Here is a 56812-nt window from a genome sequence, read left to right as displayed (position 1 = left end):
TGCTGACGCTCGGCCAGCACCATCATCCGCTGGGTGTCGAAGATGCGGAACGGGCGGCGGATCTGCTCCGGTTCGGCGACGGCCAGGGCCCGGCCCAGGGCCTCGCTCGCCACCGAACTACGCCCCTGTGTGTCGGCCGACAGCGCGGTGAGGATCCACGCGCCCACCACCGACACCCGGTCCGGGGAGTCCTGCACCCGGGCCAGCAGGTCGCTGGCCGCGGGCAGGTTGCCGGTGGCCAGATGGGCGCGGGCCAGGCAGATCTGTTCGGCTGGGACGAGACCGGGCCGGGCGGTGTACTCCCGCAGCACCCAGGCCGGGTTGCCGAGTCCGAGCTGGATCTCCGCACCGGTGATCCCCAGCAGCCGGTCGACCTGGGCGGCGACCATCGGTGGCCCGGCCTCCGCCCGGAGCTGGGAGAGCATCGTACGGGCCCCGGCCGTCTCACCGCGGTCCAGCGTGAGCCGGATCCGGATCAGCCCGGCCAGGATCGACAGCGTCGCCTCGGGCAGCTCCCCGCCCGCGTGCAGGCCGCGGCGCAGCGCCTCCTCGGCCTGCGGTTCCCGGCCGCGTTCGGATTCGACCAGCGCCCTGGCCAGGTAGGCCGGCGTGATGCCGAGCCGGCCCTCGGCGTCGATGCGTCGGGCGACGTTCTCGGCCACCGCGGCGTGGTCGAGGGCCTCCCGCAACGCGCCCTGCATCACGGCGAGCAGCGACAGCAGCCCGAACGAGTTGATCTCCAGGTGGGGGACGTCAGCCGTCCGTGCGGTCGACGCCGCGGCCCACAGGTAGCGATCGGCGTAGTCGTACCGGCCGCTCCACAGCAGACCGGCGCCCTTGCTGTTCAGGGCGACGGCCCGGAACTGCGACAATGCCGGCGCCCGGTCGAAGGAGAGCCGGGACAGGTCGGCCAGCAGCGCGGTGGTGGCCCGGACCAGCCGTGGCATGTCACCCTGCCAGCGGATCACGGCGCCCGCCTCCAGGACCGCGAGGGCCGAGGCCACCTCGGAACCGGCCGCCTCGGCCTTGCCGCCGAGCAGGGAGCGCGCCACGGCCAGCCTGCGCGGCACCGCCGCGAGATCACCCTGGGCGTACGACAGGATGGCCGCGCACACCGCGAGCTCGGCCGTCATGCCGAGCCGGGCCGGTGGGATCCGCCGCAGGGCCTCGACGAACTCGGGCCGGTCGGCCGAGCCGAGCATCGCCAGCCCGCTGCGCACCGTGACCGCGGCGATCAGATCCCACTCGCCGGCGGCGACCGCGTGGGTGACCGCGGCCAGCGGGTTGCCGGCCGTCTCGTACCAGCCCGCCGCCGCCAGGTGCAGGTTCGCCGTGGCGTCCGGCCAGCGCCGGGCCGCCCGCCGGCGCAGCGCCGACCGGAACAGCCCGTGGTAGCGGAACCAGCGCCCGTTGCCGGTGCGCTCGATGAAGAGGTTGTCGCGGGCCAGGTCTTCGAGGGTCATGTGCCCGTGCGGCCGGCCGGTCAGCGCCTCGGCGAGTTCACCGCAGATCCGGTCCGGGATGCTCGTTCGCAGCAGGAACCGGCGGATCTCGTCGGGCTGCTCGCCGAGCACCTCGCGGAGCAGATAGTCCTCGACGATCTCGTCGGCGCGGGCCGGGTCCGGGGCGTCCAGGGCCAGTCTCAGCCCGGCGGGCCAGCCCTCGTTGCGCCGGACCAGCGCGGCGAGACGGTCGGACGGCATCGAACGGCTCTCCAGCGCGAGCAGCTCGGTCGCCTCCGCCAGCTGGAACCCGAGGCCGGCGGCGCGGATCTCGGTCAGGTCGCCGGCGAGCCGGAACCGGTGCAGGGCCAGGGCCGGCTCCCGGCGCGCGATCAGCACGAACCGGGCCCGTCTGGTGCGCATGGCTGTGCCCAGTTCGGCGAGAACCTTGTCGTCGGTCACCTCGTGGAGGTCGTCGAGGACCACGACCACCGGCGCCGCCGCGTCGCTGACGGCCGCCATGAACGCGTGCCGGTAACCGGCCTCGTCGGCGTCCACACCGGGCAACGGCGCCCCGGACGGGACCGCGCCGGCCGTGTGCATGGACAGGAGAAGGTCGCACCAGAACGCGTGCGGGTCGTTGTGCTGTGCGTCGAGCGTCAGCCAGGCGACCGGGCCGGAGATCGACCGGGCCGCCGCCCAGGAGGCGACCAGGGCCGTCTTGCCCCAGCCCGGACCGGCGCTGACCAGGGTCACGGAGTGCCGCACCCCTTCGTCGAGGATCTTGGCGAGACGAGTCCGCCAGACCAGTCCGCCGGGAAGGCGGGGTGGTGCTGTGTGTTCCACGGCTATCGAAACGGCCGCACGGCCACGAACATGATCACGCAAATCGTCCCCCAGACCTCGGCGGCGCCACGATTCCCGCTCCCCGCGAAGCGATCCCGCAGCGCTCAGATGTGCGAAGCCCCCAGTCGTTCGGCCCCACCGAAACACAGAAGTTGCCTACGGCTCAACGGCCGGTATTCGCATGCATAGCGGAACAAACTCATTTCCCCAGCGTGCAAGTTGCAGAGAACGGCGCCGTCTCATCCCCCACGCGCGAGGCGGCGCCACTGTTCGGGACGAGACGCTGACCTCCCGTACCAACAGGAGGCTATAGCGATGATCGTCAATGAATCCACCGGCTCGGCCGATGGGCTCCGCATGGCCGGCACGGTCCGGTTCGCCGGGGTCATGCTGCTCACCCTCGGCGCGTTCCAGGCCATGGAGGGACTGCGCACGCTGCTGCAGGAGCGGGCGTACCTGGTCACTCCGGACGGCATGCTGATCGCCCTGGACTGGACCGTCTGGGGCTGGGGCCACCTGGTCCTCGGGCTGATCTGCGCCGCCACCGGCTGGGGTGTCCTGCGCGGACTGATGTGGGCCCGGGTGGCCGGTGTCCTGTTCACCGCGTTCGCCGCGCTGGCCCACTTCGCCCTCCTCGCCGCCGCACCACTGTGGTGCAGCATCCTGATCTGCGTCGAAGTCGTGATCATCTACGCGCTGTGCGCGCACGGTTCCGAGGTCCGCCACCCCCGGCGGTGACTCAGATCAGCCGCAGGGCCCGCGCCCGGCGCACCGCCTCGTTGCGCCGGGACGCGGAGAGTTTGCGCAGGATACTGCGTACGTGGGTCTTGACGGTGTTCACCGAGACGTACATGGACGCCGCGATCTCCTCGGTCGGGAGCATCTCGGCCATGCCCCGCAGCACGTCGAGTTCCCGCTTGCTGAGCTGCTCCACCACCACCGGTTCGGCAGCGACCCCCGCCGCCGATCCCGTGGTGCCCGGCGTACCCAGCGACCGGTACTGCAGCGTCAGCCGATCGTCGTCGCGCAGCAACCGGCGCAGCTCGCCCCACACCTGGTGCACCGGACGCCGGCAGGACTCCGGCGCGGCCACCCGCAGTGCCCGCCGCAGCGCCTCCCGGGCGCCGGCCGCGTCCTCCCGGCCGGCCGCCAGCATCGCCAGCAGCAGCCACGCGTCCAGGGCGGCCGGCGCCGGCACCCCCGCTGCGTCGGCTACGGTACGCGCCCTCTCGTGCGCCGCCCCGGCCTCGCCCCGGGCCAGCATGAGGGCGGCCCGCGCCACCACGGCACCCGGATCGGCCGAGTCGGCGAAACCCGCGAGCAGGTCCTCCGCCTCGTCGGGGCGACCGGCCACGAGCAGCAGCCGGGCCCGGTTCAGCCGGAGTTCCCGGGTCAGCCAGCACGGTGCGCCGTTGTCGGCCTCCTCGGCGGACGCCAGCACCCCGATCGCCTGCCGCAGCTCACCGCGGGTCTGCAGCCGACGCGCCCGCACCAGGGCGAACCCGGCCGGTGCGGGCCCGGTCGCGCCGTTCCCGCACAGCGGCTGCACCGCCCGCAGGTGCCGGTCCGCGGCCTCGATGTCGTAGCGCTCCAGAGCCACCCAGGCCAGCGTGACCTCCGCGGCGGCCGGCCACCCGTCCCGGCCCCGCGTACGCTGTCCCGCCAGCTCGATCGCCTGCCGGGCGGCCGCTTCGGCCCGTCCCAGCCGGCCCCGGTACGCCTCGATCAGCGCCAGGTACTCCAGACACGACATCCGTATCCGCTCGGCCCCCGGCGGAGCGTTCGCGCCGGCCTCCGCCAGCACGGCCGCCGCCTCGTCGACCTGCCCGGCCGCGGCGCGGGCCCGCCCCTCGGCGGCGAGCAGCATCGTCCGCAGCTCGGGATGCCGGGCCAGGCGCTGCGGCGGTGCCGACTCGAGGAACGTCCCGGCGGCCGGTGCGAGATCGTCCACCGTGTCCGGTCCGGGCACGTGGGGCAGCAGGAGCAGGCGCATCAGGAAGCAGCCGAGCGTGAGCCCGTCGCCGCAGGCGCTGCCCTGCAGAGCGAGCAGCTTGCCGGCGTAGGCGAACTGCTCGGCGGCCCGTGAGTGGTCGCCGTCGCCGTACGCGATGGCCGCCCGGACCAGTACCGGCTCCGGTCCCGCCGGGTGCTCCGGCATGCCCGCGAAGAGCCCGCCGAGGCGCCCGGCCGAACCCTCCATGGCCAGCACGCCGACGCCGTAGTCCTCGATCACCATCGACGCCGCGCCGATCCAGTCACCGGCCAGGACCGCGTGCCCGACCGCCTCGGTGAGCCGGCCGCGGGCGGCCAGCCACAGCGCGGCCCGCTGGTGCAGCAGGGCCACCTCGTCCGGGTCGGCCCAGGCGAGCTGGGCGCGCAGCAGCTCGGCGAAGAGCCGGTGGTAGCGGTACATGCCGGTGCCGGACCCGACCGGCTGGATGAAGGCGTTCTCGCGGGTGAGCTCGGCGAGCATCCGCGGCGCGTCGGTACGGGCGGTGACCGCGGCCGCGAGTTCCGGGGTGAAGGTGTCCAGCACGCTGGTCTCCAGCAGGAACCGCCGGGTGTCCGGGGGCTGGACCCGCAGCACCTCGCCGACGAAGTACTCGGCGATCGTGGACTCGTCGCCGGAGATCGTGTCGACCAGCCGTTTCGCGTCCGGGCTGCGCTGCAGCACACAGGCGCACAGCCGGATGCCGGCCGCCCATCCCTCGGTGTGCTCCAGCAGGGTGGCCAGTTCGGGCTCGCCCAGCTCGACGCCGTGCAGGCGCATCAGCCGGGACACCTCGGCCGCGGTCAGCGCCAGATCGGCGGTGCGCAGCTCCTGCAGCCGGCCGGCCAGGCGGTACCGGTAGAGCGGCAGGGGTGGGTCCCACCGGCCGGTCAGCACCACCCGGAGCCGGTCGGTGTGGCAGAGCACGAATTCCAGGCCGGCCGCCCAGTCCGGCCCGGGTAGCTGGGACGCCCCGTCCAGGACCAGCACGACCGGGGTGGGGTGCTGGTCCACCGCGGTGGCGAGCCGGCCGAGGACGGCCCGGGTGACCGTGCCGCCGGCGACCGGCGGCACCGCCACCCCGGCCCGGCGCAACGCCTCGGCCACGTAGTCCCAGAATGTCGGGTCCGGCTCGTCACCCTGCTCCAGGGTGATCCACGCGACCGGCCAGTCCACCGGCCGGCTGTGCACCCAGGAGGCCAGCAACTGCGTCTTGCCGCTACCCGCCACTCCCGTGACCACGGTGACCGGGCCCTGCACGCCCTCGGTGACCCGGGCGTGCAGAGCCGGCCGGGACACCATGAAGGGCGGCGCCGCCGGAACCGCGAACTTGGAGGTGAGCAGTGATTGGTCCGAGTCTGTGATCAATTCGATGGACACGCTGGCTTCCTCCGTTGGCCGCCGGTTTGATCTCCTCGTTCAGACTCGTCCGGCCCGTGGGGACGCACATCGTCCGGATCGGATAGTCCGGTGACCTACGGTGTCCACCTTATTAACGGAACGTCACTACGTGTGAACTCCAGGCCGCAAGGTCGACGTAGAGGCCACCACCGGCGAGCTCGTCCCCGTCACGGGTGAACATCCGGCCGTCCAGCAGGTCGGTGAGCTGCCACGACCGCCCGGCCAGTGCCGGCCACGGCAGTTCCACCCGGGCCTGGGCGGGGCGGTCGCTGTAGTTGACCACGACGACGGTCCGTGGTGCCTCGTCGTGCCAGGCCCAGCTGAGAAGCTCCCGATGGGTGGAATTGTCCGGCCAGCCGTGCGTGTCGAGCAGCCGCCACTCCCCCACACGCACCGATCCGGCCACCGCGACGAGACCACGGTAGAACGCCACGAGGTCCGGGTCCGCGGCCTCGTCCGGGAACCGGGCCAGGAAGACCGGCAGCCGGACCCGCCGGCCCTCGAACTGCCCGTCGTGCCAGAGCGTCGCGCCGGGCAGGGTGGCGATCGCCACCGCGGCGGCCCGTCCCCGCGCGCCCGGCACGGTCTCCGCGGCCCGTGCCTCGTCGTGGTTCTCCAGGAACCGGATCAGGCCGTCCTGATAGTCCCGGCCGGCGGCCAGGTGCTTGCGTACCGACTCGGCGTCCTCGCGGGTGAGCCGGTCGTAGAGGCGCTTGTCGTAGCAGAAGTCGAAGCCCTGGCGCTGCAGGGTCCACTCCATGTCCCAGTACGCCTCGGCGATCATCACGAGGTCCGGGTGCCGCTGCCGGATCCGTCCGATGACGTACGGCCAGAACTCCTCCTCCGGCGCGGGCCCCACGTGCCGTCCCCAGGTGCGTGCGAACACCTCGTTGGTCATCAGCATCGCCATGTCGCAGCGCACCCCGTCGCACTGGTCGCCGATGTCGGCCAGCGCCGCCGCGGTGGCGTCGCGCAGCCCGGTGTCGAACGCGTTGACCTGGGCCACGTCCGGCCACGGCGGGAAGTACGGGTCCCGCCCGTGCGCCAGCACCCGCCCGGAGACCGTGAACCAGGCGACCGGATCCTCGATCTGGTCCATCGCGGTGCCCTGCACGAACCAGTTCGGATGCGAGAACGTCGCCGGGTGGTCGGGCGCGACGTGGTTGGGCACGTAGTCGAGGATCAGCCTGACGCCGCGTGCCCGGAGTTCGGCCCGGGCCGCCGCGAGTCCGGCCGGGCCGCCCAGACGGTCGTCCACCCGGTAACGCCGCACGCAGTACGGCGAGCCGACCACGTCGGTGTCACGCAGGTCGGGCAGCACCTCCTCGAAGGACCGCTGCAGGGACGTGTTCGTCCGGGCGATCCGCAGCCCGGCGGGACTGCGCTCCCAGACGCCCATGAGCCAGACCGCGTCGATGCCGGGTGCGGACACCTCGTCCCACACCTCACCGGGCACGTCGCCGAGGGTGACGTCCCGGCCGTACCGGCGGCTCAGTCCTTCGAGCCAGGGCCAGGTGAAGATCTCGTAGACCGCCGGGGCGGACGGCCAGCCGTTGCTCATCCCCGATCACCCTCCTCCGGCACCACGGCCGCCCGCAGCACCCCGGTCATGCCGTTCTCCAGCAGATCCATGCCGGCCAGGCCGGCGAACACGTTGGGGAACACGGCGACCAGCCCGGTCCAGCCGGTCTGGTGGGCGGCGCCCAGGCCGGCCCCGTTGTCACCGTGGAAGTACTCACTGAACGTGATCAGGTCACGCCAGTGCTCGGAGGCGAAGATCGTCTGCCCGCCGTGCGTGGGGCGTGCTCCGTCGGGTCCGGGCAGGAAGATCCGGGTCAGCCGCTCGGAGATCTCCCGGGCCACCTCGAACAGCGTCATCTTCACCCCGGAGCCGGTCGGGCACTCCACCGTGAAGTCGTCGCCGTAGCCCACGTACAGGTTCATCAGGGCCCGGATGACCAGCACGTTCGCCGGGAACCAGACGGGGCCGCGCCAGTTGGAGTTGCCGCCGAACATGCCACTGTCCGACTCGGCCGGCTGATAACCGACCGTGAACGTCCGGTCGGCCACCCGGAACTCGAACGGGTGCTCGTCATGATGCTTGGAGAGCGAGCGGATCCCGTACGGGCTGAGGAACTCGTCGGAGTCGAGGAGCCGGGTGAGGATGCGCCGCAGCCGCGTCTCGTCGAAGAGCGCGAGCAGGTGCTCGCCGTGCCGGCCGGTGACCCGTCCCCGTGACATCACCGAGCTGACGCTGGGGTGCCGGTTCACGAAGTCCTGCACGCCCTCGATCAGCTGCGGGTGGCGGGCGGTCAGCGTCGCCTCGTACACCGTCACGGCGGCCAGCGGCAGCAGCCCGACCAGCGAACGGACCCGCAGCCGTTGCGAGCTGCCGTCGGGCAGTCTCAGCAGGTCGTAGAAGAACCCGTCCTCCTCGTCCCACATGGCCGCGCCGCCGGCCTCCCGGTTGACCGCCACCGCGATCCAGGCGAAGTGTTCGAAGTATGCCTGCGCCTGCTCGATGTAGACGGGGTCCTGCTGGGACAGCTCCAGCGCGATCGACAGCATGCTCTGGCAGTACAGCGCCATCCACGCCGTGCCGTCGGCCTGGTCGAGGTAGCCGCCGGTGGGCAGCGGCGCGCTGCGGTCGAAGACGCCGATGTTGTCCAGGCCGAGGAAGCCGCCCTGGAAGACGTTGTTGCCGTCGTGGTCCTTGCGGTTGACCCACCAGGTGAAGTTCTTCGCCAGCTTGTGGAAGATCGACTCCAGCCAGGCGTGGTCGCCGCGCCCGTTGCGGGACTTGTCCAGCTCGTAGACCAGGTAGGTGGCCCAGGCGTGCACCGGCGGGTTGACGTCGGAGAAGTTCCACTCGTACGCGGGGATCTGCCCGCTCGGGTGCAGGTAACGGCGGCCGAGCAGCAGGTTCAGCTGGTCCTTGGCGAAGCCGAGGTCGACCAGGGCCAGCGCGATCGACTGGAACGCCAGATCCCACGCGGCGAACCAGGGGTACTCCCACTTGTCCGGCATCGAGATGACGTCGTTGCAGATCATGTGGAACCACTCGCCGTTGCGGGTGCCCCGCGACGCGAGCGGGTCGCGGCCGTGCCCGGTGAGCCAGCGCTCCACGTCGTAGCCGAAGTACTGCTTGCTCCACAGCATGCCGGCCAGCGCCTGCCGCACCACCTGGCGCTCGTCGTCGCCGAGCTCCGGCGCGAGCAGCTCGCGGTAGAACTCGTCGGCCTCGGCCCGCCGATGGTCGACGACCCGGTCGAAGGCCTCCGGATCGGTGCCCGCGGGTGGCGCCTCGGCCAGCCGGAACCGGACCACGGCGGAGCCGCCGGCCGGCACGTCGAGCGTCACCAGCGCGGCGACCTTGGTGCCGACACCGTCCGGGTTCACCGCCGAGGTGTCGCCGTGCACGACGTACCGATCGAAGGCGTCCTTGACGTATGGGCCGGTCCCGGCCGACTCGTTCTCGGTGAACAGCAGCGGAGCGTCGCCGAGGACGGTGAACCAGCGTGTTCCCAGACGGTCGTGGACCGCCTCGACGCCCTCGGGCCGGGCCCGCAGCACCGGTTTCGGCTCGGGCCGGTCCCAGGACCAGGTGTTGCGGAACCACATGGTCGGCAGCAGACGCAGCGAGGCCGCCTCCGGTCCGCGGTTGTGCACGGTGATCCGGCCCAGCAGGTTCTCCGGGCCGGCCTTCGCGTACTCGATCTCCACGTCGAAGTACCGGTCCCCGTCGAAGATGCCGGTGTCGAGCAGCTCGTACTCGAAGTCACCGCGGCCGCGGGCCCGGTTGGTGGCGACCAGGTCCTCGTACGGGAACGCCGCGTGCGGATACTTGTAGACCATCCGCTGGTAGGAGTGGGTGGGGGTGGCGTCGACGTAGAACCAGTACTCCTTGGCGTCCTCGCCGTGGTTGCCCTCGGTGTTGGTCAGCCCGAAGAACCGCTCCTTGAGGATCGGGTCGGCGCCGTTCCACATCGCCACGGCCAGGCAGAGGCCCTGCTGGTCGTCGCTGAACCCGCCGATGCCGTCCTCGCCCCACCGGTAGGCCCGGGAGCGGGCGGCGTCGTGGCTGAGAAAGTCCCAGGCGTCGCCGCCCGGGCTGTAGTCCTCGCGGACCGTACCCCACTGCCGTTCACTGAGGTACGGCCCCCAGCGCCGCCATGGCACGGCGGCGGTGTCGGCGTCACGCAGACGCCTCTGCTCGGCGCTTGCTTCGTTGATGGCCATGCCTGAAGGCTCTGCTCACGGCCCCGGCATTCCGTCCCCCGCCAGGGATGAAAGAGGACGCCGCCCGGAGATCCGGACGGCGTCCCGTTCACGTGCCGGGCAGGTCAGTGCTGCTCACCGCCGTGCAGCGCCTCCTGCAGCTCCGCCTCGGTCTCCTTCGGCAGCGACGACTTGAGCACCGTGCCGCCGAACTGGCTCAGCGCGTCGACCGCCTTGTCCGGGGTGACCGCCTCGAGCACCAGGAACAGCGCCGACGTGCCGGGCTGCAGCTCGTCCCGGATCCGCTGCTGGAACTCCTTGTTGATGGCTCCCTTGGCGAGCTTGCCGGTGAGGGCGCCGAGGCCGGCGCCGACGGCCATGCCGAGGATCGGGATGAAGAACAGCATGCCGAAGAGCAGGCCCCAGAACATGCCCCACGTGGTGCCGCCGGCCACCGCGTGGTGGTTCGTCGTCACGTGGAACTTGCCCTCACGGTCCCGGATGATCGTGGCGATCGCGTCCGGCTGGATGATCAGGTCCTTGGCCAGACGGTGGGCCTCGAGCGACGCCGCTGTCGCCGTGGTCTCGTCCGGGTATCCGATGGCGACCAGTGTTGCCATGTCGAACTCCTTCCGTGCCCTGTGAAGTCCCGTTCAGTCAGCCACGCGGGGGCATCGGCGGTCCTCATCCCTGTGGGAGGAGGTACACGGACCGGCCGCCCGCGACTCTCGACTGCAGACGAGAGGAGACAGGTCATGTACGAGCGCTACGAGATCCGGGTCCGGGGGTTCCTCGGCCCAGTGCTCCGACGGGCGCTCGGGGACCTGCGCTGCCGGGCCCTGCCGTATCAGTGCACGATCCGCGGCCGGCTCTCGGACGCCGATCTGGAGAGGTTGCTGACCCGGCTGGATCGCTCCGGAGTGGAGGTGGTCTGCGTTTCATCCGTCACGGATGGCGTGCCGGACCGGGGCGCGGCCACATGATCGACCCGCAATCACGGACCCCTGACTAGGGAGACAAACCATGACCGACACCGAGGCGCGGCAGTCCTACGACGAGCCGTACGTGCCCCCCGGCGGGCGTCCTGCGACGGGCTGGGTGGGAATGGTGGTGTTCGCCGGCGTCATGCTGCTGATGCTCGGCTCGTTCCAGGCGGTCGAGGGCATCATCGCCCTGTTCCGCGACGAGTTCTACCTGACCACGAAGAGCGGCCTGATCGTGCCGGTGGACTTCGACACCTACGGCTGGACGCACATCGCCATCGGTGCGATCGCGGTCGGCACGGGGCTCGGCATCCTGGCCGGCCAGACGTGGGCGCGAGTGGTCGGCGTCATCATCGCCGTCCTGAGCGCCCTGGTGAACCTGGCCTTCCTCCCGGCGTACCCGATCTGGTCCACCATCGTGATCGCGATGGACGTTCTGATCATCTATGCCCTCACCGCCCACGGCCGTGAGGTCCGGCACTGAGGACGGAACCGGCCCGGCCGTGCTTCCACGTGGTGTGCTCGTCCTGCTCGGCACGGCCTGCGTGGTCGTGGTGGTCGCCGGGATGCGCGCCGTCGCGGAGCTGGTCGGGCCGGTTTTCCTCGCCCTCATGCTCACCGTGACGGTCGCGCCCCTCACCGGTTGGCTGCGCCGGCGCGGCGCACCGGTCTGGCTCGCCGCCACGGCCACCGTCACCACCGTGTACCTGGGGCTGTTCGCCCTGGGCGGGGCGCTGGCGGTGTCCGTGACCCGCCTCATCGACCTGCTGCCGGAATATCAGGACCGGTTCACCCAGCTGCGCGACGACCTGGCGGCCGGGCTCAGCGGGCTCGGCATGGATGTCGAGCAGTTGAGGGCAGCCATGTCCGACGTGGACGCCGGCTCGTTCGTACGCATCGTCGAGGTCTTCTTCGGTGGTCTTGCCGGCGCTCTCGGGAACTCGGTGTTCCTGCTGGCCGTCCTGCTCTTCCTGTGCCTCGACGCGGTGAACTTCCCGGCCCGCCTCAAGGAGGTGGTGACCGAGCGCCCGCAGGTGGTCGCCGCGCTGCACGTGTTCGCCTCCGGAACCCGCCGCTACCTGCTGGTCACGACCGTGTTCGGGCTGATCGTGGCGGTCTTCGACACGGCTCTGCTGTGGTGGCTGAGCATCCCGCTGCCGCTGCTGTGGGGGCTGCTGTCGTTCATCACCAACTACATCCCGAACGTCGGGTTCATCGTCGGGGTCATCCCGCCGGCGCTGCTGGGCCTGCTCGAAGGCGGTCCCGAGCTGATGATGTGGGTGATCGTGCTCTACTGCGTGGTCAACTTCATCATCCAGTCGGTGATCCAGCCCAAGATCGTCGGGGACGCGGTGGGGTTGTCCGCCACCGTCACGTTCCTGTCGCTCATCTTCTGGGGATGGGTGCTGGGCGCGCTCGGCGCCCTGCTGGCGATCCCGCTGACCCTGCTGGCCAAGGGCCTGCTCATCGACGTCGACCCGTCGACGCGCTGGCTCAACAGCCTGATGTCGGGAGGACCGCCCGCCAGGGATGAGGTGCCGGAGGAACCCCCGGCCGACCATGACGACCATGACGACCTTCACGGTATGGAAGTTCGACACACCTGAGCGGGCCGAACAGGCCCTCACCATCATCGAGAACGCCTCAGCCGACGGCCTGGTACAGGTCGTCGACCACGCGGTGGTCGTGTGGCCGAAGGGCGCTCCCGCGCCGGAGACCCACCATGAGCACGAGAACACCTGGCGCCACACCGGCTGGGGCGCCTTCTGGGGCCTCGTCGTCGGCGGGCTGTTCCTGGTCCCGGTCGCCGGGGCCGCGGTCGGCGCCGGCATCGGAGCCCTGGTCAAGGCGACCGAGGGCACCGGCATCGACCGGGAGCAGCTGGAGACCATCCGGGCCGAGATCACCGAGGGCACCTCCGCGCTGTTCCTGGTCACCGACCACGGCAACCTGGACCGGCTCGGCGAGCGGTTCCACGGCCTGCACAAGAAGCTGATCGCCACCAACCTCACCGACGGTGAGCAGGAGATCCTTCGGGAGACGTTCGGCGGCGGTAACCCGTGACCAGCCGTGACCCGGCCGCGCGCGCCGCGGCCGGGAAAACGGCCCGGGAGCGGGTCCCGCTCGGCGCGCACGCCGGGTTCACCCCCGCCGCGGACCGGTTCGACCCGGCCGCGGTGCTCCTCGATCAGGAGCGGGATCGGGTACCGGAGCTGCTGCCGATCCGGCACGAGCGGATGGCCGTGTCGCCGTTCGCGTTCTACCGCGCCGCCGCCGCGACGATGACCCGGGATCTGGCGGCCGCGCCCTCGACCGGGCTGATCAGCCGTCTCTGCGGGGACGCGCACCTGCTCAACTTCGGCCTCTACGCCTCACCGGAACGCCGGCTCGTGTTCGACCTCAACGACTTCGACGAGTCGTACCCCGGACCGTTCGAATGGGACGTCAAACGGCTGGTCGCCAGCCTGGCCCTGGCCGGCCGGGAGAACGGGTTCAAGCGCCGGGACCGGGCCGCCGTGGTGCTCGCCGCCGCCGAGACCTACCGGACGGCGATGCGGGAGTTCGCAGCGATGCGGGAGCTGGACGTCTGGTACGCCCGCGCCGACGTCGAGGAGGTCCGGCAGCGTCTCGGCGCCCGGCAGGGCAAGCGGATCGACGCGGCCGGTGCCAAGGCCCGCGGCCGCGACAGCCTGCAGGCGTATCAGAAACTGACCGTCCTGGCCGACGGACGGCGGCGGCTGGCCGCCGACCCGCCGCTGCTGGTGCCGATCTCCGACCTGCTGCCGGGCGTGGCCCGCAAGCAGCTCGAGGCCCAGATCCTGGAACTGCTCGCCGGGTACCGCGACAGCCTCGCCGACGACCGGCGGCGGCTGTTCGACGCGTTCGAGTTCGTCGACATGGCCCGCAAGGTGGTGGGCGTCGGCAGTGTAGGCACCCGCTGCTGGGTGGTGCTGATGACCGGCCGTGACGAGCGCGACCCGCTGCTGCTGCAGGTCAAGGAGGCCGGGCCGTCGGTGCTCGACGGCCGCACCGGCGCGCAGCACGTCCCGGACTGGGACAGTGAGGGCCGCCGGGTGGTCTCCGGGCAGCGGATCCTGCAGGCCGCCAGCGACATCTTCCTCGGCTGGCACACCGTCGCCGGGATCGACGGCCAGGTCCGTGACTTCTACGTGCGCCAGCTGCGCGACTGGAAGGGCGGCGCCGACGTCGCCACGATGGACCCGGGTGGGCTGCTGGCGTACGGCAGGCTGTGCGGCTGGACGCTGGCCCGGGCACACGCCCGAGGCGGCGACCGCATCGCGATCGCCGCCTATCTGGGTGGCTCCGATCGGTTCGAGAAGGCGCTGGTCCCGTTCGCCGAGGCCTACGCCGACCGGACCGAGGCCGATCACGCCGCCTTCGTGGCAGCGGTGTCGGTCTCCACCTGACGCCGCGCGATCAGCGTCACCGCGATCTCGTACACGGCCAGCAGCACCGCCACGACCAGCAGGGACGTCCACGAGGACAGGATCAGGGCCAGGACCGCGGCGACGACGACGCCGGCGACGCGGACCGGGTCGAGGTACCGGGCGATGAAGTCCGGCGCCCGGCCCGCCGCGTCGCGGGTCCACCGCCAGCCCACCACCGCACCGCGCCGCACGCCGCCGCGCAGCCACACCGGGAACCGCCCCGGCCCGGCCAGGTAGGCCAGCACCGCGATCAGCGCACCGATCCAGATCAGCTGCACGCCGCGCTCACGGAGCAGGCTGAACACCGTGGTCATGGCCGCGTCGACGCCGTCGCGATAGGTGCCGGCCGGCACCTCGGCGAGGATCTGACCGCGCACCGCCCGCAGCAGCGCGGTGATCGCCACCGACGCCACCACCAGCCACAACCCGAACTGGACGGCCGTACGCCGCCGCCGGGGCGACACCGCGAACGCCGCGATCAGCAGAAGGATAGTGCCACCGGCGAACAGCAGCAGGTTGCGTTTGGCCGCGGCGACCGCCTGCTGCGCCTCCCACAGCTGACCGGAGTCGTAGACCGTGAACTGCGCGAAGTTCGCCGGCAGTGAGACTCCGACCGCCTCCTCGACCCGCAGCCGCAGGTTCTCCGGGATCGCGCCGCTGCTCAGGTCGGGCAGCGAGACCTGCTTGCCGAACAGTGTCGGCAGCTGGTCGCTGAGCTCCCGCAGCACCTGGTTGATCAGGGGCAGCAGGTCGATCTGGATACGGTCCTCACTCGCGGTGATCACGGCGCTGGTGCCCTCGACCACGGCCAGCAGCCGCTGGTGCAGACGCCGGTTGACCTCCACCCAGATCGCCTGGAAACGGTCGCTGTCCATGATCTTCACGACCGTGGCGCGGACCTGTTCGCGCAGCTGGCCGGCGATCGGCCCGGCCGCGAACGCCGCCTGCTCCGGCAGCACGGCCCGCAGCCGCTGCTCGACGTCGAGCACCCGGAACACCTCGGTGGTCGCGTACTGCGCCACGGCCGCGTTCACCCGCGGGTCCTGCGGCAGCGGCGCGACGGTCGCCACCCACCGGTCGGTGTTCAGGGTGGTCCGCGCCGCCCACAGCCCGACCACGCTCGTCACCAGGGCGAACGCGGCCACCGCGGCGAGTATCGCGGCCAGGACGCCCCGGAACGCGGTGGTGGGAAACCGCCTCGGGCGCCGGGTCTCCAGCTGGTCACGCAACGCGGCGACTTCCGCTCGCAGCCGCTCCAGCTCCACATTCTCCTCCGGTACGGCTGTCGCGCCCACCGGTGACGCGGTGTCCTCCACCCCGCCGACGGCGGATGTGGTGGGTGACGTGCTGGTCATCGCTCCTCCTCGCGGGCCGGTCCGACGTCCCGACGCTCCCGGAACCGGCGGGTGGCAGCCTCATCCGGCACGGATGAACCCCGGGCACTTTCATCCGCGGCGGATGACGTTCCGCCCCGAGCCGGCAAGCACGCTGGTCACATGGCACTGGGGCCGCTGGAACTGATGGTGTTGTCGTTTCCCGCGGATCGGCTGGGTGAGGGCGTCCGAGCGACGCTGGCCTGGCTGATCACCGCGGACAAGATGCGCGTCGTCGACGCGCTGGTGATCCGCACGGACTCGGCCGGAGGCGCGTGCGCCGTGGAGCTCAGCGAACTGCCGGGGCTGTGCGACGAGGCTGCCATGCTCCGGCTCGCGAGCGGGCTGATCACCGAGTCGGACATCGACGAGATGGCGGGGATGGTCGACGCGCAGACCGACGCGCTGGCTGTGCTCCTGGAACATCGCTGGGTCCAGGACCTGGCCGGGCCGGTGGCCGCCGAGCGCGGCAGCATCCTGGCCCTCACCCACATCCCGGGGGCGCCCTGGCACAGCCGGGTCATGGCGACCACGATCTAGGGAGAACAGATGGAATTGCAGGAGATGGGACCGGTCGACTACCTGTGCGTGGAGTTCCCCGAGGGCACCCTCAAAGGGACCGCGTTCCCGCTGCTGGTGGACCTGGTCGACCGGGGGACGATTCGGGTGCTCGACATCCTCTTCATCCGCCACGAGCACGACGGCACGGTCACCGAACTGGACGCGAAGGAGATCGAGCTGGCCGGGCTCGGCGTGTTCCACGGCGCCGCCTCCGGCATCCTCGGCGGTGACGACCTGCGGGAGGCCGCCAAGGTGATGACGCCCGGCGCGGCCGCGGTGATCATCGTGTACGAGAACGCGTGGGCGGCGCCGCTCGCGATCCAGCTGCGGCGCAACGGCGCGCATGTCGTGGCCGGCGGGCGGATCCCCGTACAGTCGATCATCGCCGCCCTCGACGAGACCGAGACCGTCGCAGCCACCGGTGGAAGGTGATCGAGATGCCCGGACTTCTCCGCGGGATGGCCCGCACAGCGGTGGTCGCCGGGACCGCGACCGCGGTCTCCAATCGCGTGTCGCGCCGGCAGGCCGGCCGATGGTCGCGGCAGGCCGAGCAGCAGTACGCCGAGCAGCAGTACTACGCCGGCCCGGAACCGGGTGCACCCGCCCCACCGGCGCCGGACCCCACGACCGCGAAGCTGGAACAGCTCAAGCAGCTCGGTGAGCTGAAGGCCCAGGGCGTGCTCACCGCCGCAGAGTTCGAGGACCAGAAGGCCCGGATCCTGGCGTCCTGAACGCCTGAGCCCCCGAACCCGCGCCGGCCACCGTCGTGCATTCTCGCCACGGTGGCCGGTGCGCCTGTCTGTGCTCAGAGGCGTGGCGGCACCGTCTCGGCGGCCGGCGCGCCTGTCCGTGCTCAGAGGCGTAGCGGCACCGTCTCGGCGGCCAGCGCACCGACGAATCCGCTGGTCGGGCCGTACTGTTGCCAGAACCGCCGCTGTCGTTCGGCGCCGGTGCCCTCACGCCGCAGCCGTTCGATCCCCGCATAGATCTCGCCGGTGTCACCGGCCTCGTCGAGGTGCGGGGTGATCTTCGCGAGCAGCCGGGCGGTCTCCCCCGCACTGCCCCGGGCCACCGCGAGCAGTTGCTCGCGGACCAGATGCCCGGGCGTCGGCAGCAGTTTGGCCCGCTGCCGGATGTCCTCGATCAGAGACGCGACCAGCGCCCGCGTCACACCGGCGAACAGGACCGTGTCGTCCACGCTCAGCCCGGTGTCAGCGACCCTGACCTCGATCGTCGGGTAGCGCGCCGACAACCGGGCCAGGAAGTAGACGCCGGCGGCGTCGACCGCCCCGCCCGAGGCGACCAGCGAGCTGACCTCCCGGTCGTACCGCTCGGCACTGGGCCAGACGCCCGGGGGCATGAAGGTCGGCCAGCTCAGCTGCATCCGGTACCGGTGGCTGGCCCATCCGGTGTCACCGGCCCCGGCGACCGGTGAGTTCACGGTCAGGGCGAGCAGGGCGGGAAGCCAGGGCCGGATCCGGGTCAGCACGGCTGCGGCGATCTCCCGGTCCGGGATGCCGATGTGCACGTGGCAGCCGCAGGTGCCGCCGGCCACGGCCGCCTCCGGGAAGCGTCGCGCGAGTTTGCGATAGCGGTCGTCGGGGCTGAGCGCGTCCAGCGGCCCGGCCGGGAACGGCGCCGATCCGCTCGCCACCAGGTAGACCCCGGCCTTCTCGGCAGCCCTGGCGGCGACCAGGCGGAGGCGGGTCAACTCTCTTCGCAGCTCGCTCAGCCCGGTGCAGACCGGCGTGGCGGTCTCCAGCTGGTAGGCCATGTACTCGGGTTTGATCCGGTCGTCTCCACCGACGCGGCGCATCACGTCCGGAGCGGCCGGTGCGACCGCCCCGTCCGGATGCAGCAGCAGGAATTCTTCCTCGACACCCATCGTCAACACGTATCGAAGGGTGCGATCCGGGACCATGCGGACGCCTCATCCCCGCGGGGTGAGCGTCCTGATCACCGAGGTGCGGGCCAGTTTGTCGTGCAGGCCCTGATGCCGCCGGTCCACCATCAACCACAGGGCGAGAATCGGCAGATACGCCAGGAGCAGCGCCCGCACCAGTCCGGCGAACCAGCGCGGCGGCCGCCCGTCCCGGCCCACCACCCGCAGGCCGAGCAGCAGCATCCCCGGGGTACGGCCGGCCAGCACCCAGAACAGGAAGCAGTAGACCGCCATCATCGTCGGCACCGCCACCACGTACGACGAGATCACGAGCCGGGCCAGTTCCCGGCCCTCGGCGCCCAGGACCGAGGCGAACAGCGCGAAGGTGAGCGCTGCCGCCCCGGCCAGCAGGGCCACGATCAGACCGTCCAGCACGTACGCCGCCGACCGGCTCACCAGCCCGGCGTACGGGTTCACGGCTTCGACTCGGTCCCGTTCCGGGTCCAGCGCAGCGTCAGGCGGTCCACCGCGTCGTCCCCGGCGGCCGCCCCGGTGCGGACCCGCCCGACCACCTCGCCGACCATGTTGTCGCGCTGCCCGCGGACCAGGGCCCGGATCCGCTCCGGTTCCCGTTCCAGCAGCTCCAGAACCCGATCGAGCTGGATCTCGACCACCCGCTCCACCAGCGGGGAGGTGGCGATCGCGGTGATCAGGGCGTCGACCATCCGGGTCCGGCGAGCCGCTCCGCGTTCGGCCAGCTCCTTCTGGTCGGCCAGCGCCTCGGCGGCCCGGGACAGCGCGCCGATCGCCACGTCACCCCATTGCAGGATTCCCGGGAAGCTCATCGCCGCCTCCTCAGAACCGCCTTGCGGACCTCCGTCGGCACGATGACGAACGCGCCGGCGACCAGGCAGATCAGCCACTGGTTCAGGCTGAGGCTGGTGGTGGCCAGGATCTTCTGGAACAGCCCGAACTCGGTGGCCAGCACGATCGCGGCCGCCGACATCCCGGTGGTGATCAGGAATCGCCGGTCGTCGAAGGTGTCCAGGCTGAACACCGACCGGATCTCACTGCGCGCGGTCAGGGAGAAGGCCAGGTTGGCGATCGAGAACGCGGTCAGGCCCATGGTGCGGCCGGTGTCCAGGTCGTACTCGTTGTCGGCCCACCAGATGACCCCGAGGGTGATCAGGCCCATCACCAGCCCGACGAAGCCCAGCCAGCCCAGCGCCACGCGGCTGAGCAGCGGCTCGTCGGACCTGCGCGGCTTGTGGGCCATGATGTCCGCCTCGGCCTTGCCGTAGCCGAGCCCGACGGACTGGAACACCTGGGTGGTGAAGTTCAGCCACAGACTCTGCAGCGGCAGGAACGGCACACCGGCCGCGATGTTGGCGATGCTCGCGCCGAGGAACGTGATGATCATGCCGACCAGCACGCCCATCTGGAAGAAGATGTACTTCTTCAGGTTCGCGTAGAGGGCCCGGCCCAGCTCGACGGCCTTCACGATGGTGGCGAAGTCGTCGTCGGTCAGGATCATCGCGGCGGCCTCTTTGCTGACCTCGGTGCCGGTGATCCCCATGGCGATGCCGATGTCGGCCTTCTTCAGCGCCGGGGCGTCGTTCACCCCGTCACCGGTCATCGCGACGATGTGGCCCTTGCGTTTGAGCACCTCGACGAGGCGTACCTTGTGCTCCGGGGTGACCCGGGCGATGACGCCGATGCCGTCGATCTCGCGCTCGGCCTCCTCGTCGCTCATCGCGCCGAACTCGGCGCCGGTGATCGCTCGTCCACGGATGCCCAGCTTGCCGGCGATCGCCGCGGCGGTGACCGCGTGGTCGCCGGTGATCATGCGGACCTCGATGCCGGCCGAGTGGGCCTGCTCGATGGCCTTGAGCGCCTGGGGCCGCGGCGGGTCCACGATGCCGACCAGTGCCAGCGGGGTGAGACCTGTCAGCAAGGTCAGCAGGTCCGCCCGCGGATCGAAGTCGGCGACCTCGAAGTCGCGGCGGGCGGTGGCCAGCACCCGCAGACCCTGCTGGGCGAGCCGGGTGTTCTCGGCCAGGTAGCGGACCGCGAACTGGTCCTCGACGTCGCAGCGGGCCAGCAGCTGGTCGGGTGCGCCCTTGACGAAGCAGCGGATCACCTCACGGCCGTCGGCCGCGGTCATCCGGTGGAACGTCGCCATCAGCTTGTACGCGGCGTCGAACGGCAGCTCCGCCACCCGCGGGTACCGTTCGCGGGTCGCGACCGAGTCCAGCCCGCCCTTCTCGGCCAGCACCACGAGCGCGCCCTCGGTCGGGTCGCCGATCAGGTGCCCGTCGGTGACGACCGCGTCCGACGCCAGGATCATCGGCAGCAGGTACTCCTCGAGGGGCACGTCGTGCTCCTCGCCGGCCACCTTCTTGATCACGCCGTCGGTCGCGTAACCGCCGCCGGAGATCGTGTAGCGACGCCCCGGGATGGTCAGCTCGACGGCCGTCATCTGGTTCAGCGTCAGCGTTCCGGTCTTGTCGGAGTTGATCGCCGACGTGGAGCCGAGCGTCTCGGTCGACCGGAGCCGTTTCACGATCGCGTTCGCCTTGGCCAGCATCTGTGTGCCGAGCGACAGGATCGTCGTGACCACGGCCGGCAGGCCGGTCGGGATGGCCGAGACCGCGAACGCGACGGCCGCGGTGAACACCACGCCGAACTCGTTGCCACGGGCCAGGTTGATGATCACCGACGCGAGCAGAGCGATGCCGGCGATCAGCAGGATCTGGTTGGTGAGCTTGCTGAGCTGCCGGGTGAGCGGTGTCTCCGCGTCCTTCTCGGTCTGCAGCATGCCGGAGATCCGGCCGACCTCGGTGCTCATGCCGGTCGCGGTGACCAGCAGCTCGCCCGCGCCGCGGGTCACGTTGGTGTTCATGTACGCCATGTCGGAGCGGTCGCCCAGCGCGGTGTCGGCCGACTCCACCGCGGTCACGTCCTTGGACACCGGCAGGCTCTCGCCGGTCAGCGCCGACTCGTCGATCTCCAGCGTGGCGGCCCGCAGCAGCCGGCCGTCGGCCGGGACCACGTCACCGGCCTCCATCTGCACGACGTCGCCCGGCACCAGCTCCTCGGCCGGGATCTCGACCAGGGTGCCGCCGCGGCGTACCCGCGCCTTGATGATCATCATCTTCTGGAGGGCGTCGATCGCGGCCGCCGCCTTGCCCTCCTGGTGCAGGCCGAGTGCCGCGTTGAGCAGGGTCAGGGCGATCAGCAGGATGCCGGTGCCCCACTGCTTCAACGGGTAGAGACTGCCGATGCCGGCCGCGAGCAGGACGATCTGCATCGGGTCGGCGTACTGCCGGACGAAGGACCGCCACCAGGGCTCCTTCTTGGCCTCGGCGAACCGGTTCGGGCCGAACTTCTCACGGCGCCGCACGACCTCCGCTTCGTCGAGGCCGCGCTGGCGGTCGACCTGCTCGGCCTCGAGCGCTTCCGGCACGGAAAGTACGTGGAACGCGGGCACTTCCCCGGCCGCGTCCGGCGGGGACGTCATGGTGGCCATCTGATCTCCTTACCGGTAAGGGCGGGGGTAGGGGCGCGGCGCCGGGCGCGGTACGACCGGGACGATCGCGGTCTTGGCGGTGCCCGCGACCAGTGAGCCGATCGCGATGCCGATCACGAAGTTCAGACCGGAGGTATACATCCGCACGCCGAGCGGAGCGTCGGTGACGAAAGGCGCCAGCATCCCGCAGATGGTGGCCAGCGCGACGACCCAGCCGAAAAAGCGCATCGGCCGTGGAGTGGTGAGCAGCAGAACATGAATGAGGCCGGTGGCGGCCAGCGCGGCCATGGCGGCACCGAGCGCGTACCAGCCGGTCGAGGCGTCACCCCAGACGCCCTCCCCCTTGGGCGCGAGGACCTCGATGCCGAACAGGCCGCGGCCCAGCAGGATGCCGGCGATCGCGATCAGGGCCGCGACGGCCGCGGTCGCCGCACCCCCGGCCCACAGCTTCCCGGCGTTCACGGTGGGGCTCGGCCGGGGGTCCCCGGGCGTGTTCATTCCGGACATGAGGTCCTCCTCGAGGGACACGGATTGCCGGCCCCGAGCGTCACCGTGACCGGGTGCCCCCCGCCTCATCCGGTGTGGATGAACAAGCCTCAGCAGCGCTCGCCCTTACGACCCGTGACCGGATGGATCCGCCGGGAAAGCCTCAACCGCCGGTGGGCCATGCCGATGCGAAGGTTGTCGTTTCCCTCGGCGGCGGGGGAGACGGTCCCGCCGGGCGTCGTCAGCGCCGCGGCGCCCAGGATCGGGGCGAGGTGATGGGTGTATGAGGGCCTCCCAGATGTCGCGGCGCACCTCGCCGGCGTCGGCGGTGCGGGTGTCGTGGGACGCCGCCGCGCGGATGGTGGCCCGGCTCCTCGGCGCGCCCATGGTCGCGATCGGTTCCGACGATCCGGACGGCGAGCGGCTCCTCGGTTCGTTCGGCCTGCCCCGCCCCGGACCCGTTCCACGGCTCGGCCGCCGGCCCGGGACGGTGTCGGTCGGTGATCTGCTCGCCGATCCGGATCTGGCCGCTCATCCGCTGGTCACCGAGCTCGGGGCGCGTTCGCTGGCGGCGGTCCCGGTGCCCGTGGGCCCGCAAAGCCCGGCGCGGTCGCTGACCGTGCTGGACACCGCGGCCCGGGCCTGGTCGGACGCCGATCTGACGACGCTGGACGAGGTGGCGGCGATGCTGGGCGCCGACGCGGGCCCGGAGTCCGCGCTGGCAGGGTTGTTCGGGCCGGTCGACGATCAGGCGATGGTGCCGGCGGCGCAGGCGCACGCGCAGCGCGGGTTCATCACGGCGCTGATGGACAGCCTGCAGGTCGGTGTCGTGGCGGTCGGCCTGGACCGGCGCCCGGTGCTGCTCAACCGGACCCTGCGCCGGTACTGCGACGTCGATGCGAGCCTGTCACCGGCGGCGGCGATGGCCGCGATCAACGAAAGACTTCACCACCTCGACGGTACGCACTACGCGCTGGAGGAGCTGGCCGTGATCCGTGCCCTGGAGGGGCGCAGTGTCCGTGACATGGAGGCGATCCTGCGCACGCCGGGCACCCCGGACCGGTTCGCGCTCACGAACGGCGAACCGATCCGCGGCGCGGCGGGTGAACTGCTGGGCGCGTTGTGCACGGTCCAGGACGTGACCGAGCGGCGTCGGCGGGAGCGGTTCCGCGACTGCGAGCTGGTGATCATGCACCTGCTCGCCGGCGCCGACGAACTCGACGACGTGGTGACACCGCTGCTGGCGGCAATCGGTGCGGCACTGGACTGGCCGCACGTGGCGTTGTTTCTGGTCGACGACGTGGCGGACGTGCTGCGGACGGCCGGTTACTGGAGCGCGCCGGGCGTGCACGTCGACGATCTTGTGCCGGAGCGGATCCCGCGCGGCGACGCCGGACCGGGCCTGGTGTGGACGTCGGGTCTGCCGCTGTGGATCCCGGACCTGACCGACGCGCGGTACACCGAGACCCCGGAGGCGTACGCGTTCGCGCACGCCGCCGCCGAGCGCGGTCTGCGGGCCAGTCTCACCGTGCCGGTCTGTGACGGCGACCAGGTGCTCGGTGTGCTGGCGACGCTGTGCGCGACCACCGAGTACGACGAGTTCCTGCTGACCGGCCTGCTCGACGGTGTCGCCGCGCAGCTCGGGCAGTTCCTCACCCGCCGACGCAGCCGGGAGCTGGCCATGCAACTACACCGCGCCCAGGACGACTTCCTGACCCTCGTCGGCCACGAGTTGCGTACCCCTCTCACCTCGATCATCAGTTATTCCACGCTGCTCACCGACGAGATCGACGACCCGGAACAGCAGCAGATGATCGGCGCGATCCGCCGTAACGTTGACCACCTGCAACGGATCATCGACGAGCTGCTGGAGCTGACCGCGCTGGAGTCGGGCCACCACCGGATCCGGCCGCGGCCCACCGACCTGTCCGCGGTGGTGAGGGCAGCCGTGGCGGCGCTGTCGCCGCCGGCCACGGTGACCGTGCGTACCGATCTGCCGCCCGCTCTGGACCTGGACGCCGACAGGGAGGGGCTGCGCCAGATCGTCGAGCAGCTGCTGTCCAACGCGGTGAAGTACAGCCCGGAGGGTGGTGACATCGTGATCACGGCATGTGGCGACGACCCGGCCGTGGCCGAACTGGCCGTCGCCGACGCGGGTATCGGCATCCCGGCCGCCGACCGCGAGCACCTGTACACGCGCTTCCACCGCGGCGCCAACGCACGGCACACCGCCATCCTCGGCAACGGGCTGGGACTGCCGCTGGTCCGCGGCCTGGTCGAGGCACACGGCGGCACGATCAGTCTGGATCCGGGGCACCGGCCGGGCACCCGGATCGTGGTCCGGCTGCCCCGGCGTCACCCGAGCTGACGAAAGTCGGCCGGGCGAGGTTAGCGGGACGCGTTTCCGGGCATCCCCTCTCGACCTGCAGTCAAGCAGCGGCTGCCGATCCGTCGACCGACGCGAGGAGCCCTGTCATGACCGCAGTAGCCGTTTCCCCCACCGCGGATCGCCGCACCGCCGAGGACACCGACCGGGCCGGTGAGCTGATCACCGCCCTGGCCACCCTTCCGGACGGGCACCCGGGCCGCGCCCGGCTGCGGGACCGTACGATCGAGGCGTGGATGCCGCTCGCCCGGCACCTGGCCAGCCGGTACGCCGGCCGCGGCGAGCCGGTCGACGACCTGCAGCAGGTCGCCGTCATGGGCCTGATCAAGGCGGTGGACCGGTTCGACGCCGAGCGTGGCATCGACTTCGCCGGCTTCGCCATCCCGACCATCGTCGGTGAGCTCAAGCGGCACTTCCGGGACCGTACCTGGTCGATCCGGGTTCCGCGCCGCCTGCAGGAACTGCGCCTGAGCATCACCGCGGCCAACCACGATCTGAGCCACAAGCTGGGCCGCTCCCCCACGGTCGCGGACATCGCGGCGCACCTCGGCATCACCGAGGAGGAGGTGCTGGAGGGCCTGGAGGGCGCCCGCGCCTACAACTCGACGAGCCTGTCCGCGCCCGCCGGAGCCGAGGGCACCACGACACTCGGTGACACCCTCGGCTGCGAGGACGACGGCTTCGCGCTGGCCGAGCTGCGGATCGCCCTGGGCCCGGCGCTGGCTACGCTGGACGAGCGCGAGCAGAAGATCATCAGCCTGCGCTTCTATGGAAACCTTACCCAGAGTGATATCGCCCAGCAGGTCGGCATCTCCCAGATGCACGTGTCCCGGCTGCTCACCAAGGCTCTGGCCAAGCTTCGGAACCGGCTCGACGACGCGGCCTGAGAGTGACGGGGCGTTACTCGCTCACCTCGGTGTAGCGCCCCCACTCCTCCTCCTGCTGCTGGTCCGACACGTCGACCACCACGGTCGGCAGCTCCTCCACGATCCGTTGCGCCAGCTCGGGCGACATGAAGTGGTGGCTCAGGTTGAGATGCAGCAGGTGGGTGAGGGGCTGTCCGGTCAGCAGCGCCTCGCCCCCGGTGTCGCCCAGGGCGCCCATCGACAGGTCGAGCACCTGGAGACGGGCCACCACCGGAGCCGCGGCCACGGCGGCCGCGATGTCGTCGGCGATCTCGGCGTTACGCAGCGCGAGGCGGCTCAGCGACGGCAGCGAGCGGCCGGACAGGATCGGGGCCAGGTCGTCGACCGTCGCGTCGCCGCCGTACTGGTCGACACCGAGCCACAGCTCGAGGTCCACCAGAGCCGGCAGGTCGCTGGCCGCGACCGCGCGTACGACCGATGCGGGGAGACCGCCGGATTGCAGAACCAGCTCGCGAAGGTTCTCGTGCCGCGCCGGTTTGAGCTCGAGGCCGTCCGCGCCACGGATCCAGAGGGTCGTCAGCGCCGGGAAGGTCTCCAGGATCGGCGTGATGTCGTCCTGCTTGATCCAGGAGATCTCGCACTGCTCCCCCGTCATCTCACCGAGGAACAGCGCGCGCAGATTGCCCAGCCGATGGGCGTTTCCGGTCAGCACCTCCATCGGGAACGGCGACGCGTGCGGCTCGCCCCAGTCCTGGACGATCAGCGCGACCGGCCCACCCGGCCCGGTCTTGGCGAGCAGTTCCTCGAAGACCGCCGGGATCGCCTGCGATCCGTAGTCGCTGGAGATGCTCCAGGCGACCGTCTCGGGATCGTCGGGGTTCGCCTCGTCCCAGCGCACCACGGGCAGACCGGCGAACGTGTCCACGAAGTCGTAGACGCCCAACAGACCTCCTCAGTCGTAGAGACCTACATCCTGGCATCAAGTCTCACGACGGGAGTGCCCTTATGGGGCGGTGCCGCCGCCCATCATCGCGGCAGATCTCGTGAGGTTCGGCCGTCATCTCCACCCGAAACTCACGAGATCTGCCGTCAGGACGGCGAAGCCGCGACGCCGTCGGTCAGGACGCGGACAGGACGTCGACGACGAAGCGCAGCGCGCCGGCCGGGCGGCCACCGGCCGGGTTGTCGCCGTAGGCCTGTTCGGACGGGATGTCGAGCTGGACCCGGCTGCCGACCTTCACACCGAGCAGGCCCTTGTCCCAGCCCTGGATCACCTTCCCGGCGCCGATCGCGAAGCTGAACGGCTCCGAACGGTCCCAGGACGAGTCGAACTCCTTGCCGTCGGCGTAGGTGACACCGGCGTAGTGCACGCTGATCGTCTGGCCCGGCTGGACGGCCGCGCCGGTGCCCTCGACGAGGGTCGTCGTCTTCAGCTCGGTGACCGTCCCGGTCCCGGCGGTCACGACCGGCTTGGTGGCCGGAGCCTGGCCGGTGCCCGCCGGCTCGGAGGGCGAGTCGCCGGCCCACAGGAAAAGGCCGATCACCAGTGCCAGCACGGCGGCCGCCGCGCCGCCGACGGTCAGCGCCTGGCGGCGCTTGCGCATCGTCCGGGCCCGGGCCTTCGTGGCCTTGGCCTCGGCCCGCCTGTCGGCCTTGGACTTGAGCGGCTGTCCGGCCGTGTTCCCGCGGGACGGAGTGGCTGCGGCACGTTTGGTGGCCGCGCTGCCGCGGCCCGGTGAGGAATCGAGCACGGTCCGACAATACGACACCCGGCTGTGGTCAGGTGCCGGCGTGGATGCGCCGGGCGATCTCGGGGGCGAGCGGGCACGGGCGTTGCGGTGAACGCCGCGTTCCAGGCGGCGGCGCTGCCGTGCACGGCGGGCTCGGGAGCGGTGAGGACGGCCTTCGACAGCGCCCGCTCCCAGCCGGCGCGCGTCATCCTGACCGCCAGGACGCGTTCCTGGCCGGGCTTGCGGGCCCAGTTGCTGCGATGCATCAGCCACAGCAGCGTCGCGGTGACGAACCGATTTCCGGCGGCCGCTGCCGGGCGGCCGCCGGAAGCCGGGGTCAGGCGTGCTTGACGGTCAGGGCGTAGAACTTGACCTTCGCTCCGTTGGTGGTGCTCTCCGAGGACGACTGGTTGTAGGAGCCGGCCTTGAAGTACTGGCGGTACGGGTTGAAGGCCGACGGGATCGTGTACGTGGTCCTCGTACCGTTGACGGTGAGGTTGATCTTGCTGCCGTTGACGTTGATGACGTAGGTCCACTTCGTGCCGACGGCCACGTTGCCGACCTTGTGCAGCGTCTGACCGCTGGCGTCGGGCGAGTTCTGGGTGCCGAAGAAGATATCGCCGTTCGGGCGGTAGTACAGCTCGGCGAGCGGCTTGGTGGACGGACCGCCGGTGCCGAGCTTCACCTGACCGACGGCGACGTTCTTGGTCACCGACACGATCCGCAGCTGGGCGCTGAGAGTGTGGTTGCCGGCCAGCGTCCAGTTCGCGGCGCTGCCGTTGGCGTTCATCTCGCGCAGCTCGGAACGGGCGTACTTGGAGTTCGGCGTGGTGACGCCCTTCTCCGGCGCCCAGAACGTCATCGAGCCATCGTTGGAGTCGGTCCAGAAGAACGAAGGGTTCGTGTAGCCGGCCTTGAGCTGGCCGGGCGAGATGGTGTCGGGGCTGCCGGGCGAGCCGGTGGGCAGCTGCAACGACCACACCGAGAGGTCGAAGTTGCCGCCGGGCGGCAGGCTGGGATCGAGCGTCGCGGCCGAGGCGTTGCCGATGCCGACGGCGCCGAGCGCGCCTACGGCGGTGGTGGACAGGGCAACGGCGAACAGGGTGCGCCTTCGCATGGGGATGACCTCATTACCGTGCGGGGGGAATTGTAAGACTAGTTAAGAAAAGCAGCCCATCGATCGACCATCAAGAATCCCCCGGTTCCGGAATCCTTAAATAACCTTAAGAGCGACACGGGGAGGCGCCATGACCGTCAACGCACTGCGCGTCGGGATCGTCGGGGCCGGCATCGGCGGGCTCACCCTGGCGCACGCGCTCCAGCGGCGCGGGATCGGCGTCACCGTGTTCGAGCGGGACAGCGGGCCGCAGGCCACCGCCGGCTACCGGCTGCACCTGCCCGCCACGGCGTTCACCGCCCTCGCCGAGGTGCTGCCGGCTGCCTCGGTACGTGCACTGCGCGAGTGCGGGGCGGGCAACGACAGCTTCCGGCAGTTCGCCGTCCTCGACCACCGGGGCCGGGTTCGGCTGCGAATTCCGATCGAGCACGCCGGAGAGGCCCTCCTGATCGGCCGGCGGCCACTGCGGGCCGTGCTCGCCCGAGGTCTCGGGGACGTCATCCGCTGGAACACGACGGTGAGCGGCTGGACGGCGTCGCCGGACGGGGTCGAGCTGGCCGACGGCAGCCGGTTCGACCTGCTGGTGGCTGCGGACGGCACCGGTTCACGCGCCGCGCGGCGGCTGCTGGGCCGGTCGACGGCACGGCGCTCCGGGTTCATCGGCATCGCCGGCCGCTCACCGCTCCCGCAGCGCATCCCCGCCGATCTGCGCCGCGGTCTCGCGTTCATGGTGGGGCCCGGCGGTGTGGGCGCGTTCCTCAGTCTGCACGGTGAGCACGGGCGCGATCCGGCGGCCGAGCATCCCTACGTGGTCTGGTCGGTCTCGGCCCGCCTCGACGACCCCGACGCCGACCTCGCCGGACAGGCTCACCGCCTCACCGCGCGCTGGAGCGACGACTTCCACACGCTCATCGACCGCTCGGAGCCGGGCAGTGTGGCGGCGTTCCCCTTCCACTTCCCGGCCGCGCTGGGGCCCTGGGCCAGCGGCCCGGTCACTCTCCTCGGCGACGCCGTCCACCCGATGCCGCCGACCGCGGGGGCCGGGGCGGGCACCGCCATTCTGGACGCGGCGTACCTCGCCGAGGACCTGGGCACACGTCCGGTGCGGGAAGCGCTGGCGGCGTACCGGACGAGGTTGCTGACCTATGCCCCGGCGGCGGTCGACGAGGCGCGGCCGGCGCTGCTCTGGCAGCGGCGGCTGGAGAATCCGATGTTGTACGCCCTCGCCGTGCGGCTGGCACTGCCGGCGGTGGACGCCGGTCTCCGTCTGGTCAGAAGGGGACGGCCGTGGTGAGGAGACCGGAGGCCTGACCCCTGCCGGACACGACACGGCAGAACTCCAAAGCGTCCAGGCCGACCTCCTCGCCGCCGGAGCCCCAGGCGCCACCCGCCGGGCCGGTGAGGTGCAGGGTGCAGTCCCGGCCGTGGCGCCGGATCCACTCCCGCACCACGTCGGCGACGAGGACACCGTCATGGTCGGCGGTGGGCCGCGGGTCGAGGCCGGTGGCGGCACAGATGTCGAGGCGGTGCATGAACGGATCGCGGGTCAGGATCACGTCGATGAGGTAGCCGAACGTCCAGCGCTCCAGACGGCCGCCGATCAGCTGGGCCTCGGGCATGGTCCGGTCGCGGACGACACCGGGGACACGGCCGCGGAACCGGACCGCCCTCGGTGCCAGCTCACGCCACAGCCGGACGAGCTCGCCGGTGGTCAGGGCGGCGTTGCGCTCGACCTGGAGCGCGGTCAGGTGGTCGATCGAGACGGTCGACCGGGCCTTGCGCGCGCGGAGCATCGACGTCGACATCTGCCCGATCAGCTGCGGCAGGCCGCTCACCATCTGCACCATGCCGAGCATGTGGCCGGCGGTGTCGCGGACGGTCCAGCCGGTGTTGGCGGTCGGTGCCGCCCACTGCCCGGGTGTCAGTCCGGACAACAGGTCGGCGCAGAGGCGGTACTCGGTGGCGGCCAGGCGCATCGCCGGCTCGCGGTCGATGGACGGGCGCCACGGGTCGGTGGTCATGGCCGGGTCTCCTCATCGGTGATGCCGACGTTGTCGGCGAACATGTCGATGGCCCGGTCGAGCAGCCGGGACCAGCGGTCACCGCCCGGGTCGTTGGCGAGCTGGGCGTCGACCATCCCGGAGACGAGGCCCGTGAACAGGGCGATCTCGTCGGGGCCGCCGGCGCCGTGGCGGGTCATGCGGGCGACGAAGTCCTCCATCACGGCCACGGACGGGGCGTACGCCTCCGTGCTCGGGGTGAAATCGGGCAGGGTGCGCAGGTTCATCAGCTGGTGCCGGGCCGGGAATTCGACGGCGAAGTCGAAGAACACGCGGGCGTAGAAGCGCATGGCGGCCCGGCTGGTGTCCGGCTCGTCGGCAGCGGCCGCCTGCGAGTGCTCGTGGTACCGCGTCCAGGCGTCACCGAACATCGCGTCGTAGATGGCGTTCTTGGAGGCGAAGTGGCTGTAGAGCGACGGTGCCCGCATACCGACCAGCTCGGCGACGTCGCGCAGGGTCACCTGGGCCAGGCCCTTCTCCCGGGCGAGGCGCCAGGCGGCGTCGATGATCTCCCGCCGTGTTGCCGTACGGCGTTCGGCTTTCCTATCGCGGGTAGTTTTGCCTAACACGATTAGGAGTGTCGCCCCCGTCACCCGGCGGCGTCAAGCAGCTCCACCAACGGGTTAGCCTGCCCTTATGTTCGACCACTTTCTCATGTCGGTTGTCGTCGTCCCGCCCGTGCTGGTGGTGCTGGTGCGACTGCTCGCGGACCGCCTGTCGCCACAGGTCGCGGCGCCGGTGATGGCCTGGTCGGCGGCCGGGGCGGCGGTGGCGAGCCTGGTCAACCTCGTGGTGTTCGCGCTGAAGGCGGTGGCCGAGATCCCCGCGGTCGGGAGCCTCTTCGGCTGGTCGTCGCGGATCGTGGTCGACGACACGGCCCGGTTCCCGTGGGTGTCGTGGCTGAGCGTGGTGCTGCTGGCGGCGGCCTCGGCCTCGATGACCGTGACGTGGCGCCGGCAGCGGCGGCTGCTGGCCCTGGCCGGAGCCGGCTCGGGACTCGGAGCGGTGGTGATGGTGCCCGACACGGCGGCGCACGCGTTCGCCGTACCCGGAAAGCCCGGTCATGTGGTGGTGACCACCGGAATGCGGGAGGCGCTGTCGGACGAGCAGTTCGCCGCACTGCTCGCGCACGAGCAGGCGCATCTCGACGCCCGGCACCACCGCTTGATCCTGGTCAGCGAGCTGGCGGCGGCCTCCCATCCGGCACTGTGGTGGGTCACGCGGCACGTCGACTACCTGGTGGAACGGGCCGCCGACGAGCGTGCGGCGACGACGGTGGGATCGCGGCGGACCGTGGCGCAGGCGATCGGGGCCGCGGCGCTGGCCGCGACGGCACGCCCGTCCCTGAACGCCGGACTGCACGCGGCGTCGCCGGGCGGGGTGGTACCGCGGCGGGTGGCGAGCCTGCTGAAGCCGCGCGGCTGGGCTGCCGCGCCGATCCTGGCCGTGGCGCCGCTGGGGCTGGCGATCTTCTCGCTGGCGTGGACCGTGGAGGCGGCCTGGGATCTGGGCGAGCTGATCGTGGCGGCACTGCCCTGAGGCGGGATTTGACTTCTACAACGGAATAAAAGAAGGTTGGCCTTACCAGCACTTAGGTATGGCTAACCTCGGGAGTCGCGATGACCGCCATCTTCCTGATCGGTCTGCGCGAAGGCCTGGAGATCACCCTGGTGGTGTCCATCCTGGTCGCCTTCCTGGTCAAAACCGGACGCACGCACCTGCTGCGCCACGTCTGGGCGGGCGTCGCCGTCGCCGCCGCCATCTCGATCGGCTTCGCCGCCTTGCTCCAGGCCGGCGCGGCCCGCCTCACCTTCACCCAGCAGGAACTCTTCGAGGCGATCGCGTCCTTCGTGGCCGTCGCCTTCGTCACCTGGATGATCTTCTGGATGCGGCGGATGGCCCGCCGGATCGGTGCCGAGCTGCGCGGACGTCTCGAGGAAGCGATCACCCTCGGCCCGGTCGCGGTCGTGTCGGTCGCCTTCCTCGCGGTCATCCGGGAGGGCCTGGAGACCTCGATCCTGTTCTACGCCGCCGCGCAGGGCGCCTCCGACAGCGTGCGCCCACTCCTCGGCGTCTCGCTCGGCCTGGCCACCGCGGTCGCGCTCGGCTGGCTGCTCTACGTCAGCGCGGTACGGATCAACCTGTCCCGCTTCTTCACCTGGACCGGCGCGCTGCTCGTCCTCGTCGCGGCCGGGATCGCCAAGTACGGCGTGCACGACCTGCAGGAGGCCGGCGCCCTGCCCGGCCTCAACGACCTGGCCTTCGACGTCAGCGGCGCGGTCCCGCCCGAGACGTGGTACGCCGAACTGCTGCGCGGCATGGTCAACTTCACGCCCGCCCCGACGGTCCTGGAGACCGTGGTGTGGTTCGCCTACGGCATCCCGGTTCTCGTCCTCTTCCTCTGGCCGGCCCGTACGCCGGTCCCCTCGCCCACCCCGGCCTCCTAGGAGAACCATGCGCACCACCGCCCGTCTCATCGCCACCACCGGCGCCACCGCGCTGCTGATCGCCGGATGCGGCGACGATGCCACGAAGACCGCCGCGGCCGGCGACGGCAGGATCACCGTGGCCGCCTCCGACACCTCCTGCGAGGTGGCGAAGGCCGAGTCCGCCGCCGGCACGGTCACGTTCACCGTCGCCAACAAGGGCGCCAAGGTCACCGAGTTCTACGTGTACGCGGCCGGCGACCGGGTGATGGGCGAGGTCGAGAACATCGCGCCCGGCCTGTCCCGCGAGCTGATCGTCGAGCTGGCCGCCGGGCAGTACGAGACCGCCTGCAAGCCCGGCATGATCGGCAAGGGCATCCGTAACGGGTTCGTGGTCACCGGCTCGAGCGCGCCGCTCACCGAGGACGCCAAGCTGGCCCAGGCGACCGCCGACTACCAGCGGTACGTGAAGAGCCAGACCGGCGCGCTGATCGAGAAGACGACCGAGTTCGTCGACGCCGTGAAGAAGGGCGACAAGGAGAAGGCGAAGGCGCTGTTCCCGGTGTCGCGCACCTACTGGGAGCGGATCGAGCCGGTTGCGGAGATCTTCGGCGACCTCGACCCGGCGATCGACGGCCGCGAGGACGGTCTCGAGCCCGGCCAGGAGTTCACCGGCTACCACCGGATCGAGAAGGACCTCTGGCAGACCGGCGACATCAGCAAGTCCGGCCCGATCGCCGACAAGCTGCTCGTCGACGTGCAGAAGATCGTCGACCTGGCCAACAGCACCCCGCTGTCTCCGCTGCAGCTGGCCAACGGCGCCAAGGAACTGCTCGACGAGGTCGCCACCGGCAAGATCACCGGTGAGGAGGACCGCTACTCGCACACCGACCTGTGGGACTTCAACGCCAACGTCGAGGGCTCCAAGGCCGCCATCGCGGCGCTGCGCCCGGCTCTGGAGGAGAAGGACCCGGCGCTGGTCAAGACCCTCGACGAGAAGTTCGCGGCGGTCACCGCCTCGCTCGAGAAGCACCGCGCCGGCGACGGCTGGAAGCTGCACAACGAGTTGACCCAGGCCGACCTCAAGCAGCTCAGCGACGACATCAACGCTCTCGCCGAGCCGATCAGCAAGGTCGCCGGGCTCGTCGCCGGCAAGTGACGGCACGCTTACCCGTACCGCAGAAAGGTTTTGATCGTGAAGCGGCGCAGGATGATCGGGCTCGCCGGAGCGGGCGTCGCCGGGATCGCCGCCACCGGTGGCGCCCTGGCACTCACCTCGGGAAAGAACCCGGAACCGAAGCCGGTCGCCGGGATCGGTGACGCCGTGCCGTTCTACGGCGCGCGGCAGGCCGGGATCATCACCCCGGCCCAGGATCGCCTGCACTTCGTCGCCTTCGACGTGATCACCGGCAAGAAGGCGGAGCTGCTCGCCATGCTGGAAGCCTGGACCGCCGCCGCCGCGCGGATGACCGCCGGCCTCGACGCCGGCACCATCGGCGCGGTCGGCGGCATCCCGGAGGCCCCGCCTGACGACACCGGCGAGGCCATCGGGCTGCCCGCCTCCGGGCTCACGCTGACCATCGGCTTCGGGCCGGGGCTGTTCCGCGACGCCGGCGGCAAGGACCGGTTCGGCATCGCCGACCGCAAGCCGCAAGCCCTCGCCGACCTGCCGCACTTCCCCGGCGACGCCATCGACCCGAGGATCTCCGGCGGCGACATCTGCATCCAGGCGTGCGCCCACGACCCGCAGGTCGCCGTCCACGCGGTCCGCAACCTGGCCCGGATCGGCATGGGCGTGGTGAGCGTACGGTGGTCGCAGCTCGGCTTCGGCCGGACGTCGTCGACGTCGGTCAGCCAGGACACCCCGCGCAACCTGTTCGGCTTCAAGGACGGCACCGCCAACCTGAAGGCCGAGGAGACCGCCCTGCTCGACGACCACCTGTGGGTCAAGCCCGGCGACGGCCCGGAGTGGATGGCCGGCGGTTCCTACCTCGTCAGCCGCAAGATCCGGATGATCGTCGAGACGTGGGACCGCACCTCGCTCGTCGAGCAGGAGACGATCGTCGGCCGCACCAAGGGCACCGGCGCGCCACTCACCGGCAAGGCCGAGTTCGACGAACCCGACTTCGCGGCCGTCGACGGGGAGGGCGAGCCCGTCATCGCCCTCGAAGCACACGTGCGCCTGGCCCACCACAGCCAGAACTCCGGAGCGCGGATGCTGCGGCGCGGCTACAACTACGTCGACGGTTCCGACGGCCTCGGACGTCTCGACGCGGGGCTGTTCTTCATCTCCTACCAGCGCGATCCGCACCGGCAGTTCGTGCCGGTGCAGACGGCGCTGGCCCGCAAGGACGTCATGAACGAGTACATCCGGCACGTGTCCAGCGGCCTTTTCGCCTGCCCGCCGGGGCTCGTGGCCGCCGACGACCACTGGGGCCGGGCGCTGCTCAGCTGACCCTTCCCCGTCCTGATCGCTAGAGTCGCGTTGTGAACAATCCGTCGAGCAGACGCAAGCCGGGGCAGCTGGAGACCGAGATAGTCACGGTCCTCGCCACCGCGTCCGCCCCGATGACGCCCGGTGAGGTCCGCCATGCCCTCTGCCCGCACGGCAGCCTGTCCTACAGCACGGTCGTGACCACGCTGACCAGGCTCCACGAGAAGGGCCAGGTGGCCCGGCACCGCGACGGGCGGGCCTTCCGGTACGGCGCTCTCTCCGACCCGGCCGGGCTCGTCGCCGACCGGATGACCCGTCTCATGGCGGTCGAGCCCGATCGGGCGTCGGTGCTGCGCCGCTTCGTCAGCACTCTCGACGAGGACGACGAGCGACTGCTGCGCGAGTTGCTCAACGCTTCTGAGGAGCCGTGATCGAGCTGCCCACGCCCTGGGCCGCGGTCGACGCCGACGTCCTGGAGCGTAACCTGGCCGCCATGGCCGACGGCATCGCGGCCCGCGGGCTGGCGCTGCGGCCGCACGCCAAGACCCACAAGTGCGTCGAAATCGCCCGCCGGCAGATCGAACTCGGCGCGTCCGGCCTGACGGTCGCCACCGTGCGCGAGGCCGAGGTCCTCGTCGGCGGCGGCATCGACGACCTGTTCATCGCCTATCCGGTCTGGCCGTCGTCGTGGCAGGCGCCGCGGCTACGGGCGCTCGCGGAGCGGGTGGCGCTGCGGGTCGGCGTCGACTCCGTGGAGGGTGCCGAGGCGCTGGGGCGGGCGGTTCCGGGGCTCGAGGTGCTGGTGGAGGTCGACAGCGGGCACCATCGCAGCGGTGTCGAGCCGGCTGACGCCGGCGAGATCGCGGCCGCTGCGGATCGGTCCGGGTTGCGTGTTGCCGGCGTCTTCACATTCCCGGGACATGCGTACGGTCCGAGCCGTCAGCAACGGGCCAACGGTGACGAGGTCAGAGCCCTGGACGCGGCGGCCTCCTCGGTGGCGGCCGCCGGGCTCGACGCCGGGGTTCGCAGCGGCGGGTCCACGCCCACGGCCGGATGCCCGGATCGTCGCGCTGTCCGAGCATCACGCCACCGTCGAGATGCCCCCGGACGTCGCACTCCCCCGGCTCGGCGACCCGCTGCGGATTGTCCCGAACCACGCCTGCGCCGTCGTCAACCTGGCCGACGAGCTGATCGTCGTCGCGGACGGGCGGCAGGTGGACCGCTGGGTGGTCGCCGCCCGCGGCGCCAACACCTGACCGTGCGCATCACGTCTTCGGGTCGACATCCTGCGGGGGAAACGTCCGAAGCAATTCACGGGCGTCGTCATGACGGCCGAGGCCCTTCAGGTCGTCGGCGAGGTTGACCACTGACCGGCGAGTCTCCGGATGCTTGTCACCGAGCACTCGCCGCCGGCGGAGCAGGGTGTCCTCATCCAGCTTCCGCGCCCGATCGAACTCTTCCAGCTGGCGCAGGTCCACCGCGAGGTTGTTGGCAGACGCCAGCGTGCTGGGGTGGTCGTCGCCGAGTACCCGTCGTTTGCGGTCCAGGGCCTCCTCGTCCAGCAGACGAGCAGCCTCGAACTCGCCCAATTGACGCAGATTGATGGCAAGGTTGGTGACCGAGATCAGCGTCGCAGGATGATCGTCACCGAACAGTCGGCGCTCGCGTGCCAGGGTGTCCTCGTTCAGCTCCCGCGCCTTCTCGAACTCACCCAGCCGGCTCAGAGCAACGGCGAGACTGGTGGCCGAGACAAGCGTGGCGGCGTGATCATTGCCGAACAGCCTCTGCTTGCGCGCCAGGGTGTCCTCGTCCAACTCCCGCGCCTTCTCGAACTCGCCCAGCTCATAGAGATCGGCGGCAACGCTACTGGCCGAGTCGAGGGTATGGGGATGGTCGTAGCCGCGCAGACGACGCTCGCGATGAAGGCTGTCCTCATCGAGGTCGTATGCCTTCTGGTAGTGGCCGAGCACTCGGTAGATGGCGGCGAGGGTGTGGGCTATGGCAAGGGTGGTGTCGACATCGCGCCCGTGATGAAGGCTCCAAGCTCGGTACAGGTGCTCGGCCAGCGGTAGGGCCGTGCTCAGATCTCCGCGAGCCATCAGATGCCATACCGCGCTGCAGGTGGTGGCGCGGAGATCAGCGTTGCCCGTGGCGCCGGGATCGGCAGCCAGGATGTGCGGCAGCAACTCACTCCAGCGAGGCCACCACTGCGGGTGGGTGCCGTCATCCGGTTTCGCAGCCGCCAGCAGGTTCTCGACAATGACCTGATGACGCGCCTGATCCGGGTCGGTGTCACGGAGAACGGCCTGGACCAGCCGATGAAGTGTCGGACCGGAATCGCTGACACGAGCCAGCCCATGCCGGGCGAGTTGTGCCATGGTCCGGCGGAACGCCACCGGCTTGCCGGCGACCGTCTTCAAAGGGGTGGGCAGCAGGTCGGGCCGGGCGGTGAACAGATCAGCCGGGATCGGCTCGGGTCCGAGTCGTGCGCAGAGATAAAGCACCTGTCCTGCCGCCGGGTGAGTGCTGCTGAGGCGATCGGCGGTCAGGGTGACCGTGGCGGCCAGCGACAACGGATATCCGGCCGGTGGGTCTCCCTCATCCATGAGCTCTGCCGCGTGAACCGCGAGATCAGTCAAGTAATCGGACACCGACATCCGGGTTTCGGCAAGCAGGCCCATGGCCTGGGCCACTGCCAGCGGCAGGTCACCGAGTGCGTGAGCGAGCCCGTCGGCATCGGATTCGCCCAGGTGCGGCAGGCTGGTGCCGAGCAGGGCAAGGGATTCAGCTCGGGTGAACACGTCCACATCGACGACACTCGCGATCCCGGCCCAGGCCGGACTGCGGCTGGTGATCAGCAGGTGTCCGGATCCGTCAGGAAGCCATGGGGCAAGGCGGTCCCGGTCCTCGGCATTGTCGAAGATCAGTAGCCACCGGCCGGTCCGGCGCAGATGGCTGTGAAGGGCCCGCACCGATTCCGGAGTGGAGGTGCCGACCGGAACCAGGCACAGATCCAGGTCCTGGGCGAGTGCGGCGAGATGTTCGCCGATGAGTTCCGGCTTCTCGGAGGGAACCCACCAGACGAGGTCGTACTCACCGGCGAACCGGTGGGCGTACTCCAGCGCCAACTGCGTCTTGCCCACGCCACCGCTACCGTGCAGCGCCTGCACTGCTACACGATGCCCGGTGGACAGCGTGTCGTGCAGGCGGTTGAGCATGTCGTCACGACCAGTGAAGTCCGGGTTTCTCCGGGCCAGGTTCCACACTGACGGCAGGGAGCCAGGGGGCCGGGGTCCGTCGATGCTCGCCGCCACACGCCCAGGAAACGTCGGGGGAACAGCCGACCGCACCCCACCCGGGGCCGCGACCTGCCGCACCGCCTCCAACAGGAGCGCCACCGCCTGGTCGGGCGGTAGGTCGAACAATGACGGCACGAAGATCGGTGCCCACAGGCCGTCGGACAGGTCGACGTCGTCCAACCGTAGCGGGATCAGCTTCGCCTTCGGGTCCCGGCGGCGCTGGGCGAACCGGGCCGTCCACTCGTCCATGGTGAACCGGTCCATGCCCAGATAGGCGGTCGACAGCAGCACCAGCAGCGGATTGTCGCGGTGCAGCGCCCGGTGCAGCGCCTCGACGACGTTGGTGCCCGGCGCCCAGTCAACCGTGTCCAGCTCGGTCGGGTAACCGGCACTCTCCAGATGCCAGCGCGCCCACTCGGCCCATGCGCGATCCCGACCGGTGTGTGAGATGAAGATGCGGTCCGGCACGCCGTCCACACTGCACCAGAACCGTCCCGGAAGACGACCTCCGAACGGGTATTCAGGCGGTCGCCGCAGCCCGACAGCCGTATCCCCGATATCTCATCGCTTCGCTACGGCCGGCGGGCTTGTCTCTCAGGCGATGGCGGTGGCTCGCTCGCGGGCCTTGGTGATCAGGTCGCGGACCAGAGGCTCGGAACCGTCCATGTTCTCCCAGCCCAGGTCGGCCACCACCACGATCGCGTCGCCGACCCGGGAGACGGCCGCGTAGTGGTTGACGGTCGCCGGCTCCTCGTCGGCATAGCTGAAACGCTGACCGATCCGTACCACCGTGGTCTCCGCCGTCGCCTCGACGACGTCCCACTTGTGCTCGCCCTTGCCCAGGCCGCCGGGACAGCGCTTCAGCGCCGCCGAGATGTCGCCGATCTGCTCGGCGGCGCCGCCGGGCGTGTGCCGGCCGACGAACTGCACGACCACGGACGGCGTGCTGCCCTCCTGCTCACCGGGCACGACGTACCGCTTGGCGACCGCGTCGGTGCGTGTGCCGTCGCTCGGATAGCGGTCGCCGCCGCACGGGCGCAGCGGCCGGACGTGCGCGAACTCACCCTCCTCCACTGTTTCGGGCTTCGCGTCGCGTACGTCGGCGGGCTGCAGCAACGCCGCGGCCGGGATGCCCTCAGCCGGGGCGCTCACGGCCGGGGCGCCCTCGACGGGGGCGCTCGACGACGCGCTGACCGGGGTCACGGTCGAACCTTCGGCGGCGCACGCGGTCAGGGTGGCGGCCAGCAGGCCGGCGGTCGTTACCGTACGGATCGATGTGGTTCGCATCCTTCTGTCCTTGCCCCGGCGGGCGGCTCTCCACACCGGATGCCACCCTGAAGCGGTGACCGATTCTGAACCCACCCTGGCGGACGTCCGCCGTGCGATCGACGAGATCGACACCGAGATCGTCTCCCTCCTGGCCCGGCGCGAGGTCCAGGTCCGGCGGGCCGCCACCCTCAAAACCGATGAGGATGGAGTACGGGCACCCGCGCGCGTCGAACAGGTCGTTGCGAAGGTGCGGGCGCTCGCGGCCGAGTCCGGTGCCTCACCCGAGGTGGTGGAACGCGTCTACCGGGCGATGATCGGCGCCTTCATCGACCTGGAGCTCGCCGAGCACCGAGGGACGACCGGCGGGTAACCGGTTCGGGCGCGACGGCCGTCACATTCACACTATTTCGGCTTTTATCAGCATTTCTCGCCGATAGTTTTGGCGTCGGATAGCCATCGCCGAGAGAAAGCCGCCGTGTTGTTGCAGACGTTCGTCCAGTCCACCAGTCCGTTCACCGTCGTCGCCGCCGGCCTGTCGCTCTGCGCGGTTGCCGCCGTGCTGCTGAGCCGTAAGGTCCGGCCCGTCGCCGAGACGACCTGCCGGGCCGTGCTCGCCCGCCTGCGGCCGCACGTCCCGGCAAGACTGTGGCGGCTGGCCCGGCGCTGCCGTGACCGGATCGACCCGCCCACCGCCCGCTCGGTGCTGGTGACCGGTGTGGCCGCCGGGATCGCCTGGTCCGCCGCCGAGACGCTGCATCTGGTCGGGCCGGTCACCGCGGCGATCTCGGCGACGCTGTCGGTGCAGATGAGCTCGCACGCCTCGGTCCGTGAGGGCGCGAAACGCCTGGTCGGCACGCTCGCCGGGATCGGCGTCGCGGTCGGGGTGTGGGGCGTGTTCGGGGCCAGCGAGTGGACGATCGCCGTGATCGCCGGGTGCGGTCTCGCTCTCGGCCGGCTGCTGCGCCTGGGCGACAGTTCCGCCACCGTGCCGCTGACGTCGCTGGGCATCCTGGTCGGCGGCACCGTGGTCACCGAGACGTTCGTGTGGCAGCGGGTCGCGGCGACGGTCCTCGGCATCGTGGTCGGGGTGATCCTGTCACCGCTGGTCGGCGGGATGACGCCGATCGAGCAGGCCCGGCACCGGCTGGCCCACCTGTCGAGCGAGATCGCCGCCCTCCTCGACCGGCTCGCCGCCGGGGTCCGCGAAGGATACGACCGGGAGCAGGCCGCACAGTGGCTGGCCCGGTCCCGGGAACTCGACGAGGACGTGGAGGACGCCGTCGCCGCGGTCGACGAGCTGTCCCGGCAGGCCCGGTGGTCGCTGACCACGCCGGTCGCCCGGGTCACACCGCTGGACCAGACGCTACGGGCCCTCGAACACGGGGTGCAGCAGGTCAACTCGGTGGCCCGGACGATGTTCGACGCGGCGGCGACACCCGGCGCGGCCGGGGTGCCGGGCCAGATCGGGCCGGTCCTCGCCACCGCGTCCGACGCCTTCGCGGTGCACGCGACCCTGGTCGCCGACCGGCGCGCCGACGCCACCCACGACACCGGCAACCTGCACGACCTGCTCGACGGGTTGCGCGAGGAGCGGCGGCGCACGCTGCGCAAGGTGCGCACCGAGCTCGACGACACCGGCGTACTGGTGCTGACCGGCTCGATCATCACCGACATCGACCGGATGGCCGGCTCGCTGGAACGCTCCGCGCCGGCCCTGACGGTCGGTGTACGCGAGCCGGGCCCCGGCATCCCGGCGGTCTCCGAGGTCCTTCCCGCGGTCCGCCTGATCTGGGAGAAGGCCCGAGCAGGCCGCTGACCCCGCCGCCCTCCCCGCCCTCGCCCGCCCGCGGTCGCCGCGACCCGCGCCGCCCCGCAATCTTGCGCACTTGCGGTCAGCATCGCGGCACAACCTCACAAGATCGCGAAGAAGGAAGGCGCTGACATCGCGCGGAACGAACCTCGCCTCCCCCGACGTTGCGCGCTCGCTGTCGCCGCGAGCCGCGCCCCCGGCAATCTCGCGTACTCGCGGTCAGCATCGCGGCACAACCTCACAAGATCTGTGAAGAGGGAAGCGGGAGGCGTCGCGGAGAGAGCACACCGCCCGCGATGTTGCACGCTTGCGGTCGGCGGGACGGCACAACCTCACAAGATCGCGAAGAGGGTGGCCGGAGGCGTCGCGTGGAGCGAACCTCGCCTCCTGCGGTCCTCCGCACTTGCGGTCTGTGCACTTGCGGTCGCCGGGAACCCTGCCGCCCGCGATCTTGCGCACTTGCGGTCGCCGGGACGGCACAACCTCACTAGATCGCGGAGGGGAATCGCGCCGCCCGCGATCTAGTGAGGTTGCGGCCAGCCTGACGGCAGAACCTCACAAGATCTGTGAAGAAGGAGACGGGAGGCGTTGCGGAAGGGAGCGGGGGCGTTGCGGGTGGGGGTCAGGGCTTGCGGGCTACGGCGGTCCAGATGTTGATGTCGGCGCGGCTCGGGATCTCGGCTCCCTCGTCGGGGCGCCACTCGCTGGCGGGGACCACACCGGGCTCGATGAGTTCGAGGCCCTCGAAGAGGGCGGCGAACTCGTCGCGCGGGCGGGTCCAGACGTCGGAGCGGCCCGTCTCGACGAGCTGGCGGTAGAGCGCCTGCTGCTCGGGCGTGCCGAAGTCCGAGGTGGCGTGGGTGGCGACCAGGTAGCTGCCGGACGGGAGGGCGTCGAGCAGGCGGCGGACGATCGGCTGGGCGGCGCCGTCGCCGTGGATGAAGTGCAGGACGGCGATCAGCATGAGGCCGACCGGCTGCTTCAGGTCGAGGGTCTCGTGCAGGACCGGGTTGGCGAGGATCGCCTCGGGGTCGTTGAGGTCGGCCTCGATGTACGCGGTACGGCCTTCGGGGCTGCTGTTGAGCAGGGCACGGGCGTGGACCATGACGAGCGGATCGTTGTCGACGTAGACGATCCGGCTCTCGGGGGCGTGCCGCTGGGCCACCTCGTGGGTGTTGTCGGCGGTGGGCAGCCCGGTGCCGATGTCGAGGAACTGCCGGATCCCGGCCTCCTCCGCGAGGAAGCGGGTGGCGCGCTGCAGCAGGGCACGGTTGGCGAGCGCGCCCAGCCGTACCGCCGGGAAATGTCTTTGAAGTTCGTCGCCGGAGGCGCGGTCGGCGGCGAAGTTGTCCTTGCCGCCGAGCCAGTAGTTGTACCGACGGGCGGGGTGCGGCTGGGTCGGGTCGATACCCCGGGCGGCTGCGCTCGCTTGATCCACGCCGCTATCTAACACCTCCCGGTTCGTTGCGCGCCAGTTCCACAGTGGCCCTAGTGATCATGGTGTTGGATGACGGCTGTGGAACTCTTCGACGGGTTGACCGGTGTGGCGCGGATCGGACTGGGACTGGCCGCGGTCGGCCGCCCGGGTTACATCACGCTCGGCCGCGACCGGGATCTGCCGTCCGCACGCACCGTGACGGCCATGCGGGAGCGGGCGCACGGGTTGCTCGACGAGGCGTACGCGGCAGGGGTCCGGTATTTCGATGTGGCCCGCTCCTACGGCCGCGCCGAGGAGTTTCTGGCCGGCTGGCTGCCCGGTCATGACGAGGCCGTCGCCGGCAGCAAGTGGGGCTACACCTACACCGCGGACTGGCGGGTCACCGCCGAGGTGCACGAGGTGAAGGAACACAGCGTCGACGCGTTCGACCGGCAGCTGCGGGAGAGCCGGGAGTTGCTCGGTGAGCGTCTCAAGCTCTACCAGGTCCACTCGGTCACTCCGGACAGCCCGGCGCTCACCGACCGGGAGCTGCATCGCCGCCTCGCCGATCAGGGCGCCGTGGTGGGTCTGTCGACCAGCGGCCCGGGCCAGGCCGACGCGATCCGCGCGGCGCTCGAGGTCGAGGTGGACGGGGTTGCGCTGTTCCGCAGTGTGCAGGCCACCTGGAACCTGCTGGAGACGAGCGCGGGACCGGCCCTGGCCGAGGCGCACGCGGCGGGACGTGCGGTGATCGTCAAGGAGGCGCTGGCCAACGGGCGGCTGGCCGCACATCCTGAGCTGGGGCCGGAGCCGGATGTGACGGCGCTGGCCGCCGTGCTGCATCAGCCGTGGGTGACGGTCGTCCTGTCCGGTGCCGTCACCGGCGAGCAGCTCTCCTCCAACCTGCGGGCGGCCTCGGTCTCGCTCGACACCGCCGGGCTGGAGCGCCTCGCCGAGCCGAGTGAGGACTACTGGCGGACGCGGGCCGCGCTGCCCTGGAGGTAGGACGGGAAGTAAACAAACTTTGCAGCGCTGCAAGAAAATCAGACATGTACCCGGGTCGGTCTCGTCCACTGGTTGGCGTGCGGTATGACATGACCATGACTGACACGGATGCACGGCCGCCGGCCGGCTTGCGCGAAGCGATCGAAGAGGGCCGGACCGCGCTCGGGATCGAGTTGGGATCCACGCGGATCAAGGCTGTGCTGACCGGCCCCGACCAGGCGGCCATCGCGGTCGGGGCCCACGACTGGGAGAACCAGTTCGTCGACCGCGTCTGGACCTACTCCCTCGAAGCGGTCTGGGAGGGGCTGCAGGGCTGCTTCGCGGCGCTGGCCGAGGACGTCCGGAACAAGTACGGCACCGAGTTGCGTACGGTCGGCGCGCTCGGCGTCTCCGCGATGATGCACGGCTACCTGGCCTTCGACGGCGAGGGTGAGCTGCTGACACCGTTCCGCACCTGGCGCAACACCAACACCGGTGACGCGTCCGAGCAGCTCAGCGAGCTGTTCGGCTACAACATCCCGCACCGGTGGAGCATCGCCCACCTCTACCAGGCCGTGCTCAACGGCGAGGAGCACCTGGAACGGCTCGCCCACGTCACCACACTGGCCGGCTACGTGCACTGGAAGCTCAGCGGCCGACAGGTCCTCGGCGTCGGCGACGCGAGCGGCGTGTTCCCGATCGACGTCGCGACCGGCGGTTACGACGCGCGGATGCTGGGTCAGTTCGACGAGCTGGCCGCCGGCCGGGTGCCGCTGAAGCTGGCCGAGCTGCTGCCGGCCGTGCTGCCCGCCGGCGAGCAGGCCGGCACGCTCACCGAGGCCGGTGCGCGGCTGCTCGACCCGAGCGGCACCCTGCAGCCGGGCGCCGTTCTCTGCCCGCCGGAGGGTGACGCCGGCACGGGCATGGTCGCCACCAACTCGATCGCGAGGCGGACCGGCAACATCAGCGCCGGCACCAGCATTTTCGCGATGATCGTGCTGGACGGCCCGCTGAGCCGGATGCACCCCGAGATCGACCTGGTCACGACGCCGGCCGGTGATCTGGTGGCGATGGTGCACTGCAACAACGGCGCCAGCGAACTGAACTCGTGGGCGGGGCTGTTCGGCGAGTTCGCGACGGCGCTCGGCGCTTCGGCCTCCAGCGGGCAGGTCTTCGAGACGCTGTTCAGGTCGGCGCTGACCGGTGCGGCCGACGGTGGCGGGCTGATGGCGTTCAACTACCTGTCCGGTGAGCCGATCACGAAGCTGCACGAGGGCCGGCCGTTGTTCCTGAGGGAGCCGGGCAGCTCGCTGAGCCTCGGCTCGTTCATGCGGACCCAGCTCTACTCGGCCCTGGCCACGCTGCGCATCGGCATGGACGTGCTGCAGAAGGCCGAGTCGGTGCAGCTGGACAGCATGTTCGCGCATGGCGGCCTGTTCAAGACCGAGGGCGTGGCGCAGAAGCTGCTGGCGGCCGCGATCGACACGCCCGTGTCGGTCGGTGACCTGGCCGCCGAGGGTGGTGCCTGGGGCATCGCGGTGCTCGCCGGTTTCGTGACGGCGAAGCAGCCGGGCCAGAGCCTCGCGGACTTCCTGAACACCACGGTGTTCGCGGACGCGCGGCTCGACACCGCCACCCCGGACCCGGAGGACGTGGCCGGGTTCAACGCGTTCATGCAGCGGTACGTGGCGGCGCTGCCGATCGAGCGGGCAGCGGTCGAGCACAGCTGATCGTCCGGCGGTGCGGGGCCCGTCCCCGCACCGCCCTCAGCCTTCAGCCGTGATACAACGCCTTCAGCCGTGATAGACGTCGAAGACGCCACCGAGAGCGTTCTCGACGATCTTCTCGATCTGTTCCATCGTCAGGCCGGGGACCTGAGTGATCCAGACCTCGGCACAGATGTCGCGGTAGACGAACACGGCGCGCGCCCGTACCGGATCGTCCTTGTAGAGAATGCCCTCGATCGTGATGTCGGTGGCCGGGACGTTCAGGCGGGCGACGACGCGCTCGCCCCAGAAGTCGTCGGTGATGGCCGGGCATGTGGACAGCCGCTGCCGGATCGCGCCGACGAGGGCCTGTCCCTCGTGGGTGGTGCCGACCACCGACTCGACGACGGGGGTGTCGTCGCCGCCCTTGGCGAAGGTGCGCTGGACCGCGACGCCCGGTGTGCCGTGGCCGGCCAGTTCGCCGCGGCAGTCGTACTCCTTGAAGAACTCCTTGTTGTCGGCGGTGCGCTCGCTGAGGACCCGGAACCCTTCCGGCAGGTCCTTCAGCTCGACCAGCCCGCTCTTGAGCTCGTCGGCTGACGGGCCCGCGGCGATCCGTACGACCGTCGTCGCCGTGGTCTTCACGATGTCGGCGAATCGCGCCTCGCCGCCGGCGTCGGTGCCGGTCTCCTCGACGCCGACGTAAACCGGACCCCACGCGACGACGGCGGTACGCGTGCGACTGTCTCCGGTGATCGAGTCCAGTCCCGCCGAGGCGTCACCGAGCGCGGGCAGCGGCAGCTTCGCGTGCCGGGTGACGCCGCCGGACTCGTCGTTCACGACCGGGCACTTCGTGAGCGCTTCGGCGGTGTCCCTGACGACCCCGGCGGCGAAGTCGCGGCCGTTCGCGGTGATCTCGATCCGCAGCTTGCCGCCGTCGCGGTGCCAGAACTCGCGGTGGACCGACGTGACAGGGCCCCAGATGCTGCTGCTCATACCACCGCAGACGTCGGAGTTGAAGACGGGCAGCTGCATGGTCGAGTCGCCACCGTCGCCGGCGAAGGTGTAGCCCTCGGGGAGCTCGTCGATCTTCGGCAGGCCCTTCATCATGTCCGACGCCACGTAGTAGTCGTCGCCGAGCGGCGGCGACGCGGCAGGCACCGGCGCTGCCCCGCTGTTGACAGTGGTGGCGGCGGCCGTGCCGGCGATCACGGCCCCGACCAGAGCCGGAACGAGGCAGGTCAGCGCGATGATTCGTCTCATCGGCCCAAGGTAGGCGGGATAATCCCGAATTTTCCGGATTATCTGCTCAACTCGCCCGGACGACGACCTTGCCGAGTGCCCGGCCCTCGCCGACGTGCGCGAGCGCTTGCGGCGCCTCGTCGAGGGGGAACGTGCGGTCGATGTGCACGGCCAGGACGCCGCTCGCGCACAGTTCGGCGACCGGCGCGAACGACTCGGGGCCCTGCTTCACCGCCAGCACGCCCAGGCGGCGGCCGGTCAGCAGGCCGAGTGCGGAACCGGCGGTCAGCACCCGCAGCAGCGTGCGCACCGATCCGCCGACACACCGATATCGGCCACCGGGCGCCAGCGCCCGGCGGTAGGCGAACACCGAACGATGGGCGACGAGATCAAGGATGAGATCGTACGGTCCACGCAGCGTGAAGTCCTCGCTGCGGTAGTCGGTCACGTGGTCCGCGCCGAGCGACCGCATGAAGTTGAGCTTGCCCGCGTTGTCCACGCCGGTCACCTCGGCGCCGAGCCGTTTCGCCAGCTGGATCGCGAACGCGCCGGAACCGCCGCCGGCACCGTTGATCGCGACGTGCCGACCGGCCGCCACACCCGCGAGACCCTGATGCGCGATCACTCCGGCCTGCGGGACCGTGGCCGCCTCGGCGAATCCCAGCCCGGGTGGCTTCGGCGCGAGCACGTGCTCGGGCGCGACCGCGTACTCGGCGAAGCCACCCTTGAGAGCGAGATTGTCGCCGTACACCTCGTCACCGGGCCGGAAGCGGGTGACACCGGAGCCCACCGCCTCGACCGTGCCGGCGATGTCCGAGCCCAGGATCCGGCGCGCCGGAGTTCGCAGCCCGCCGATCCGCGCGTACGCCGGTGAGCCCCGCAGGCACTCCCAGTCACTCAGGTTGACCGAGGTCGCCACCACCCGGATCAGCACCTGCCCGGCGGCCGGCGACGGCGTCGGCACGTCCTCCACCCGCAGCACGTCCGGCCCGCCGTACCGGTCGTACACCATCGCTCTCATCCCTACGTTGTTAGCACCCGCTCGCCCGCCCTGCCGGGACTAGTCTGTGACGGGAGGATGCCGTAAATCGGCACTTTCGTTGTAGAAGGGTCCACGTGATGAGGGTCCTGCGGTCGTACCTCTGGGCGTCCGTCGCGACCGTGACAGTGCTGGCGGTCCTGTCGGCGATCTCGCCGCCGCGGATGCTCACCTTCGGCATGCTGGCACTCGGACCGGCGCTCGCCATGGCCTCGAGCAGCCCCGCCTGCGTGCTGGGCGTCGGCGGTTACGCGCTGGCCGCCGCCTTCGCGATCTCCACCTGGCAGGGCCTGCTCGGCACCCTCGACCAGATCCTGCGCCTGCTCGTCATGGCCGCCGTCACCGGGATCAGCTGGGCGATCACCCGGCACCGCCGGGCCCTGCTGGACGGCGCCGCCGACGCCGCCCGGGAACGCGACCTGCTCGCCGCGTTCGCCGCGCAGTCGTCGGACGCGATCGTCGTGAGCACCCTCGGCGGCACCATCACGGCCTGGAACGTCGGCGCGGAACACCTCTATGGATACACGGCGGACGAGGCCATCGGTACGGATGTGCGGCGGCTCCTGTCGCCGGAACGCGTCCGGGTCATGGACCAGACGATGGCCGACCTCGCCGCCGGCCGGCACATCCGCCTCGACGAGGTGCGTCGCATCCGCCGCGACGGCAGCGAGGTGCTGGTCTCGGTCGCGGTGTCACCGATCCGCGACGCGTCCGGCGCGGTCGTCGCCGTCGCGGCCACCGAACGGGACATCTCGGAGCGCAAGAAACGGGAGGACGAGGAGAGGCTGGAGGCGGAACGGCGGTCGCGCGCCGAACGGATGGAGAGCCTCGGTCACCTTGCCGGGGGTGTCGCGCACGACTTCAACAACATGCTCGCCATCATCGTCAACTACACCGACCTGCTGGCCGACGAGGTGACCCCCGACGGGGCACCCGACCTGGCCCGCATCCGCGACGCCGCCGACCGGGCCGGCTCGCTCGTCGACCAGCTGCTGCTGTTCGCCAAACGCGAGCCCACCCAGGTCGAAACCGTCGACCTGAACGACGTCACCCAGGAGGCCGGCGAGCTGCTGCGCCGCGGCATCGGCTGCGGAATCCAGCTGGTCTGCCAGGGGTACCCCGGCCCGATCCCGGTGCGCGCCAACCGCGGACGGCTCGACCAGATCCTGCTCAACCTGGTGATCAACGCCCGAGACGCGATGCCGGACGGCGGCACCGTCGCGATCGAGGCGGACCTGACCGAGGTACGAGCAGGTCCGCGCAACCCGGTGACGCCGGGCCCGTACGCCAGGCTGACCGTCAGCGACACCGGCACCGGGATGACGCCCGAGGTGCGCGACCGGCTGTTCGAGCCGTTCTTCACCACCAAGCCCGCCGACAAGGGCACGGGGCTGGGCCTCTCCACCGTCTACGGCATCGTGTCCGACGCCGGCGGGCACATCACCGTCGAGTCCGCCGCCGGCATCGGCACCACGTTCGTCATCCTGCTGCCCCTCGCCACCGACCCCCTGGTCACCGAACCGCTCGTCCGGGAGCTACTCGGCTGAGCGGTCCAGCAGGGCCAGCTGGGCCTCCGTGAGACGGATCCGCTCGGCGGCGAGGTTCTCCTCCAGGTGGTCGATCCTGGCGGTGCCGGGGATCGGCAGGATGACCGGGGAGCGGGCCAGCAGCCAGGCCAGCGCGATCTGGGTCGCCGTGGCGCCGGTCTGCGCCGCCACGGTGGAGATCTCCGCCCGCTTCCCGGAGTCGCCCGCGGCGACCGGCCGCCAGGGCAGGAACGCGATGCCGGCCCGCTCGCAGGCCTCGAGGACCGGTTCGTGCTCGCGGTCCAGCAGGTTGTACCGGTTCTGCACGCTGGCCACATCCACGATCGCCCGGGCCTCGGCGAGCTGGGCGACGGTGACCTCGGACAGGCCGATCCGGGCGATCTTGCCCTCGTCCCTCAGGTCGCGCAGGGTGCCGACCTGGTCGGCGAGCGGGGTGTCCGGGTCGATCCGGTGCAGCTGGAGCAGCTCGATCCGGTCGACGCGCAGGCGGCGCAGCGCCTGATCGACCTGCTCGCGCAGCACCGAGGGGCGGCCGTCGAGCTTCCACTCCCCCTGCGGGCCCGTGCGGGCGACGCCGACCTTGGTGGTGAGGAGGAGCCCGGCGGGGTACGGGTACAGGGCTTCGGCCAGCAGCTCCTCGTTGGCGCCTCCGCCGTACAGGAAGGCCGTGTCGATCAGGTTGACGCCGAGCTCGACGGCCCGCCGGGCCACCGCCGGGTCCGCGGTCAGGTGCATGGCCCCGAACCCGAGCCGCCGCACTTCGAGATCCGCGTCGAACCGGAATGTCGTCACGGGGGCACGCTAACAGCGGCGCGCGCGGGCCGCCCGGGCGAACTGGTCGTCCCAGCGGCGCGGGAAGGGCAGCATCAGGTGCTTCCCCCGCCACGGAGCGGTCTGGCGGACGATGTTGAAACCGGCCGCCGAGATGATCCGGGCCGCGCCGGCGAACAGGGGCCACGCCGGGTACGAGTCGACGTGCGCGACGTCGGACGGCAGGCCGGGTGGGCGGTGAGGTGCGACCAGGACGAGACGCGGGTGGTGGCCTTCGGCTGAGGCGCAGTCACGTGCGTACCCGATGAGGTCGTCGATCTCCGCCGCCGGGCCGGAGTGGACGATCAACCAGGACCCGTCGGGGATCTCGGCAGCGGAGGCGGGCGGATCCCCGAGGGCGAGCGGGTCGCCGGGGCCGAGGAAGGCGGCGTGCTCGCCGGAGAGCGGCTCCAGAGTCCGGACCTCGTCGAACCGGATCGGGTCGGGCGGCAGCACCCGCCGATAGGCGTCCCAGCGCAGCAATCGGGCCAGATGGACGGTCCGTGCACCGGGCGGAACCGACGACGCCCGCAGCTCACCGTCGAGACCGGCCGGAAAGGCGTCGACGACAAGGACGGACGGGCGCAGGTCCGGCAGCGCGGCGGCGGGCAGCAGCCGATGCGGGCCCAGGATCCGCGGGTCGGCCGTGAACGGCGACGTGCTCAGGATCGTGGCAGGCGAGTCGGCATGGACGGTGTGCAGGTAGGCGCGGATACGCGTGAGGTGGCCGAGTCCGCCGCCCTGGGCGTAGCAGACGATCACCGTGCGGCTGCCAGCACCTTCAGGTACGCCTCGGTCTCCGCTGCCACGTCGAAACGTTCGCGGACGCGTCTTGCGGCGGCCGACCCCATCGCCGCCAGTTCGTCGTCGTTGGCCAGGGCCGCACGGTGGACGGCGGCGCGGCAGGCGTGCGGGTCGCCGGCCGGGAAGCGGAAGCCGATGTCGCCGGTGACGAGGTCGGCCAGGCCACCCGCGTCGGACGTGAGCAGCGGGGTGCCGAGCGCGGCAGCCTCGAGGGCGACGTTGGGCAGGCCGTCGTAGAAGGACGGCAGGGCCACCAGGTCGCAGGACGCGTAGACGCCGAGCAGCTGGTACCGGTCCTGGAAGGGCAGGACCGTGTGTTCGAGGTCGGACAGCAGCGACTCGATGCCGGGTTCCAGCTCACCGGCCAGGACGACGTGGAAGCGGGACGCCTGACCGCCGGTGTAGAGGGCTTCGAGGAGCAGGCGTACGCCCTTCTTGTTCTTGAGCTGGCCGATCATGCCGAGCGTGCGCCGGCCGGGACTGACGTTCGCGGCGCGCCAGTCGGCGGCCCTGCCGCGTTCGGACGGCAGGATCTGCCAGTCGGCGGTGTCGATGCCGTTCGCGACCCACGTGACTCCGGTGGCCGGGGCGAGCGCGCGGACCAGCGGTTCCGTGGAGGCGGCGACCACGCAGACGTGGGCGGAGGTGCGCAGCGCCTCGAGGACGACCGGCTGGCGGCGCAGCGAGAACATGCCGGTGTCGAAGTCGTTGCCGCGCAGCAGGGTGATCAGGGGCAGGCCCGCCCACCTCGCGTAGACGGGAGCGGCGAGCATCGGATAGGTGCCGCCGAACGCGACGACGTGGGTGTAACGGCCGATCTCGGGGGCGAGCGTGGTCCAGAGCAGGCGCAACGCGTGTTCCGGGTCCTCACCGAGCGGCACGGTCCGCACACCGGTGACCCGCTGGGCGGTGGTGCGGCGGCTCAGATGCACCACGTCCACGCCGACGCCGGCGGCGCGCAGGCCGCGGACGATCCGGTCGCAGGAGGTGGCCATGCCTCCGGGGCTGGGCGGAAAATTCTCCGTGATCCAGAGGACCCGCATCAACTGTCCACCAGGGCGTCGTCGCCGTCGTCGAGATAGTCCTGCGAGGCCGCGGCACCGGGATCGAAGGCGGCCCGGTCGTAGGAGTCGAAGCCGGTGTACCAGACCGTGTCCTGATAGACGCCCGCGCTGCGATGCCGGTACGCCCGGCGGCGGTAGGCGGCGACGGCGGCGGGGTGGCCGAACCGGTTGTTCGCGGCGGCGCACTCGGGGCACAGGCCGCCCTCGGTGACGTGGTCGGCGCAGAGGGCGCGGCCGCAGCTCGGGCAGCCGGCGACGGCCATCGTGCCGCACTTGCCCAGGGTGAAGAAGCCGGTGGTGACGGCGCAGGGGGTCATCGGGCGCCTCCGGCGGTGGTCTGCGGGGTCCAGCGGAACGGTTCGGTGGCGACCGTGAGGATGCGGTCGAGCTGCTCCTCGGCGCTGTTCGGCATCCGGTCGATCTTGGCGCCGGCCAGGATGCTGCGGCGGCGGCCCTCGCGGACGTGCACGGTGATCCAGCGTGGCGGCGCGGTGGGCGGGCGCACGCTCGCGCCGTTCTCGGGCAGCCTGCGGCGTACCTTGATGATCTGCACCTGTTTGGTCTTGCGTTTGACCTTGGTCTTGCCGCGCGGGTTGCGTTTGGTGACCCGGCGGGTGCGCTCGCGGTCGACGACGAGGACGTCCAGCACGCTGCCGTCACGCAGCTCGGCGCGCAGCCGCAGCCAGGGGTCGATCGTCCACGTCTCGACGGCCGACTTGACGGGCGGCCGGACCTGCAGGTCGCGCGAGGGCGTGGTCTTGCCGGGCGCCTGCGGGCCGCGCAGGTCGGCGGTCACCGTCAGCATGCCCTTGCGCCCCAGGTCCGAGCAGACTTCCTGGAGCAGGGGCACGAGCACATCGAGAGTACGCCGGGGAAGCGCCCATTTCGGTCGGCGCACCAGCGCGGTGTGCCGGCCGAGGCTCGCGGCCAGAGCCGTCCAGGCGTCGGCCGGCATCGTGGCGGTGAAGCCGCGCTCGTGGATGAGAGCCTGGTGCAGCGGAGGGAACCCCGCTATCGCGGCTTTCTGCTTGCGCCAGAACATGACCGGAACCTATCAGTGACGTACGACAAGGTCATAGACGTCGGCGAGACGAGCCCGCGCATGTTTCCACGTGAACCCCGCCAGCACGTGCTTTCGGGCGTTTTCTCCCAGGTCACGGCACACTTGCGGGTACTCCAGGAGCACCCGGATCGCCCGTGCCAGCTCGGCCGGACGGTCCGGCGGGACGAGCCGGCCGTACTCCCCCAGCACCTCGCGGACCACCGGCAGGTCGGAGGCGACGACCGCGGTCCCGGCCGCCATCGACTCCCACACCTTGATCGGGCTGCAGCCCTGCTCAACGTTGCGGTCGCAGGCGGTCAGCGGCGCCACCGACAGCTCGGCGTGCGCCAGCCAGCCCGCGATGTCGTCGTGCGGCAGCTGGTAGTGCCAGCGCACCCGCTCCGCGACGCCGAGACGGTCGGCGAGCCGGCGCAGCGGACGGGCCCGGTTCGGCGACACCGACGAGCAGATCACCAGATCGAGATCGGTCAGGTCGGCGAGCCTGGCGAACGCGCGCAGCAGCACGTCGACGCCCTGCCACGGCTGCAGCGCGCCCACGTAGATCAGATATCGGCCCGGCGCGTCCGGTGGGCGCGGCACGTCGGCCGGTGCCGGGTCGGCGCCGTTCGGGACCAGATGCACGCGGTCCGGGGTCACGCCGCGATCGGTCACGGCATTCTTGATGACGTACGACGGAACGACCACCGCCGCGGCCCGTGCGAGACAGTGGCGCTCCAGTTCGCGGACCTTCGCGAGGGTCGCCGGGGCGGCATGCGGCCAGGCGTACGGCAGCTCGATCGACGGCAGCCCGTTCGCCTCGTAGACCATCGTCGCGCCGGTGGTCATGGCGGGCAGCGCGCTCCACGGGTCGCGGACGTGGCAGAGTTCGAGCGTGTCCCGGTGCGGGGCCAGCTGCTCGGCGGCCCAGGCGGAGAACGCCTCGGCGCGGTCGAGCAGGTTCGGCACGACCTCGGTGAAGCGGACGATCTCGACGCCGCCCTCGCGCTGGTACGCGGGCAGGTCACCGCCGCCGAGCACGCAGAGCAGCCCGCCCTGGTAGCGCTCGAACAGCTCCGCGGCCATGTGCCGGATGTGCACGGCCGAGCCCTTGGCCGACGGGAACCGGTCGAACGCGAGGTACGCTGCGCGGTGGCCGTCAGCCATGATGCTCTCCCGGGCGGGCTCGGCTCTGCTCGTCCCGGCGGGCTCGATGCCAGGCGATCTGGCTGGTCAGACCCTCGTCGAGGCCGGTGGCGGCGGTCCAGCCGAGCAGTGCTGCGGCGCGGTCGGTGCCGGCCCAGGTGCGCCGCACGTCACCGCGGGCCGGGTCCTTGGGCACCGTGGGCGGCGGTGCGCCGAGCAGCGTACCGATGAGATGAAGTGCGTCCCGGACGCGGACGGTGACCGGATGGCCCACATTGAGGATCGTGCCCGGTGGCAGCGGCGCCCGCGCCGCCCGGACGGTGGCGTCGACCACGTCGCCGACGTAGGTGAAGGAGCGGCTCTGCCCGCCGTCGCCGTAGAGCGGCGCCGGCGAGCCGTCGAGGGCGGCCTCGATGAACCGGTGGAATGCCATGTCCGGGCGCTGCCGCGGCCCGTAGACGGAGAAGTAGCGCAGCACGACGCCACCGGCGGCCACGACGAGCCGCTCGGCCTCGGCCTTGGACCGGGCGTAGGGGCTGCGCGGGTCGACCGGGTCGTCCTCGGTGCACGGGTGCCCGGCGTCGCCGTAGACCGACGAGCTGGAAGCCAGTACCAACCGTCCGGCGCGGACATCGAGCAGCCGCCTCGTGGCGATCACGTTGTCCCGGTGGGCGTCCGCCTCACCCGGCCCGAACGAGCTGCGCACACCGGGACGCCCGGCCAGGTGCAGGATCACGTCGGCGTCCCGCAGCGGCGCGAGGTCGTCGGTGACCAGATCACATTCGGTCAGGGTGATGCCGTCACGGGCCAGGGCAGCGACGTTGGCGGCAGCCGCTGCCGGGAACGCGGCCCGGCCGGGCGCGTCGACCGCGACCACGTCGTGGCCGTCGGCGATCAGGGCGGGCACGACGTGGCTGCCGATGAAGCCCGCCGCACCCGTCACCACCGTCCGCACCCCGGCACTCTACCGACGGCCGCGCGCGATCAGCCCGCCGGCCGGGCCAGCGTGTCGGCCTTCTCCCTGGCTGTGAGCGGCGCGTCCAACAGATGGACCGCCACGGTGGCGACGGCGGTCACGGCGGCGAGCGCCAGCCACGGCACCCTGGGCCGCGGGCGTACAGCGCGGTGAAGAACGTCGGCGCCAGGATGCTCGCGAACGCGAAACAGTACTGGTAGACCGCCAGGTAGCGGTCCCGCTGCGCGGCCGGGGCGGCAGCCGCCGACAACGCGTTCGACAGCGGCGCATGAATCAGGTCGGCGGCGGCGAAGAAGATCAACCCCACCATGAGGTACGGGACGAGCACCGCGCCCGGGATCTTCACCGCGCCCGCGTACACCAGCGCCCAGACCACCCACAGCACACCGGCCAGCACCAGTCCCCGCGAGCGGGACAGCGGCCGGACCAGGCGGACGGCCAGCGCCTGGCCGGTCGCCAGCAGCACCGTGTTGACGGCCAGCAGCGGACCGACCAGCCAGTGCGGTGCGGGCAGCGCGTCGATCAGGTAGACCGGCACGGCCACCCCGATGAACACGCTGCACAGCGCGAACACCGTGTTCACCGCGATCAGCAGCAGGTAGGGCCGGTCCCGCAGCATCGCCCGGTAACCGCCGCCGCCTGCCGCCGGCCCGGTCACCGTCGTCGCCGTGTCCCGCGGCACGAACAGCAGCAACAGCGCCGACACTCCGAACGTGGCCGCGTTCAGCCAGACCGCCGGCTGATACCAGCCGTAGGTCACCACCAGCCCGCCGGCCAGGATGCCCACACCGGTCGACGCCATCTGGATCATGCCGGTGAGCGCGTACCGGCGGTCGGTGCTCTGCCGGTCCTCCCCCGGTTCACCCAGTCCGGCGACCACGGAGAAGAACGACGACCAGAACAGGCGCTGCCCGATCGAGGCGAGCATCGCCACCACCAGGACGGTGGCCGGGTGGTGCGCCCAGCCGTACGCCAGGAACGCCACGCCCTGCAGGATCTGCGCCACCAGCACCCGGTCGACGGCCCGGAACCGGTGTGCCACATGCCCGACGATCAGCGGAACCGGCAGCGAGGCGATCCCGGCGGCGCTCAGCAGCAGGCCGACCGTTCCCAGGGGCAGGCCCGCCACCTCGGTGAAGTAGAGCAGCGAGACAGGCAGGAACAGACCGCTACCGGCCATGTCGACCGCGAGGGCACAGGCAAGCGGGAGGACTCGTCGGGGTGCGGGCATCCGGCCTGTCTACCAGACACTGTGGACCGTTTCCCCCCATTTTCCGGCCACCGCCCGCCCTACCGCCACCACCCGCCCAGCCGCCACCGCTCGCCCTGCCCCACCACCGCCCGACCCGTCTCCACCACCGCCCGCCCTACCTCCACCGCTCGCCTTGCCCCACCACCCCCCCCCCCCCCTCCCCCCCCCCCCCCCCCCCCCCCCCCCCCCCCCCCCCCCCCCCCCCCCCCCCCCCCCCCCCCCCCCCCCC

The 56812-nt window shown here is 71.2% G+C and carries 52 protein-coding genes and 2 pseudogenes (1 of these 54 cut by a window edge); 24 read left to right on the top strand and 30 right to left on the bottom strand.

The window, feature by feature from the left end; all coding sequences use genetic code 11:
• Window positions 1-2288, bottom strand: partial view of a winged helix-turn-helix domain-containing protein gene (locus tag CLV67_RS24170; RefSeq protein ID WP_239166330.1) — the 5' portion only. It extends 283 nt beyond the left edge of the window; only the first 2288 of its 2571 coding nucleotides appear in the window; its start codon is at window positions 2286-2288; its stop codon lies beyond the left edge, outside the window.
• Between the two features lie 315 nt (window positions 2289-2603).
• Here CLV67_RS24170 and CLV67_RS24165 point away from each other — a divergent pair, with 315 nt between their 5' ends.
• The gene (locus tag CLV67_RS24165; protein WP_106322149.1) at window positions 2604-3026 is read left to right on the top strand and encodes a DUF7144 family membrane protein; all 423 of its coding nucleotides are present in this window, start codon (window positions 2604-2606) and stop codon (window positions 3024-3026) included.
• A gap of 1 nt (window position 3027) precedes the next feature.
• Here CLV67_RS24165 and CLV67_RS24160 read toward each other — a convergent pair whose 3' ends face one another.
• From CLV67_RS24160 to CLV67_RS24145, 4 genes are all read right to left on the bottom strand, one after another.
• The gene (locus CLV67_RS24160; RefSeq protein ID WP_239166331.1) at window positions 3028-5658 is read right to left on the bottom strand and encodes a winged helix-turn-helix domain-containing protein; all 2631 of its coding nucleotides are present in this window, start codon (window positions 5656-5658) and stop codon (window positions 3028-3030) included.
• Between the two features lie 112 nt (window positions 5659-5770).
• A complete protein-coding gene (locus CLV67_RS24155; RefSeq protein ID WP_106322147.1) occupies window positions 5771-7240 on the bottom strand; it encodes an alpha-amylase family protein in 1470 nt (489 codons plus the stop codon).
• Window positions 7237-9918: an MGH1-like glycoside hydrolase domain-containing protein gene (locus tag CLV67_RS24150; protein WP_106322145.1), complete on the bottom strand. Its 2682-nt coding sequence runs from the start codon at window positions 9916-9918 to the stop codon at window positions 7237-7239. The genes CLV67_RS24155 and CLV67_RS24150 overlap by 4 nt, the downstream gene beginning before the upstream one ends.
• A gap of 104 nt (window positions 9919-10022) precedes the next feature.
• Window positions 10023-10517, bottom strand: coding sequence for a DUF1269 domain-containing protein (locus CLV67_RS24145; RefSeq protein ID WP_106322143.1), 495 nt, complete (start codon window positions 10515-10517; stop codon window positions 10023-10025).
• Between the two features lie 135 nt (window positions 10518-10652).
• On the opposite strand from CLV67_RS24145, the gene CLV67_RS24140 reads away from it, so the two are divergent.
• The 5 genes from CLV67_RS24140 to CLV67_RS24120 are packed head-to-tail and all read left to right on the top strand — an operon-like array spanning window position 10653 to window position 14308.
• Window positions 10653-10880 carry a hypothetical protein gene (locus CLV67_RS24140; RefSeq protein WP_106322141.1) on the top strand — a complete coding sequence of 76 codons (228 nt, stop codon included), beginning with the start codon at window positions 10653-10655 and terminating at the stop codon, window positions 10878-10880.
• 40 nt (window positions 10881-10920) lie between these two features.
• Window positions 10921-11364, top strand: a complete 444-nt coding sequence (locus tag CLV67_RS24135) for a DUF7144 family membrane protein (RefSeq protein ID WP_106322139.1) — start codon at window positions 10921-10923, stop codon at window positions 11362-11364.
• 19 nt (window positions 11365-11383) lie between these two features.
• The gene (locus CLV67_RS24130) at window positions 11384-12487 is read left to right on the top strand and encodes an AI-2E family transporter (RefSeq protein ID WP_239166332.1); all 1104 of its coding nucleotides are present in this window, start codon (window positions 11384-11386) and stop codon (window positions 12485-12487) included.
• Window positions 12450-12944, top strand: a complete 495-nt coding sequence (locus tag CLV67_RS24125; protein WP_106322135.1) for a DUF1269 domain-containing protein — start codon at window positions 12450-12452, stop codon at window positions 12942-12944. The genes CLV67_RS24130 and CLV67_RS24125 overlap by 38 nt, the downstream gene beginning before the upstream one ends.
• Window positions 12941-14308 (top strand): DUF2252 domain-containing protein, encoded by a 1368-nt coding sequence (locus CLV67_RS24120; protein WP_106322133.1) that lies wholly within the window; start codon window positions 12941-12943, stop codon window positions 14306-14308. Before CLV67_RS24125 ends, CLV67_RS24120 begins: the two co-directional genes overlap by 4 nt.
• Here CLV67_RS24120 and CLV67_RS24115 read toward each other — a convergent pair.
• The gene (locus CLV67_RS24115) at window positions 14269-15684 is read right to left on the bottom strand and encodes a hypothetical protein (RefSeq protein ID WP_239166333.1); all 1416 of its coding nucleotides are present in this window, start codon (window positions 15682-15684) and stop codon (window positions 14269-14271) included. The genes CLV67_RS24120 and CLV67_RS24115 overlap by 40 nt on opposite strands.
• Before the next feature lie 141 nt (window positions 15685-15825).
• Here CLV67_RS24115 and CLV67_RS24110 point away from each other — a divergent pair, with 141 nt between their 5' ends.
• Genes CLV67_RS24110 through CLV67_RS24100 form a run of 3 tightly spaced genes read left to right on the top strand, consistent with a single transcriptional unit; the run spans window position 15826 to window position 16994 of the window.
• Window positions 15826-16242, top strand: coding sequence for a DUF6325 family protein (locus CLV67_RS24110; protein WP_106322131.1), 417 nt, complete (start codon window positions 15826-15828; stop codon window positions 16240-16242).
• A 9-nt stretch (window positions 16243-16251) separates the two neighbouring features.
• A complete protein-coding gene (locus CLV67_RS24105; RefSeq protein ID WP_203737118.1) occupies window positions 16252-16695 on the top strand; it encodes a DUF6325 family protein in 444 nt (147 codons plus the stop codon).
• 5 nt (window positions 16696-16700) lie between these two features.
• On the top strand, window positions 16701-16994 hold the full coding sequence (locus CLV67_RS24100; protein WP_106322638.1) for an SHOCT domain-containing protein: 294 nt from the start codon (window positions 16701-16703) through the stop codon (window positions 16992-16994).
• A 122-nt stretch (window positions 16995-17116) separates the two neighbouring features.
• Here CLV67_RS24100 and CLV67_RS24095 read toward each other — a convergent pair whose 3' ends face one another.
• The 5 genes from CLV67_RS24095 to CLV67_RS24075 are packed head-to-tail and all read right to left on the bottom strand — an operon-like array spanning window position 17117 to window position 22181.
• Window positions 17117-18148 (bottom strand): carboxylate-amine ligase, encoded by a 1032-nt coding sequence (locus CLV67_RS24095; protein WP_239166338.1) that lies wholly within the window; start codon window positions 18146-18148, stop codon window positions 17117-17119.
• A 45-nt stretch (window positions 18149-18193) separates the two neighbouring features.
• Complete coding sequence (locus CLV67_RS24090; RefSeq protein ID WP_106322129.1) at window positions 18194-18622, bottom strand: RDD family protein; 429 nt, start codon at window positions 18620-18622, stop codon at window positions 18194-18196.
• A complete protein-coding gene (locus tag CLV67_RS24085; RefSeq protein WP_106322127.1) occupies window positions 18619-18990 on the bottom strand; it encodes a hypothetical protein in 372 nt (123 codons plus the stop codon). The genes CLV67_RS24090 and CLV67_RS24085 overlap by 4 nt, the downstream gene beginning before the upstream one ends.
• Complete coding sequence (locus CLV67_RS24080; RefSeq protein ID WP_106322125.1) at window positions 18987-21674, bottom strand: cation-translocating P-type ATPase; 2688 nt, start codon at window positions 21672-21674, stop codon at window positions 18987-18989. Before CLV67_RS24080 ends, CLV67_RS24085 begins: the two co-directional genes overlap by 4 nt.
• 9 nt (window positions 21675-21683) lie before the next feature.
• Complete coding sequence (locus tag CLV67_RS24075) at window positions 21684-22181, bottom strand: DUF6069 family protein (RefSeq protein WP_106322123.1); 498 nt, start codon at window positions 22179-22181, stop codon at window positions 21684-21686.
• Between the two features lie 262 nt (window positions 22182-22443).
• Between CLV67_RS24075 and CLV67_RS24070 the strand changes: the two genes are divergently transcribed.
• Together CLV67_RS24070 and CLV67_RS24065 are read left to right on the top strand one after the other, a co-directional pair.
• A complete protein-coding gene (locus CLV67_RS24070) occupies window positions 22444-24528 on the top strand; it encodes a sensor histidine kinase (protein WP_106322121.1) in 2085 nt (694 codons plus the stop codon).
• Between the two features lie 107 nt (window positions 24529-24635).
• Window positions 24636-25433 (top strand): SigB/SigF/SigG family RNA polymerase sigma factor, encoded by a 798-nt coding sequence (locus CLV67_RS24065; protein ID WP_106322119.1) that lies wholly within the window; start codon window positions 24636-24638, stop codon window positions 25431-25433.
• Between the two features lie 13 nt (window positions 25434-25446).
• On the opposite strand, the gene CLV67_RS24060 is transcribed toward CLV67_RS24065, so the two are convergent.
• The 4 genes and pseudogenes from CLV67_RS24060 to CLV67_RS24045 all read right to left on the bottom strand — a co-directional run bounded on the left by CLV67_RS24060 (window position 25447) and on the right by CLV67_RS24045 (window position 28259).
• Window positions 25447-26355 (bottom strand): STM4015 family protein, encoded by a 909-nt coding sequence (locus CLV67_RS24060; RefSeq protein ID WP_106322117.1) that lies wholly within the window; start codon window positions 26353-26355, stop codon window positions 25447-25449.
• Between the two features lie 175 nt (window positions 26356-26530).
• Window positions 26531-27163, bottom strand: coding sequence for an FKBP-type peptidyl-prolyl cis-trans isomerase (locus CLV67_RS24055; RefSeq protein WP_106322115.1), 633 nt, complete (start codon window positions 27161-27163; stop codon window positions 26531-26533).
• A gap of 86 nt (window positions 27164-27249) precedes the next feature.
• Window positions 27250-27417, bottom strand: a pseudogene (locus CLV67_RS24050) (DUF4291 family protein); the annotation flags it as partial.
• A gap of 62 nt (window positions 27418-27479) precedes the next feature.
• The gene (locus tag CLV67_RS24045) at window positions 27480-28259 is read right to left on the bottom strand and encodes a polysaccharide lyase family 7 protein (RefSeq protein ID WP_106322113.1); all 780 of its coding nucleotides are present in this window, start codon (window positions 28257-28259) and stop codon (window positions 27480-27482) included.
• A 130-nt stretch (window positions 28260-28389) separates the two neighbouring features.
• Here CLV67_RS24045 and CLV67_RS24040 point away from each other — a divergent pair, with 130 nt between their 5' ends.
• Window positions 28390-29553, top strand: a complete 1164-nt coding sequence (locus tag CLV67_RS24040; RefSeq protein WP_106322111.1) for an FAD-dependent oxidoreductase — start codon at window positions 28390-28392, stop codon at window positions 29551-29553.
• On the opposite strand, the gene CLV67_RS24035 is transcribed toward CLV67_RS24040, so the two are convergent.
• Both CLV67_RS24035 and CLV67_RS24030 read right to left on the bottom strand, forming a co-directional pair.
• Window positions 29531-30280, bottom strand: coding sequence for a maleylpyruvate isomerase family mycothiol-dependent enzyme (locus CLV67_RS24035; RefSeq protein WP_106322109.1), 750 nt, complete (start codon window positions 30278-30280; stop codon window positions 29531-29533). The two genes, CLV67_RS24040 and CLV67_RS24035, sit on opposite strands and share 23 nt — an antisense overlap.
• The gene (locus tag CLV67_RS24030) at window positions 30277-30888 is read right to left on the bottom strand and encodes a TetR/AcrR family transcriptional regulator (protein ID WP_170153970.1); all 612 of its coding nucleotides are present in this window, start codon (window positions 30886-30888) and stop codon (window positions 30277-30279) included. Before CLV67_RS24030 ends, CLV67_RS24035 begins: the two co-directional genes overlap by 4 nt.
• A 67-nt stretch (window positions 30889-30955) precedes the next feature.
• On the opposite strand from CLV67_RS24030, the gene CLV67_RS24025 reads away from it, so the two are divergent.
• The 7 genes and pseudogenes from CLV67_RS24025 to CLV67_RS53515 all read left to right on the top strand — a co-directional run bounded on the left by CLV67_RS24025 (window position 30956) and on the right by CLV67_RS53515 (window position 36435).
• Entirely contained in the window at window positions 30956-31858 is a 903-nt protein-coding gene (locus CLV67_RS24025) for a M56 family metallopeptidase (protein WP_106322105.1), read from the top strand.
• 80 nt (window positions 31859-31938) lie between these two features.
• Window positions 31939-32766 (top strand): iron uptake transporter permease EfeU, encoded by an 828-nt coding sequence (gene efeU / locus CLV67_RS24020; protein WP_106322103.1) that lies wholly within the window; start codon window positions 31939-31941, stop codon window positions 32764-32766.
• Window positions 32767-32773: 7 nt separating this feature from the next.
• A complete protein-coding gene (efeO, locus tag CLV67_RS24015; protein WP_106322101.1) occupies window positions 32774-33904 on the top strand; it encodes an iron uptake system protein EfeO in 1131 nt (376 codons plus the stop codon).
• Window positions 33905-33940: 36 nt separating this feature from the next.
• Window positions 33941-35200, top strand: a complete 1260-nt coding sequence (efeB, locus tag CLV67_RS24010) for an iron uptake transporter deferrochelatase/peroxidase subunit (protein ID WP_275414908.1) — start codon at window positions 33941-33943, stop codon at window positions 35198-35200.
• Window positions 35201-35232: 32 nt separating this feature from the next.
• The gene (locus tag CLV67_RS24005; RefSeq protein WP_106322097.1) at window positions 35233-35610 is read left to right on the top strand and encodes a BlaI/MecI/CopY family transcriptional regulator; all 378 of its coding nucleotides are present in this window, start codon (window positions 35233-35235) and stop codon (window positions 35608-35610) included.
• Between the two features lie 62 nt (window positions 35611-35672).
• Window positions 35673-36170, top strand: a pseudogene (locus tag CLV67_RS54775) (alanine racemase); the annotation flags it as partial.
• Window positions 36100-36435: a hypothetical protein gene (locus CLV67_RS53515; RefSeq protein WP_239166334.1), complete on the top strand. Its 336-nt coding sequence runs from the start codon at window positions 36100-36102 to the stop codon at window positions 36433-36435. The pseudogene CLV67_RS54775 and the gene CLV67_RS53515, both read left to right, overlap by 71 nt.
• A 9-nt stretch (window positions 36436-36444) precedes the next feature.
• Here CLV67_RS53515 and fxsT read toward each other — a convergent pair whose 3' ends face one another.
• Window positions 36445-38955 (bottom strand): FxSxx-COOH system tetratricopeptide repeat protein, encoded by a 2511-nt coding sequence (gene fxsT / locus CLV67_RS23995; protein WP_106322095.1) that lies wholly within the window; start codon window positions 38953-38955, stop codon window positions 36445-36447.
• A gap of 117 nt (window positions 38956-39072) precedes the next feature.
• Window positions 39073-39765: a hypothetical protein gene (locus tag CLV67_RS23990; RefSeq protein WP_203737119.1), complete on the bottom strand. Its 693-nt coding sequence runs from the start codon at window positions 39763-39765 to the stop codon at window positions 39073-39075.
• 55 nt (window positions 39766-39820) lie between these two features.
• Here CLV67_RS23990 and CLV67_RS52735 point away from each other — a divergent pair, with 55 nt between their 5' ends.
• Together CLV67_RS52735 and CLV67_RS23980 are read left to right on the top strand one after the other, a co-directional pair.
• Entirely contained in the window at window positions 39821-40117 is a 297-nt protein-coding gene (locus CLV67_RS52735) for a chorismate mutase (RefSeq protein WP_203737120.1), read from the top strand.
• Between the two features lie 105 nt (window positions 40118-40222).
• Window positions 40223-41563, top strand: a complete 1341-nt coding sequence (locus CLV67_RS23980) for an FUSC family protein (protein ID WP_239166335.1) — start codon at window positions 40223-40225, stop codon at window positions 41561-41563.
• A 616-nt stretch (window positions 41564-42179) separates the two neighbouring features.
• Here the strand turns inward: CLV67_RS23980 and CLV67_RS23975 are convergent.
• The gene (locus tag CLV67_RS23975; protein WP_239166336.1) at window positions 42180-42995 is read right to left on the bottom strand and encodes an SAM-dependent methyltransferase; all 816 of its coding nucleotides are present in this window, start codon (window positions 42993-42995) and stop codon (window positions 42180-42182) included.
• 69 nt (window positions 42996-43064) lie between these two features.
• Here CLV67_RS23975 and CLV67_RS23970 point away from each other — a divergent pair, with 69 nt between their 5' ends.
• Window positions 43065-43979: an aldo/keto reductase gene (locus tag CLV67_RS23970; RefSeq protein WP_106322088.1), complete on the top strand. Its 915-nt coding sequence runs from the start codon at window positions 43065-43067 to the stop codon at window positions 43977-43979.
• Window positions 43980-44074: 95 nt separating this feature from the next.
• Window positions 44075-45688, top strand: a complete 1614-nt coding sequence (locus CLV67_RS23965; protein WP_239166337.1) for a xylulokinase — start codon at window positions 44075-44077, stop codon at window positions 45686-45688.
• Between the two features lie 63 nt (window positions 45689-45751).
• On the opposite strand, the gene CLV67_RS23960 is transcribed toward CLV67_RS23965, so the two are convergent.
• A complete protein-coding gene (locus CLV67_RS23960) occupies window positions 45752-46927 on the bottom strand; it encodes a hypothetical protein (protein ID WP_106322084.1) in 1176 nt (391 codons plus the stop codon).
• 46 nt (window positions 46928-46973) lie between these two features.
• Window positions 46974-47927, bottom strand: coding sequence for an NAD(P)-dependent alcohol dehydrogenase (locus tag CLV67_RS23955; protein ID WP_106322082.1), 954 nt, complete (start codon window positions 47925-47927; stop codon window positions 46974-46976).
• 98 nt (window positions 47928-48025) lie between these two features.
• Here CLV67_RS23955 and CLV67_RS23950 point away from each other — a divergent pair, with 98 nt between their 5' ends.
• Window positions 48026-49492: a two-component system sensor histidine kinase NtrB gene (locus CLV67_RS23950; protein ID WP_106322080.1), complete on the top strand. Its 1467-nt coding sequence runs from the start codon at window positions 48026-48028 to the stop codon at window positions 49490-49492.
• On the opposite strand, the gene CLV67_RS23945 is transcribed toward CLV67_RS23950, so the two are convergent.
• The 8 genes from CLV67_RS23945 to CLV67_RS23910 form a co-directional block, all read right to left on the bottom strand.
• Window positions 49481-50284 (bottom strand): aldo/keto reductase, encoded by an 804-nt coding sequence (locus CLV67_RS23945; protein WP_346265172.1) that lies wholly within the window; start codon window positions 50282-50284, stop codon window positions 49481-49483. The two genes, CLV67_RS23950 and CLV67_RS23945, sit on opposite strands and share 12 nt — an antisense overlap.
• Before the next feature lie 9 nt (window positions 50285-50293).
• Entirely contained in the window at window positions 50294-51064 is a 771-nt protein-coding gene (locus CLV67_RS23940) for a hypothetical protein (protein ID WP_106322078.1), read from the bottom strand.
• Window positions 51061-52149 (bottom strand): glycosyltransferase family 4 protein, encoded by a 1089-nt coding sequence (locus tag CLV67_RS23935; protein WP_106322076.1) that lies wholly within the window; start codon window positions 52147-52149, stop codon window positions 51061-51063. Before CLV67_RS23935 ends, CLV67_RS23940 begins: the two co-directional genes overlap by 4 nt.
• Window positions 52149-52487: a hypothetical protein gene (locus CLV67_RS52020; protein WP_106322074.1), complete on the bottom strand. Its 339-nt coding sequence runs from the start codon at window positions 52485-52487 to the stop codon at window positions 52149-52151. The genes CLV67_RS23935 and CLV67_RS52020 overlap by 1 nt, the downstream gene beginning before the upstream one ends.
• On the bottom strand, window positions 52484-53212 hold the full coding sequence (locus CLV67_RS23925; protein WP_106322072.1) for a hypothetical protein: 729 nt from the start codon (window positions 53210-53212) through the stop codon (window positions 52484-52486). Before CLV67_RS23925 ends, CLV67_RS52020 begins: the two co-directional genes overlap by 4 nt.
• A 12-nt stretch (window positions 53213-53224) precedes the next feature.
• Entirely contained in the window at window positions 53225-54376 is a 1152-nt protein-coding gene (locus tag CLV67_RS23920; protein ID WP_106322070.1) for a glycosyltransferase family 4 protein, read from the bottom strand.
• Complete coding sequence (locus CLV67_RS23915; RefSeq protein WP_106322068.1) at window positions 54369-55310, bottom strand: NAD-dependent epimerase/dehydratase family protein; 942 nt, start codon at window positions 55308-55310, stop codon at window positions 54369-54371. Before CLV67_RS23915 ends, CLV67_RS23920 begins: the two co-directional genes overlap by 8 nt.
• 118 nt (window positions 55311-55428) lie before the next feature.
• Window positions 55429-56562, bottom strand: a complete 1134-nt coding sequence (locus CLV67_RS23910) for an MFS transporter (protein WP_106322066.1) — start codon at window positions 56560-56562, stop codon at window positions 55429-55431.
• Window positions 56563-56812: the final 250 nt, after the last annotated feature.

The organism is Actinoplanes italicus (genome assembly GCF_003001815.1).
GTDB lineage: Bacteria > Actinomycetota > Actinomycetes > Mycobacteriales > Micromonosporaceae > Actinoplanes > Actinoplanes italicus.
Note: the sequence above shows the minus strand (reverse complement) of the source record. Positions and strands in the feature narration are given on the sequence as shown.

Bases quoted from the DNA above. Each gene is read 5' to 3' on its own strand.
- CLV67_RS23950 (WP_106322080.1), top strand. From the start codon at position 48,026: ATGAGGGTCCTGCGGTCGTACCTCTGGGCGTCCGTCGCGACCGTGACA.
- CLV67_RS24145 (WP_106322143.1), bottom strand. From the start codon at position 10,517: ATGGCAACACTGGTCGCCATCGGATACCCGGACGAGACCACGGCGACA.
- CLV67_RS23955 (WP_106322082.1), bottom strand. From the start codon at position 47,927: ATGAGAGCGATGGTGTACGACCGGTACGGCGGGCCGGACGTGCTGCGG.
- CLV67_RS24150 (WP_106322145.1), bottom strand. From the start codon at position 9,918: ATGGCCATCAACGAAGCAAGCGCCGAGCAGAGGCGTCTGCGTGACGCC.
- CLV67_RS23925 (WP_106322072.1), bottom strand. From the start codon at position 53,212: ATGTTCTGGCGCAAGCAGAAAGCCGCGATAGCGGGGTTCCCTCCGCTG.
- CLV67_RS23935 (WP_106322076.1), bottom strand. From the start codon at position 52,149: ATGCGGGTCCTCTGGATCACGGAGAATTTTCCGCCCAGCCCCGGAGGC.
- CLV67_RS23960 (WP_106322084.1), bottom strand. From the start codon at position 46,927: ATGAGACGAATCATCGCGCTGACCTGCCTCGTTCCGGCTCTGGTCGGG.
- CLV67_RS24080 (WP_106322125.1), bottom strand. From the start codon at position 21,674: ATGGCCACCATGACGTCCCCGCCGGACGCGGCCGGGGAAGTGCCCGCG.
- CLV67_RS23910 (WP_106322066.1), bottom strand. From the start codon at position 56,562: ATGCCCGCACCCCGACGAGTCCTCCCGCTTGCCTGTGCCCTCGCGGTC.
- CLV67_RS24035 (WP_106322109.1), bottom strand. From the start codon at position 30,280: ATGACCACCGACCCGTGGCGCCCGTCCATCGACCGCGAGCCGGCGATG.
- CLV67_RS24155 (WP_106322147.1), bottom strand. From the start codon at position 7,240: ATGAGCAACGGCTGGCCGTCCGCCCCGGCGGTCTACGAGATCTTCACC.
- CLV67_RS24025 (WP_106322105.1), top strand. From the start codon at position 30,956: ATGTTCGACCACTTTCTCATGTCGGTTGTCGTCGTCCCGCCCGTGCTG.
- CLV67_RS24040 (WP_106322111.1), top strand. From the start codon at position 28,390: ATGACCGTCAACGCACTGCGCGTCGGGATCGTCGGGGCCGGCATCGGC.
- CLV67_RS24045 (WP_106322113.1), bottom strand. From the start codon at position 28,259: ATGCGAAGGCGCACCCTGTTCGCCGTTGCCCTGTCCACCACCGCCGTA.
- CLV67_RS24135 (WP_106322139.1), top strand. From the start codon at position 10,921: ATGACCGACACCGAGGCGCGGCAGTCCTACGACGAGCCGTACGTGCCC.
- CLV67_RS23970 (WP_106322088.1), top strand. From the start codon at position 43,065: ATGACGGCTGTGGAACTCTTCGACGGGTTGACCGGTGTGGCGCGGATC.
- CLV67_RS23920 (WP_106322070.1), bottom strand. From the start codon at position 54,376: ATGGCTGACGGCCACCGCGCAGCGTACCTCGCGTTCGACCGGTTCCCG.
- CLV67_RS24070 (WP_106322121.1), top strand. From the start codon at position 22,444: ATGAGGGCCTCCCAGATGTCGCGGCGCACCTCGCCGGCGTCGGCGGTG.
- CLV67_RS23990 (WP_203737119.1), bottom strand. From the start codon at position 39,765: ATGCGAACCACATCGATCCGTACGGTAACGACCGCCGGCCTGCTGGCC.
- CLV67_RS24065 (WP_106322119.1), top strand. From the start codon at position 24,636: ATGACCGCAGTAGCCGTTTCCCCCACCGCGGATCGCCGCACCGCCGAG.
- CLV67_RS24110 (WP_106322131.1), top strand. From the start codon at position 15,826: ATGGCACTGGGGCCGCTGGAACTGATGGTGTTGTCGTTTCCCGCGGAT.
- CLV67_RS52020 (WP_106322074.1), bottom strand. From the start codon at position 52,487: ATGACCCCCTGCGCCGTCACCACCGGCTTCTTCACCCTGGGCAAGTGC.
- CLV67_RS24115 (WP_239166333.1), bottom strand. From the start codon at position 15,684: ATGACCAGCACGTCACCCACCACATCCGCCGTCGGCGGGGTGGAGGAC.
- CLV67_RS24075 (WP_106322123.1), bottom strand. From the start codon at position 22,181: ATGTCCGGAATGAACACGCCCGGGGACCCCCGGCCGAGCCCCACCGTG.
- efeU (WP_106322103.1), top strand. From the start codon at position 31,939: ATGACCGCCATCTTCCTGATCGGTCTGCGCGAAGGCCTGGAGATCACC.
- CLV67_RS24105 (WP_203737118.1), top strand. From the start codon at position 16,252: ATGGAATTGCAGGAGATGGGACCGGTCGACTACCTGTGCGTGGAGTTC.
- CLV67_RS24085 (WP_106322127.1), bottom strand. From the start codon at position 18,990: ATGAGCTTCCCGGGAATCCTGCAATGGGGTGACGTGGCGATCGGCGCG.
- CLV67_RS23965 (WP_239166337.1), top strand. From the start codon at position 44,075: ATGACTGACACGGATGCACGGCCGCCGGCCGGCTTGCGCGAAGCGATC.
- CLV67_RS53515 (WP_239166334.1), top strand. From the start codon at position 36,100: ATGCGTACGGTCCGAGCCGTCAGCAACGGGCCAACGGTGACGAGGTCA.
- CLV67_RS24165 (WP_106322149.1), top strand. From the start codon at position 2,604: ATGATCGTCAATGAATCCACCGGCTCGGCCGATGGGCTCCGCATGGCC.
- efeO (WP_106322101.1), top strand. From the start codon at position 32,774: ATGCGCACCACCGCCCGTCTCATCGCCACCACCGGCGCCACCGCGCTG.
- CLV67_RS24125 (WP_106322135.1), top strand. From the start codon at position 12,450: ATGACGACCTTCACGGTATGGAAGTTCGACACACCTGAGCGGGCCGAA.
- CLV67_RS24095 (WP_239166338.1), bottom strand. From the start codon at position 18,148: ATGGGTGTCGAGGAAGAATTCCTGCTGCTGCATCCGGACGGGGCGGTC.
- CLV67_RS24140 (WP_106322141.1), top strand. From the start codon at position 10,653: ATGTACGAGCGCTACGAGATCCGGGTCCGGGGGTTCCTCGGCCCAGTG.
- CLV67_RS24100 (WP_106322638.1), top strand. From the start codon at position 16,701: ATGCCCGGACTTCTCCGCGGGATGGCCCGCACAGCGGTGGTCGCCGGG.